This is a genomic window from Chthoniobacter flavus Ellin428 (assembly GCF_000173075.1).
GTDB classification, from domain to species: Bacteria; Verrucomicrobiota; Verrucomicrobiia; order Chthoniobacterales; family Chthoniobacteraceae; genus Chthoniobacter; species Chthoniobacter flavus.
In genome coordinates this window covers 1-50520 of sequence record NZ_ABVL01000036.1, presented here as the reverse complement: position 1 = coordinate 50520, position 50520 = coordinate 1, and the positions used below count along the sequence as shown (strand labels likewise).

Annotated in this window: 44 protein-coding genes; 22 read left to right on the top strand and 22 right to left on the bottom strand. The window is 61.3% G+C overall.

Translation table 11 applies throughout. The features are described from left to right. Positions 1–335 precede the first annotated feature (335 nt). The 3 genes from CFE428DRAFT_RS30210 to CFE428DRAFT_RS30200 are packed head-to-tail and all read right to left on the bottom strand — an operon-like array spanning position 336 to position 4628. Entirely contained in the window at positions 336–1400 is a 1065-nt protein-coding gene (locus CFE428DRAFT_RS30210; RefSeq protein WP_006983529.1) for a WD40 repeat domain-containing protein, read from the bottom strand. Continuing rightward, on the bottom strand, positions 1397–2731 hold the full coding sequence (locus CFE428DRAFT_RS30205; RefSeq protein WP_006983528.1) for a DUF1501 domain-containing protein: 1335 nt from the start codon (positions 2729–2731) through the stop codon (positions 1397–1399). Before CFE428DRAFT_RS30205 ends, CFE428DRAFT_RS30210 begins: the two co-directional genes overlap by 4 nt. A gap of 13 nt (positions 2732–2744) precedes the next feature. Then, on the bottom strand, positions 2745–4628 hold the full coding sequence (locus CFE428DRAFT_RS30200) for a DUF1549 domain-containing protein (protein ID WP_006983527.1): 1884 nt from the start codon (positions 4626–4628) through the stop codon (positions 2745–2747). Between the two features lie 198 nt (positions 4629–4826). On the opposite strand from CFE428DRAFT_RS30200, the gene CFE428DRAFT_RS30195 reads away from it, so the two are divergent. The 4 genes from CFE428DRAFT_RS30195 to CFE428DRAFT_RS30180 all read left to right on the top strand — a co-directional run bounded on the left by CFE428DRAFT_RS30195 (position 4827) and on the right by CFE428DRAFT_RS30180 (position 10571). Next, positions 4827–5015: a hypothetical protein gene (locus CFE428DRAFT_RS30195; protein ID WP_157447692.1), complete on the top strand. Its 189-nt coding sequence runs from the start codon at positions 4827–4829 to the stop codon at positions 5013–5015. Positions 5016–5360: 345 nt separating this feature from the next. After that, positions 5361–6551 (top strand): efflux RND transporter periplasmic adaptor subunit, encoded by a 1191-nt coding sequence (locus tag CFE428DRAFT_RS30190; protein WP_049975800.1) that lies wholly within the window; start codon positions 5361–5363, stop codon positions 6549–6551. Further along, positions 6548–9799, top strand: coding sequence for an efflux RND transporter permease subunit (locus CFE428DRAFT_RS30185; RefSeq protein WP_006983524.1), 3252 nt, complete (start codon positions 6548–6550; stop codon positions 9797–9799). The genes CFE428DRAFT_RS30190 and CFE428DRAFT_RS30185 overlap by 4 nt, the downstream gene beginning before the upstream one ends. 130 nt (positions 9800–9929) lie before the next feature. After that, the gene (locus tag CFE428DRAFT_RS30180; protein WP_006983523.1) at positions 9930–10571 is read left to right on the top strand and encodes a PAS domain S-box protein; all 642 of its coding nucleotides are present in this window, start codon (positions 9930–9932) and stop codon (positions 10569–10571) included. Between the two features lie 25 nt (positions 10572–10596). Here CFE428DRAFT_RS30180 and CFE428DRAFT_RS30175 read toward each other — a convergent pair whose 3' ends face one another. Then, complete coding sequence (locus CFE428DRAFT_RS30175; RefSeq protein ID WP_006983522.1) at positions 10597–10884, bottom strand: metal-sensitive transcriptional regulator; 288 nt, start codon at positions 10882–10884, stop codon at positions 10597–10599. Positions 10885–10973: 89 nt separating this feature from the next. Between CFE428DRAFT_RS30175 and CFE428DRAFT_RS30170 the strand changes: the two genes are divergently transcribed. Next, entirely contained in the window at positions 10974–12113 is a 1140-nt protein-coding gene (locus CFE428DRAFT_RS30170; RefSeq protein ID WP_006983521.1) for a HoxN/HupN/NixA family nickel/cobalt transporter, read from the top strand. Here the strand turns inward: CFE428DRAFT_RS30170 and CFE428DRAFT_RS30165 are convergent. Together CFE428DRAFT_RS30165 and CFE428DRAFT_RS30160 are read right to left on the bottom strand one after the other, a co-directional pair. Then, positions 12110–12910 carry a COG4705 family protein gene (locus CFE428DRAFT_RS30165; protein WP_006983520.1) on the bottom strand — a complete coding sequence of 267 codons (801 nt, stop codon included), beginning with the start codon at positions 12908–12910 and terminating at the stop codon, positions 12110–12112. The genes CFE428DRAFT_RS30170 and CFE428DRAFT_RS30165 overlap by 4 nt on opposite strands. A gap of 20 nt (positions 12911–12930) precedes the next feature. Further along, positions 12931–13923, bottom strand: coding sequence for a cytochrome D1 domain-containing protein (locus CFE428DRAFT_RS30160; protein ID WP_006983519.1), 993 nt, complete (start codon positions 13921–13923; stop codon positions 12931–12933). A gap of 117 nt (positions 13924–14040) precedes the next feature. Between CFE428DRAFT_RS30160 and CFE428DRAFT_RS30155 the strand changes: the two genes are divergently transcribed. Beyond that, positions 14041–15024: a zinc-dependent alcohol dehydrogenase family protein gene (locus CFE428DRAFT_RS30155; protein WP_006983518.1), complete on the top strand. Its 984-nt coding sequence runs from the start codon at positions 14041–14043 to the stop codon at positions 15022–15024. Beyond that, on the top strand, positions 15021–15836 hold the full coding sequence (locus CFE428DRAFT_RS30150) for a hypothetical protein (RefSeq protein WP_006983517.1): 816 nt from the start codon (positions 15021–15023) through the stop codon (positions 15834–15836). The genes CFE428DRAFT_RS30155 and CFE428DRAFT_RS30150 overlap by 4 nt, the downstream gene beginning before the upstream one ends. 55 nt (positions 15837–15891) lie before the next feature. Here CFE428DRAFT_RS30150 and CFE428DRAFT_RS30145 read toward each other — a convergent pair whose 3' ends face one another. Continuing rightward, entirely contained in the window at positions 15892–16332 is a 441-nt protein-coding gene (locus tag CFE428DRAFT_RS30145) for a hypothetical protein (RefSeq protein WP_006983516.1), read from the bottom strand. 291 nt (positions 16333–16623) lie between these two features. Between CFE428DRAFT_RS30145 and CFE428DRAFT_RS30140 the strand changes: the two genes are divergently transcribed. Further along, positions 16624–17940, top strand: a complete 1317-nt coding sequence (locus CFE428DRAFT_RS30140) for a DcaP family trimeric outer membrane transporter (RefSeq protein WP_131990103.1) — start codon at positions 16624–16626, stop codon at positions 17938–17940. Positions 17941–17959: 19 nt separating this feature from the next. Here the strand turns inward: CFE428DRAFT_RS30140 and CFE428DRAFT_RS30135 are convergent, their stop codons facing one another. Further along, positions 17960–18991 carry a DUF4034 domain-containing protein gene (locus CFE428DRAFT_RS30135; protein WP_006983514.1) on the bottom strand — a complete coding sequence of 344 codons (1032 nt, stop codon included), beginning with the start codon at positions 18989–18991 and terminating at the stop codon, positions 17960–17962. Positions 18992–19137: 146 nt separating this feature from the next. On the opposite strand from CFE428DRAFT_RS30135, the gene CFE428DRAFT_RS30130 reads away from it, so the two are divergent. Continuing rightward, the gene (locus CFE428DRAFT_RS30130) at positions 19138–20286 is read left to right on the top strand and encodes a Gfo/Idh/MocA family protein (RefSeq protein ID WP_006983513.1); all 1149 of its coding nucleotides are present in this window, start codon (positions 19138–19140) and stop codon (positions 20284–20286) included. 155 nt (positions 20287–20441) lie between these two features. On the opposite strand, the gene CFE428DRAFT_RS30125 is transcribed toward CFE428DRAFT_RS30130, so the two are convergent. Then, entirely contained in the window at positions 20442–21149 is a 708-nt protein-coding gene (locus tag CFE428DRAFT_RS30125) for a hypothetical protein (protein ID WP_006983512.1), read from the bottom strand. A 342-nt stretch (positions 21150–21491) separates the two neighbouring features. Here CFE428DRAFT_RS30125 and CFE428DRAFT_RS30120 point away from each other — a divergent pair, with 342 nt between their 5' ends. After that, complete coding sequence (locus CFE428DRAFT_RS30120; RefSeq protein WP_006983511.1) at positions 21492–21926, top strand: exosortase system-associated protein, TIGR04073 family; 435 nt, start codon at positions 21492–21494, stop codon at positions 21924–21926. 133 nt (positions 21927–22059) lie between these two features. Here the strand turns inward: CFE428DRAFT_RS30120 and CFE428DRAFT_RS30115 are convergent, their stop codons facing one another. Together CFE428DRAFT_RS30115 and CFE428DRAFT_RS30110 are read right to left on the bottom strand one after the other, a co-directional pair. Continuing rightward, a complete protein-coding gene (locus CFE428DRAFT_RS30115; protein ID WP_006983510.1) occupies positions 22060–23586 on the bottom strand; it encodes a hypothetical protein in 1527 nt (508 codons plus the stop codon). Continuing rightward, positions 23583–24812 (bottom strand): hypothetical protein, encoded by a 1230-nt coding sequence (locus tag CFE428DRAFT_RS30110; RefSeq protein WP_006983509.1) that lies wholly within the window; start codon positions 24810–24812, stop codon positions 23583–23585. Before CFE428DRAFT_RS30110 ends, CFE428DRAFT_RS30115 begins: the two co-directional genes overlap by 4 nt. Positions 24813–24926: 114 nt before the next feature. Between CFE428DRAFT_RS30110 and CFE428DRAFT_RS30105 the strand changes: the two genes are divergently transcribed. The 10 genes from CFE428DRAFT_RS30105 (at position 24927) to CFE428DRAFT_RS30060 (ending at position 34396) form a co-directional block, all read left to right on the top strand. Then, positions 24927–25340 (top strand): hypothetical protein, encoded by a 414-nt coding sequence (locus tag CFE428DRAFT_RS30105; protein ID WP_006983508.1) that lies wholly within the window; start codon positions 24927–24929, stop codon positions 25338–25340. A gap of 123 nt (positions 25341–25463) precedes the next feature. Further along, positions 25464–25811, top strand: a complete 348-nt coding sequence (locus CFE428DRAFT_RS30100; RefSeq protein ID WP_006983506.1) for a YciI family protein — start codon at positions 25464–25466, stop codon at positions 25809–25811. Positions 25812–25820: 9 nt separating this feature from the next. Then, a complete protein-coding gene (locus CFE428DRAFT_RS30095; protein WP_006983505.1) occupies positions 25821–27050 on the top strand; it encodes an RNA polymerase sigma factor in 1230 nt (409 codons plus the stop codon). A gap of 142 nt (positions 27051–27192) precedes the next feature. Then, positions 27193–27882, top strand: coding sequence for an alginate export family protein (locus CFE428DRAFT_RS30090; protein WP_006983504.1), 690 nt, complete (start codon positions 27193–27195; stop codon positions 27880–27882). Positions 27883–27892: 10 nt separating this feature from the next. Then, positions 27893–29740 (top strand): RHS repeat-associated core domain-containing protein, encoded by a 1848-nt coding sequence (locus CFE428DRAFT_RS30085; protein WP_006983503.1) that lies wholly within the window; start codon positions 27893–27895, stop codon positions 29738–29740. Beyond that, positions 29737–29973, top strand: coding sequence for a hypothetical protein (locus tag CFE428DRAFT_RS38030; RefSeq protein WP_131990104.1), 237 nt, complete (start codon positions 29737–29739; stop codon positions 29971–29973). Before CFE428DRAFT_RS30085 ends, CFE428DRAFT_RS38030 begins: the two co-directional genes overlap by 4 nt. Continuing rightward, entirely contained in the window at positions 29970–30254 is a 285-nt protein-coding gene (locus tag CFE428DRAFT_RS30080; protein ID WP_042726114.1) for a hypothetical protein, read from the top strand. Before CFE428DRAFT_RS38030 ends, CFE428DRAFT_RS30080 begins: the two co-directional genes overlap by 4 nt. A gap of 159 nt (positions 30255–30413) precedes the next feature. Then, entirely contained in the window at positions 30414–31055 is a 642-nt protein-coding gene (locus CFE428DRAFT_RS30075) for a LemA family protein (protein ID WP_157447691.1), read from the top strand. Between the two features lie 506 nt (positions 31056–31561). Further along, positions 31562–32932 (top strand): KamA family radical SAM protein, encoded by a 1371-nt coding sequence (locus tag CFE428DRAFT_RS30070; protein WP_006983500.1) that lies wholly within the window; start codon positions 31562–31564, stop codon positions 32930–32932. A gap of 411 nt (positions 32933–33343) precedes the next feature. After that, entirely contained in the window at positions 33344–34396 is a 1053-nt protein-coding gene (locus CFE428DRAFT_RS30060) for an outer membrane protein assembly factor BamB family protein (RefSeq protein WP_006983498.1), read from the top strand. Here the strand turns inward: CFE428DRAFT_RS30060 and CFE428DRAFT_RS30055 are convergent. From CFE428DRAFT_RS30055 to CFE428DRAFT_RS34760, 5 genes are all read right to left on the bottom strand, one after another. After that, positions 34393–35658, bottom strand: coding sequence for a nickel-dependent lactate racemase family protein (locus tag CFE428DRAFT_RS30055; protein WP_006983497.1), 1266 nt, complete (start codon positions 35656–35658; stop codon positions 34393–34395). The genes CFE428DRAFT_RS30060 and CFE428DRAFT_RS30055 overlap by 4 nt on opposite strands. A 340-nt stretch (positions 35659–35998) precedes the next feature. Then, positions 35999–39727: a PVC-type heme-binding CxxCH protein gene (locus CFE428DRAFT_RS30050; protein WP_157447690.1), complete on the bottom strand. Its 3729-nt coding sequence runs from the start codon at positions 39725–39727 to the stop codon at positions 35999–36001. After that, positions 39658–40299, bottom strand: a complete 642-nt coding sequence (locus CFE428DRAFT_RS30045) for a ThuA domain-containing protein (RefSeq protein WP_006983494.1) — start codon at positions 40297–40299, stop codon at positions 39658–39660. Before CFE428DRAFT_RS30045 ends, CFE428DRAFT_RS30050 begins: the two co-directional genes overlap by 70 nt. Before the next feature lie 312 nt (positions 40300–40611). Further along, the gene (locus CFE428DRAFT_RS30040; protein ID WP_006983493.1) at positions 40612–44040 is read right to left on the bottom strand and encodes a DUF7133 domain-containing protein; all 3429 of its coding nucleotides are present in this window, start codon (positions 44038–44040) and stop codon (positions 40612–40614) included. A 208-nt stretch (positions 44041–44248) separates the two neighbouring features. Next, a complete protein-coding gene (locus CFE428DRAFT_RS34760; RefSeq protein ID WP_157447689.1) occupies positions 44249–45523 on the bottom strand; it encodes an MFS transporter in 1275 nt (424 codons plus the stop codon). 109 nt (positions 45524–45632) lie between these two features. Here CFE428DRAFT_RS34760 and CFE428DRAFT_RS30020 point away from each other — a divergent pair, with 109 nt between their 5' ends. Both CFE428DRAFT_RS30020 and CFE428DRAFT_RS30015 read left to right on the top strand, forming a co-directional pair. After that, positions 45633–46265, top strand: coding sequence for a CerR family C-terminal domain-containing protein (locus tag CFE428DRAFT_RS30020; RefSeq protein ID WP_006983491.1), 633 nt, complete (start codon positions 45633–45635; stop codon positions 46263–46265). Continuing rightward, complete coding sequence (locus tag CFE428DRAFT_RS30015; RefSeq protein ID WP_006983490.1) at positions 46262–46453, top strand: hypothetical protein; 192 nt, start codon at positions 46262–46264, stop codon at positions 46451–46453. Before CFE428DRAFT_RS30020 ends, CFE428DRAFT_RS30015 begins: the two co-directional genes overlap by 4 nt. A 109-nt stretch (positions 46454–46562) precedes the next feature. Here CFE428DRAFT_RS30015 and CFE428DRAFT_RS30010 read toward each other — a convergent pair whose 3' ends face one another. The 6 genes from CFE428DRAFT_RS30010 to CFE428DRAFT_RS29985 form a co-directional block, all read right to left on the bottom strand. Then, complete coding sequence (locus CFE428DRAFT_RS30010; protein ID WP_131990107.1) at positions 46563–47540, bottom strand: alpha/beta hydrolase; 978 nt, start codon at positions 47538–47540, stop codon at positions 46563–46565. A 108-nt stretch (positions 47541–47648) separates the two neighbouring features. Next, complete coding sequence (locus tag CFE428DRAFT_RS30005; RefSeq protein ID WP_006983488.1) at positions 47649–48302, bottom strand: lysophospholipid acyltransferase family protein; 654 nt, start codon at positions 48300–48302, stop codon at positions 47649–47651. 194 nt (positions 48303–48496) lie between these two features. After that, entirely contained in the window at positions 48497–49054 is a 558-nt protein-coding gene (locus tag CFE428DRAFT_RS30000; protein WP_006983487.1) for a hypothetical protein, read from the bottom strand. 13 nt (positions 49055–49067) lie between these two features. Next, positions 49068–49493 carry a type II toxin-antitoxin system VapC family toxin gene (locus CFE428DRAFT_RS29995; protein ID WP_006983486.1) on the bottom strand — a complete coding sequence of 142 codons (426 nt, stop codon included), beginning with the start codon at positions 49491–49493 and terminating at the stop codon, positions 49068–49070. A 1-nt stretch (position 49494) separates the two neighbouring features. Further along, positions 49495–49737 (bottom strand): hypothetical protein, encoded by a 243-nt coding sequence (locus CFE428DRAFT_RS29990; RefSeq protein WP_042726106.1) that lies wholly within the window; start codon positions 49735–49737, stop codon positions 49495–49497. 104 nt (positions 49738–49841) lie between these two features. Then, a partial coding sequence (locus tag CFE428DRAFT_RS29985; protein WP_042726105.1) for an IS1634 family transposase occupies positions 49842–50520 on the bottom strand: 679 nt, incomplete at its 5' end.

Below are 50520 nucleotides of genomic sequence, written 5' to 3'. Positions count from 1 at the left end.
TTCTGCATCCAACTGGCAAAGGTCGGATACTTCACTCCGACATGGGCGGCAAACTGCGCCGCCGGTAACCCGCTCCTTTCAAACTCATCCAGGACCGCCTCCCGCCGCTCCGCTGGCGTCCACACACGCCCTCGGGCGTCCTGTTTCAATACTTGATCGGCCTGCTCCATAGATTGCATAGCGTAGCTCCTACCCAATCTACGAAACTACCCCGTTCCGATGGCGCTACGGATAACGCTTACCTTACGCCTTCAGGTATAGCAGTTACACCGACGGGATTCCCTGCGCCGGGTGTGAAGAATCCTTAAAAAACTTAAAAGGGACGATAACCGAGATTACGCTTCCACCTTGTAAACCTGCACACGGCCCCATGGCTCCCAGCCGTCTTTTTTTCGCGTGCCCTGGCCTTGGGCGCCGGAGAGGATTACGGCGTTGCCATCGGCGGTGAAGCGGGCGTGGGTTACGCGCTTTTTCGAATCGACTGAGTGCACGAGATTGCCGTCGGCGGCCGAGAAGAGCGCGATGTTCCAATTGCCCTGCGCCTGCCGTCCGGCCATGAGGAAATGCGAGCCGCTCGGGTGCCAGGCCACGGATTCCATGAGACCGCCGCCGTGCTGGCCTTCCTTGATTTCGTCGATGCGCTTGCCTTCCCTCCAGTTCCAGCGTTGCCAGGTCATCTTGCCATTGCCGGCCATGGGGTCGCCCATCGGGCCCATGCCGCAGCAGAGCAGCACGGCGCTGTCCGGCGAAAAGGCCAGGCCGTAGATGCCGCCGGTGTAGTGATGCGACTTTGTCGTGCCCCACGAAGTGAAATCCGGGGAAGTGAATTGCGCCACCGGCTTGCCATCCTCGCTGGTGACATTCCACACGCGCACTTCGCCCAGGATATTGGCCGCGGCGAGATATTGGCCATCCGGCGTGAACGCGCAGCTCATCACCGGCGGTGTGTGCGAGAAGCTGGACAGAAGATCGCCCGTGGCGGTGTCGAAGATTTTCACCGAAGGCTCGCGTTCCGGTGCGGGCTCGTATTTCCAGCCGGCGGGCGCGTATTGCCCGGTGGTGGTGGCGAGACGCGTGCCGTCGGGCGAAAGCGCGAGCTGCCAGTTCCAGAATTGATGCGCCTGCACGCGCCGCCAGCATTCCCGCGACTCTACATCATGCCAGAGCAGCAGGCCATCATAGCCGCCGGAAATGACGGTGCGTCCATCGGGCAACAGCACGCAGCCACTGGCGTAAGAGCCGTGCGCGTCGTTGAAGGCGTGCGTCTCGCCATTGGCCAGGTCCACGGAATACAGCATGTTGTCCATGCAGGTGGCGAAGGCGCGACTGGCATCCGGAGTGAAGGCGAGACCGAGGACGCCGGTGGCCAGTTTGTGATCGTGAGCGAGAGTCAGTTTCATGCCAGCAGGTCGCGAATGGGTTCCGCCTTGTTTTCCACCCGGTGGAAAGTCGGCAGGCCGGGCAGATCGTATTCGGCGTAGGGATTGATGCCGAGCGCGGTGAAGATGGTGGCGAAAAGGTTTTGCTCGTTATGCGCCGTGCCGACGACGTCCACGCCGTCGATGTCCGTTTCGCCGGTCACGACGCCGCGCTTCAAGCCGCAGCCAGTCATCATGAAGCTCCACGCAGTGGGATAATGGTCGCGCCCGCGCGCCGGATTGATCCACGGTGTGCGGCCGAACTCGCCCATGGCAATGACCAGCGTCGAGTCGAGCATGCCGCGCTCCTCGAGATCGGTGATGAGATTGAAGAGCACGCGGTCCAGCTCCGGCACGAGCATCTGATGAATCTCGTGCTGGAAGACGTGGTTGTCCCAATTCATGCCGTTTGCCACCATCACGAACGGCGCGCCGTGCTCGGCAAGATGCCGCGAGAGCAGCGCATGCTGGGCAAAGCTGCCCGGGCCGTAGCGCTCGCGATCTTTCGCCGGCAATTTGTTGAGATCGAAAAGGTCCGCGCTGGCGGCGAGGCCTTTCATGCGCTCGAAGGCGTTGTTTTCGCTGCGGGCCACGGTGCTGTTGCGAGCACGTTCGAATTTTTCAGTGAGGAATTGGCGCAGCGTTTCGCGCGACTCGAGATCGTGCTGCGGGAGCGCATCGCTGGCCGCGTTGAGCAGCTTCGAGTAGTCGCCGCCGAGGCGCACGGGCGAGTATTTCGCGCCGAGCCAGCCGGCGAAATCGCCCGCCTTGAAACCCTCGAATTCATTTCCCCCGGGAATCGGATCGAGCAGGATGAAATTCGGAATCGGTGAATTGAGCTGCCCGATCTCGTGGGCGAGCACGCTGCCCAGCGTGGGGCGGGTGAAACCGGCGCGATCGGGATTTCCGCGCTGCATGAGATTGATCGCCTGCAAATGCTCCGGTTGCGCGGTCTTCATGTTGCGCACGATGTTCAGCTTGTCCGCGATGCGGGCGCACTGCGGCATGAGCGAGGAGAAATGGATGCCGGGAATCTTCGTCGGGATATGGCCGAAGGGCCCGCTCGTGGGGCGGCCAGGCTTCGGATACCAAGTCTCAAACTGACTCGGTCCGCCGCACAGCCAGAGCAGGATGCAGCGCTTCTGCGCCTTCATCGTCGCCTCGGCAAACAGCGGGTTTTGGAAGAGGCCGGCGAAGCTGGTCACGCTGGCCAGCGCGCCCCCGGCGAGGCCTTTGAGGAAAAGCCGGCGATGGAGAGTATGCTCGTTGGTTGGGCACTTGCCGACGGGCAGAAAGGAAGAATCGGGTTGCATCGGTTCGACGTCGTTAAGGCATCGTCAGAAATTCACCGCTGGTCATTAGCGCCCAGAGCAGATCGCGAGAGGCTTCCACGGTCTTGTCGCCGCGCCCATTGAGGAAGGCCACGGCGTGGGCAGTTTCTTCGTCATCCGGCGTGCGGCCGTAGACGTCGAGGAAAGCCTGGCGCACGCGGGCGGCGGCATCCGGCAAGGCGGCGAGCTTCGCGGCAGCGTTGTCGTTTGCGGGTTGCACGAGGGCGGCGAGCGCGGGCGCATCCGAGAGGAATTGCGCCTGCTGGAAAGTGGCGTTGTAGGCCTTGGGAAGAACGTCCGGAAGGGCCATGACCACGGCGTGGCGCAGCGTGTCATCCGTCGGCGGCAAACCGGCGGCCACGCGCCACGAGCGGGCGATCTGCTCGGCGGTGAGCGGGCGCTCCAGGCTGCCAGCAAACGCTTCCGGTGGCGTGGCATCCGAAGGCTGCAAGCCATACACCCGGCTCAGCACGATGCCCCGCACGACGCGGCGCGTGTCGTATTGATGCAAGGCGAAATCCTTCGCCAGCCAATCGAGCAATTCCGGATGGCTCGGCGCGTTGCGGCCGTTCATTTCATCCGCGGGATTCACGATGCCGCGGCCGAGCAGCGTGGCCCACATGCGATTCACGAAGGCGCGCGCGAGCAGGGGATTGTCGGTCGTCGCCGCATCGGCGAAAGCTTCGCGCCGCGAATACTTCGGCACGCGCACTTTGGCCTTCGCGTCCACGTATTTGTCGTCGCCGTCTGTTTCCTTCTGGTCGCCGGCGGGCCAGGTTTCCGCGAGCGTATGTCCGGTGAGCAACATTACCACCGCGGGCTGCGATTCCTTTTTCAGATTGGTGAAATTCGGATATCCGCCGACGGCCGACTCCGCGACCGCAGAGGTGCCCTCGATGTTCTTGCTGCGGTTGAACGCGGTGACGAGGCCCCAGTAATGCCCCTGCTTGATCTCGCGGGCCAACGGATGGTCATGGCACTGCGCGCAATCGATCTTCGTGCCATACACGATGGGCGCGATCGCCTCGGCAATGTGCTGGTAATCATTTTTCCGCTCGTAAAGGAACCATGGGGAGCCCTTGTTCTCCGGCTTGTCCGCGCGGCCGGTGATGATGGCGTGGACGGTTTCATTCCACGGGCGGTTGGTGCGAAACGCGGTCTCGAGGAAATCCCACCAGCCGGCGTTTTTGCGACGGGTTTCGCCGTTGTCTCGCTTGCCGCGGCCCATGAGGAAGACGTCCCACAGTTCGCGCATGTGCACGGCGTATTCGCTGGAGGCGAGCAGCTTCTCGACGAGCGCAGGGCGCTTCGAGTCGGCGGGGGCTTTGAGAAATTCATCCGCTTCAGCCTGGGTTGGGATGCGCCCGGCGAGATCGAGATAAACGCGGCGGCACCACGTGCGGTCATCCGCGGCCGGCGCCGGTTGCACATGGCGATCCTTCCAGCCCTCGTCGATAAGCGTGTCGATGGCTTGGGGGATCGATTCGAAATGACGTTCCGGGTGCGGTTTGGCCGGCGCCGTGGCCTCGGCGGTGAGTGCGGCGATCCATTCATGCACCACAGCGCGCTCGGTTTCCGAGAGCTGCTTCTTCGGCGGCATGTGCGGGTCGGCCTTGGCCTCGAGATTCTGCCAGAGAGCGCTTTCTTCGGGTTTGCCGGGGACGATCACCGGGCCATCCTCGCTGCCTTTCAACGCGGCCTGTGCGGTGTCGAGCTCCAGCCCGCTCTTCTGATCGAGGGGGCCATGGCACTTCACGCAGTTGACGTCAAAAATCGGCTGGACCTTGGTCGACCACAGCGTCGCAGCGTTATCCCGACCGTGCAAAAATTGGGCAGTGGCGAGGGTAAAGAGGAGTGAAAGGGTCGTTCTGGGAAGCATTGCCAGCGGATTTATAGCACCTGAACAACGCCTTTCCTGCGGAAACCTTAAACCAGAATTTCAGTCCTATAGGTCCTATTTGTCCCATCCCTCTCATAGGACGAATCGGACTGATAGAAAGCAGAGGTAGCGTGCGTCATTAAAAATACCGTAATTTCACTTATGTTTTTCCCACAGAACCTGCTTACTATCGGCACCATGTATCCCCTCCACACCCAGACCATGGAATTCCTCGAAAGCATGCTGCGGGCGAACCAGGCGCAGGCGGCTCAAGCCGTGGGTACGCCGGATTTTACGACCGTCCATGCGGAGTTCGACGGTCTGAGTAACCGGCTCTACCTAGAGATCGAGTACGGCGTACGACTGGAGCAGGGCGGGTGGAACTGAGATTCCGGTGAGCGCTGTTCATACCGGCGCTTGGGTAAACCCGTGAGTTGCGGGAAATAGTCATCGGGAGGCGATAATTTACTCTGACAGGTGGGTCTCGTTGTGGTGGTATTCGCCACAATGATGATTGATTGAATCGCGCCCGCCAGCGTGCAAACTGCGCGCGGCGATTCAACTGAAACAGGAGCGTCACTTGACCGTCCGCCGATTCCTCGGGACGGTACGTCATCTCTCATTCCTCAGCGACGAAGCCGCAGCCCAATCTAGATGAATTTAAAGATGTTCCGAAGTCAGGTTCGTGCGGCGGTGATGAAGTCCCCCGGACAGGGGGCGATTCCTTTGGTCATGGCCCTCTCCCTTGGCCTCGCCGGTTGCGGGAAGCCGCCTGCCGCCCAGCCGCCACCTCCGCCCATCGTCACGGTCAGCACTCCGTTGGACCGGGAAGTGACGGACTGGGACGAATATACCGGCCACCTTGTCTCGCCTGAAACGGCGAATATTAACGCACGCATCAGCGGTATCATCGAGGCCGCTCCTTTCAAGGAAGGCGCCTTGGTGAAGAAGGGCGATGTGCTCTTCATCATCGACGACCGGCCCTTCAAGGCGGACCTCGAAAACAAGCAGGCCAATGTCGTGAAGGACGAAGCGCAGGTCGCGCTGACCAAGGCGCAGCTGTCGCGGTCGGACGATCTGCTGAAAAAGAAAACGATCTCCCAGCAGGAATACGACAGCAGCAAGGCCGGCTTTGACCAGGCGAACGCCCAACTGACCGCGGACAAGGCGGCCGCCGATACTTCGAAGCTCAATCTCGACTGGACCCGCGTGACGGCGCCGATCTCCGGACGGGTGAGCCGCATGTATATCACCGTCGGCAACCTCGTGAACGGCGGCGCCGGCCAGGCCACCTTGCTCACGACCATTGTTTCCGTGGATCCGATGTATTGCTACGTTTCGGTGCCGGAACGCTCCTTCCTGAAATACGAGGCCTATGCGCGACGCACCAAAGGCGAGAATGTCCGGGATGCGAAGATTCCCTGCTTTATGCAGCTCGAAAACGAAAAGGGTTTTCCGCACGAAGGCACGATCGACTTCATCGACAACAGCGTGGACCCTGGCACGGGGACCATCCAGTTGCGTGGCGTGATCCCGAATCCGAAGGGCGAATTGACGCCTGGGCTTTTCGCGCAGATGCGGATCACCGGCAGCGGGCCGTACAAGACCTTGCTCGTGCCGGATCTGGCGGTAGGCGCGGAGCAGAACGAGCGCTATCTCATGGTGGTGGAAAAGGACGACACCGTGGCCGTGCGCAAGGTGCAGTTGGGCGAACTCTTCGGCAGCCTGCGCTCGATCACCGAAGGCTTGAAACCGGATGAACGCGTGATCGTCAACGGGCTGCAACTCGTGCGCCCTGGGGGTAAAGTGACGCCGAAGTCGGCGCCGATTTCCGCCGAGGCCATCGCGGCGCTGGATGCCAGCACCAGCGGTATCGATACCACGCACTCATCGCCGGACGCGCCCGCGAAATCCGAGCCATGAGTATCGCGCATTTCTTCATCGATCGTCCGGTCTTCGCCTCGGTGATCTCGATCGTGACGGTCATCGCCGGCACGCTCGCGATCCTGGGTCTTCCGGTGTCGCAGTATCCCGAAATCGCTCCGCCGACGGTGACGATCACCACGGTCTATCCGGGGGCGAATGCCCAGACGGTGTCCAGCACCGTCGCCACCCCGATCGAAGAACAGGTCAATGGCGTCGAGCACATGCTCTACATGTCGAGCCAGTGTACCAACGATGGCGCGATGAAGCTGACCGTGACCTTCCAGGTAGGCACGAATCTCGACGTCGCGCAGGTGCAGGTGCAGAACCGCGTGGCCATCGCCCAGCCGCAGCTCCCGGCGGAGGTGCAACAGCAGGGGATCACCATCAAAAAAGCGTCGCCGGACATCACCGTCGTCGTCGCGTTGTCTTCGCCGGACAACTCGCACGACACGGTCTTCATGAGCAATTACGCGACGTTGCAGATCAAGGACGAGATCGCACGTCTGCCCGGCGTGGGCGACATCACGATTTTCGGCGTGCGCGATTACGCCATGCGGCTGTGGCTCGACCCGGACAAACTCGCCTCCCGCAACATGACCGTTGGCGACATCGTGACCGCGGTGCGCGAGCAAAATGTGCAAGTGGCCGCGGGCATCATCGGCGGCCCGCCGCTGCCGCCCGGGACCACGCAATTCCAATACACGATGAACGTGCAGGGGCGGCTCACCGATCCCAGCCAGTTTTCCAACATGGTGGTGAATGTGGGGCAGGATGGCCGCATCACCCAGTTGCGCGACGTGGGCCGCGTCGAGCTGGCCGCGGCGGACTACAGCACGGCGATGACCTACGACGGCCGCCCCGCGGTGGCCATGGCGATTTTCCAACTGCCCGGTTCGAACTCCATCCAGACGGCGGATGCCATCTACAAAAAGATGGAGGAGCTGAAGAAGCGCTTCCCGGCGGGGGTGGAATACGAAATCCCCTACGACACCACCCGGTTCGTGCGGGACAGTATCAAGGACGTGATCATCACCCTCGTGGAGGGCATCGGTCTGGTAGCGCTGGTCGTACTCATCTTCCTGCAAACCTGGCGGACTTCGCTGGTGCCGCTGATCGCCATCCCCGTCTCGTTGGTCGGCACCTTTGCGGCAATGTTCGTGGCAGGGTTCTCGATGAACATCCTTTCGCTGTTCGGGCTGGTGCTGGCGATCGGTATCGTGGTCGATGACGCCATTGTCGTCGTCGAAAATATCGAGCGCTGGATCGAGCACGGACTCAGCCCGCGCGATGCGGCTTTCAAGGCGATGGATGAGGTGACGCCGGCGATTATCGCCATTGCGTTCGGCTTGTCGGCGGTCTTCATTCCCGTCGCCTTCGTCAGTGGCATCACCGGACAATTCTACCGGCAGTTTGCGCTGACCATCGCCTTCTCCACGCTGCTCTCCGCGTTCAACTCTCTCACGCTCAGCCCGGCGCTTGCGGCGCTGCTGCTCAAGCCGCGCGGGGTGCGGCAGGATTGGTTCACCCGAAGCATGAATTGGGTGCTCGGCTGGTTCTTCCGTCTTTTCAACAAGACCTTCGATGCCGGCAATCGGGTTTACATCACCGTCCTGCGCAAGGCCGTGCGCATGAGTGCCATTACCTTGATCGTCTATGGCGGGTTGGTCTTCCTGGCTTACAAAGGGCTGAAGACGGTGCCGACGGGATTCATCCCGCCGCAGGACCAGGGCTACTTGATCGTGAGCGTGCAGATGCCCGATGCGGCGTCGATCGAGCGCACCCAAAAGACGCTGACGGAGCTTTCCAATGTGGCGCTGAAGACGCCCGGTGTGCGCGGCGCTTTTACCGTGGCCGGCTTGAATGTCCTCTCGAGCTCGAACTCCTCCGCAGCGGGCGTGATGTTCACCCCGCTGCTGCCGTTCGACCAACGCGCGGGTCGGGCCGACATGACAGCCATGGCCATCGCCGCGCGGCTCAAGCAGCAGTTTGCCAATATTCCCGAAGCGCTCGTCCTCGTCTTCCCGCCGCCACCGGTCCGCGGTGTAGGCAGCGCGGGTGGGTTCAAGATGCAGATCGAGGATCGCTCCGGGCAGGGGACACCGCAGCAACTCCAGGCGGTGACGGCGAAGGTCATCGAAGAAGCATCGAAACGGCCGGAATTGAGCGCGCTCTTCTCCAGCTTCCGTGCCGGTGTGCCGCAGCTCTATGGCAATGTCGACCGGGTCAAAGCCAAACAGCAGAAGGTGGCCGTGACCGATGTCTTCCAGGCGCTGCAGGTCTTCCTCGGCGGGCTTTACGTGAACGACTTCAACTACCTCGGCCGCACCTGGCATGTCACCGCGCAGGCGGACGCGCCGTACCGTGCCAAGGCGTCCGATATTGCCCGTCTCCAGACGCGTAACGCAGATGGGAAGATGGTGCCGCTGAATGCGGTCATGGATCTCAAGGACATCACCGGGCCGGACCGCATCCAGCGTTACGACCTCTACATGTCCGCGGAGATCAATGGCACCACCGCGCCGGGCTACAGCAGCGGCCAGGGCATCGCGGCCATGCGGGAAGTGGTGAACAAAGTGCTGCCCAAGGAATATGCCTTCGAGTGGACCGATCTGGCCTTCCAGGAAGAGCTCGCGGGCAATACGGCGCTATTCATTTTCCCGCTTTGTATCCTCTTCGTCTGGCTCACTCACTCGGCGGAGTATGAGAGCTTCGCGCTCTCGACCGCGATCATCCTCATCGTGCCGATGTGTCTTTTGTGTGGCATCGCCGGCGTCTGGGCGCGGCATATGGATAACAACATCTTTACTCAGATCGGCTTTGTCGTGCTCGCGGGCATGAGCGTCAAGAACGCCGTGCTCATTGTGGAGTTCGCCAAGCAGCAGCAGGAGAATAACCCTGGTATGACCGCCGCCGAGGCGGCGATCGAAGCGGCGCGGCTGCGGTTGCGGCCCATTCTCATGACGAGCTTCACTTTCATTTTTGGTGTGATGCCGCTCATCTTTGCGACGGGTGCTGGCGCAGAGATGCGACAAGCGATGGGTACCGCGGTGTTTTTCGGAATGCTCGGGGTGACCTTTTTCGGCGTTTTCTTTACCCCGGTTTTTTACACGGTCATCCGCAAACTCACCGGCAAAAACGTCCTGCACCATCCGCCGCCAGAGAGCCACCACAGAGGAAACCGGGCAATCCCCCTTCAACGCCACCAGCGGTGCCGCCGGTGGGTCCTGCTGGCGACACGACTCTGATTCATGGCTAAGGGTAATAATATGTCTCGCTCTCACGGATTGTCTCTGGTAGCCAACACGCCCGCTGACTCGCAACTGGCAGGATTTGCTGCTGCAATAGCCGCCCTGTATCTGCGTATCCGCTTTCACCGTGACGACGACCTCGCTTTTTGAGCACACTTTCGATCACGCGGCCAACGGCATGGCAATCATCGCCGTGGACGGGAGGTTTCTGCGCGTGAACGCGTCGCTCTCGGCGTTGTTAGGTTACAGCCAGGAGGAAATGTTAGCTTTGGATTTCCAGCGGCTTAGCCACCCGGACGATTTGGGCGAAATGCTGGCTAATCTTGGCCAGTTGATCCGCGGCGAGGTGGGCAGTTTCCAACTGGAGAAGCGCTGCAAGCACAAGGACGGGCATTATCTTTCCGTTTTCCACGTGGTGACGTTAGCCCGGGAGATCGACCAGCGGCCGCGTTTCTTTGTCGACCAGGTGATCGATATTACGCCGCTGCGCCAGGCGGAGGAACGCGCTCGCGCGGACGCCAACACCAAACAGCGCCTCTACGAGGAACTGGCCCGCTCAAACGCAGAGGTGCATCAGCTTCAGAATCAGCTACTTACCGTCTGCGCCTGGACCAAGCGCATTCGCGCCGGAGGACAATGGCAAACCATCGAAGACTTTCTGACCACCCGGCTGCATTTCAAGGTTACGCACGGGATTAGCGATCAGGCCCGGCAGGAGTTTGTCTCACATTTGGAAAAGGGGACACAGCCGCCCAAGCCGGATCTCTAACCAGCTTGAATTTATACCTGGTTAGTTATTCGATATAGCGTTCCAGCACGGTCAGCAACTCATGCAGCTTGCGCCGGCTATCCTTCGGGTCCGATGCGCCGTCGATACATTGATGGGTGTGTTGATGGATGACCACTTGGGCAAAAGACTTCAACGCCTTGCGGGCGGAGACCACCTGCATGAGCACCTCGGGACAATCGCGATCTGCCTCGATCATGCGCTCGACCGCGGCGAGTTGGCCGCTGATCTTGCGCAACCGCAAGAGGAGCGCGCGCTTTTCCGCCGGGGAATGCTCGTGGTGATGAGAAGCCATGCGGCAGACTAACGCGATTCGTCGCGAAAGCCAGATTACTTCGGTAAAGTGAGACTTGCCCCCATCGAGGAGGGGGGATAGTCCATCCTATGACCACGTTCACCGAAGTGATCCAGCAGGGCACCACCCACGCCTGGCTGTTCATTCCTACGGCCATTGTCCTCGGCGCCTTGCACGGACTGGAGCCGGGGCATTCCAAGACCATGATGGCTGCCTTCATCATTGCCATCCGGGGAACGATCTTCCAGGCCGTTTTACTGGGCGTGTCCGCTGCCATTTCGCATTCGCTCATCATCTGGCTGCTCGCTGCGGGCGCGCTCCGCTACGGGGCGACTTGGAATGCCGAGACCGTCGAACCGTATTTTCATCTGCTGTCCGCGGTTCTCATCCTGGCAATGGCGGTATGGATGTTCTGGCGAACGCGGCGCAACGTCCGCGCGGCCCACGAGCATCACCATCACCACCATCACGGGCACGACGACGTCAAACGATTCGAGACGCCGTGGGGTGAGGTAAAACTGACGGTTTTCGAGGAGGATGTGCCACCGGTCTTTCGGTTGATCTTTCCGGAGAGCGTTCATCACGCCCTCAAGCCGGCGGATGTGGCGGTGGAAACCTTGCGCATTGGCGGTGCCCAGGAGACCTATTCTTTTGCGGTCCGCGAAGGCTATTTCGAATCGACCACCGAGATTCCGGAACCGCATGAGTTCGATCTCACGCTGACGGTGACCCACGAGGGCAAACCGCATCTCTATCTCGCGCAATTCCGGGAGCATGACCACGACCACGACCATGGCCACCATCATCATCACGGTCACGAGCACGGCGCGGAGTATGAAGACGAGCACGAGGCCGAGCATGCCGCGGAGATCCGGTCCTGGTTGAAGAATCGTGAAGTGACGACCGCGCAGATCATCGCCTTCGGTCTTACCGGAGGCTTAATGCCGTGCCCTGCGGCGTTCACCGTGCTCCTCGTGTGCTTGCAGGTGAAGCAATTCACCTTGGGCTTCGCGCTCGTCGGAGCTTTTAGCTTCGGGCTGGCCCTGACCATGGTGACGGTCGGCGCCATCGCTGCGTGGAGTGTCCATCATGCCGAGAAAAAATTCCGCGGCTTCGGGGAGATCATGCGCCAGGCGCCTTACATTTCGTGCGTCGTGCTCGTCGTGCTCGCCAGCTTTCTGGCGTGGCAGGGTTGGCACGGCCTGGCCGCGCTAAAGGCCCTGCACTAAGGAGCGCCGTTTTCCGCTGATTGCCGCCGCGTGGCAGCCCGGTGCGGGAAGACGAGGACCAGGATGATGATGAGGACGAGCAGGATTCCGGATGCCAGGGCACGATTAACTTCCAGTCCGCCTTCTTCATGCGGTTTATCGAGGAAGTCGCCCACCGCCGCGCCCAGCGGGCGGGTGAGGATGAATGCGGCCCAGAATAGAATCGTGTGGGAAATTTTCGTCCATGCATAGAGGGCGGCAATGACCGCCAGCATGGCGCCGAAGAGCAGCGCACTGCGGGCGAACCCCAGATTCAGCCCGTCGTCGCTCGCCGTCCAATCGCCGAGCGCGGTCCCGAGAGTTTGCGAGAACATGATCGTGAGCCAATAAAAGGCTTCTGTTTTCGCCGAGCTCACCGAGTCGATCGCCACGGAACCGAGGACGAACCGCCACGTGAACAAAGACAGCAACACCAACACGAGAAGGATGGAACTGCCCCCCGTGTAGCCGATCCCAAGGGAACGATCCGCGAAATCGGCCATGGTGGTGCCGAGCATCGTGGAGGCGATGATCGTAAACCAATAGAAGAAGGGGTGATACTTTTTGGCGATGATCTGCGCGACTACCGCGCCAATGAAGATGATGGCAAAAATGATCGTCCCGTAGGCGTAGCCCAACTTCAGCGGGGCCATCGTGACCGCGTCCCCTCCGGTCTCGCCGAGGGTCGTGGCGAGAATTTTGATGATCCAGAAGATGAACGTGACTTCTGGAACCTTGCTCGCGATCTCCTTGATGGTGTCTTTCGTAGTATTCTCCATAGCGGCCTCCCGGTTGATGGTTACTTCACAGCGCTAAAGGGGCGGACGTAGCTCGCATCGCCTTTGGCGTAAGCGACCCAGACGGTGTGCGTATTCGGGTCGACTGCGATGCTGTGGCAGCCTTCGCTGGAAGGTACTTCGCCGAGCGTCTTCAGCGTTCCGTTCCCGACTTCGATCACGCCGATCTTACCCGTGCCGCTGGCGCAATAGACACGATGCAATTCCGCATCATAGGCGATTTGATCGACGCGCGATGGGATGTCCGTCGAGGCGAGAACGTGGCCGTCCTTTTGACTCATCATCACCAGCTTCCCATTGCCGCCCGCGACGAGAAACGCGTCTTCCTTGGGGACCATGGTCATGCCGTGCGGTGCCTGAGCCGGGGCGGTTGGCCACGAGGCGACGACCTTGTTTTCGGCGACGTCGATGACGGCGATGACACTGCTCGTCTTGAGGGCCTGGAAGAGCCGCTGGAATTTGGGATCGAATCCGAGATCTTCCGGAGCGTCGCCCGGCAGGGTGACCGTGCCGGTCACCTTTTGCTTTTGCGGATCGACGACCCACAATTCCTTCGCGTCGTCGTGACAGACATAGTTCTGCCCGGTTTCGCCATTGAAGGCCGAAATATCCGCCGGGCCGCCCAATGGGATTTTGCCGACTTCTTCCAGTTTCCCAGCATCGAGCACCACCATTTGCGGCGGCTTGCTGACGCTCACGTAATAGCGATTCGCCTTTTCATCCACCGTCGATGATTGCGCGACACCCGTGGCGACGCTCTTGATGAGTTGATGCTTGTCGAGGTCGATGACGTCGAGCGAAGCGTTGCCCGGATGCGCCGCCAGCAGGCGGTGCCTGGCACTGTCCACCGTGAGGAAGTCGAATTTCCCGTGTGCGCCGGAAAGTGTCACGGGTTCACCGGGAACCAGCAAATCGGCAGCCTGGGCGGAGAGACCGCCGAGGCCGAGAAGCAGGAGGCAAAAACCGATCGAGGAGAGAGCGGCGGGTGACTTCATAGGGAGGGGTGGTTGTTTTGGTGGCGGGAAGGTGAGCGGGGAATTCTGAACGGATTCTGAATTCCAAAAACCCTGTTCGAGGGCGACGGTTGCGAACGAAAGCCGTATAGGAAGGGTATGCGCGCGATGATTTTCGAGAATCCGGGACAACCGCTCGTCTTGCGGGATGTGCCGGTACCCGAGCCGGGGGCCGGGCAGGTATTAATCCGTGTCGGTGCCTGCGCCGTCTGCCGCACCGACTTGCACGTGGTGGATAGTGAATTGCCGAACCCCAAGCTGCCGCTGATTCCCGGCCACGAGATCGTCGGGCGAATCGAGAAACTCGGCGACAACGTCCGGGAGTTTCTCGTCGGCGATCGCGTTGGGGTGCCTTGGTTGGGCTGGACATGCGGGCAGTGCGATTTTTGCCGCAGCGGGCAGGAAAATTTGTGCGATTCCGCACGCTTCACCGGCTACACGGTCGATGGCGGCTATGCGGAATACACCGTCGCCGATGCACGCTTCTGTTTTGCAGTGCCGGAGAGTTTTGGCGATGTGGAATGCGCGCCGCTGCTTTGCGCGGGTTTGATCGGCTACCGTTCCCTGCGCAAGGCGGGTAAGGCGACGCGGCTGGGTCTCTACGGTTTCGGAGCTGCCGCACACATTGTCGCGCAAGTCGCACGTTTCCAAAATCGCGACGTCTACGCCTTCACCCGGCATGGGGATGCGGAGGCGCAGGAATTTGCGCGTCGCATGGGCGCGGTCTGGGCCGGCGATTCCGATGCCGCGCCGCCGCAGCCGCTCGATGCCGCGATCATTTTCGCGCCGGCGGGTGCGCTCGTCCCGGCGGCTTTGCGCGCGGTGCGCAAGGGCGGAACGGTCGTGTGCGGCGGCATTCACATGAGTGACATCCCGTCGTTTCCCTATCGTGACCTTTGGGAAGAGCGGTCGATCTGTTCGGTCGCGAATCTCACCCGCGCAGATGGGCGCGAATTCCTCGAGATCGCTCCCCGGGTCCCGGTGAACACCATCACGCAGACTTTCCCACTCGAAGCCGCCAACGAAGCGCTCGCGCGGCTCCGCTCCGGCCAACTGACAGGCGCGGCCGTTCTTCAGCCATGAGCGCGACTCCCCCGTCCCAACCGGAAGAAAATGTACCTACCGCGAAAAGCGGTGAAAGCCAGACGCACCGCGACCTCAAGCGGCTGGCTTTGCTCTGGGCGCAGATGAATGGCTTTCGCATCGCAGCCGCGGAAGTGTCGTTGCCCAATCATCGCGTGCGGATGGACGTCGCCGCCTACAAGCCGCAGCGAGTGCGAGAGGCGCGGCGTGATACGCGCACGGATCGGGAACGGCTCGTGTGGAAAACGGCGGTCGGCGTGACGGCGATCTTCGAATGCAAAGCCTCGACGACGGATTTCGTTCGCGATGCGCGCTCGATGAAAGCCACCGCCGAACGCCTGCAAGCGCTACACGAAAAGAAAGGCCGCGCCGAGCAGGAGCTTTGTCTTCATTATCCCTCCATTCGCAATGGCGACTCGCTCTTCCAGGAATACGAGACGCTGAATTTCGAGCGGCCGGGTTACGAGCGCTACGAAAAGATCATCCGCGAAATCCGGCGGCTCAGCGATCGCCTGCACGGCAATACCAAGTTTGACCGGTTGACCAAATACGGCGCGGCGAATCTCTTCTATGTCGTCGCCGAACCAGACATCGTGTCGTCACACCTGCTGCCGTGTGGCTGGGGATTGCTGGAGCGCGTGGGCGGAGACCTGCTGCTCAAGGTGAAACCGCATTGGTACGAAGTTCCCGAGGACGATCGTCTTGCCTTTTTCCAGCGCATCGCCCTGGCCGCGACGCGGGCTGTGAATCGCGAGCACGGCGCGATTTTTGTCCCCGAGGGTTTCGCCGGGCGCGAAATGCCGACGCCGTAGCCGGCTTCAGTGAAGCCGGTTTCGGGTCACTGACCCTGGCTAACACAAAAGGTGCTTACAGCCCGCCGTTGACCACGTCTGCGCGCGTTGCGGTTTCGCCGTCGAAGTAGACCGTGGTCTTGGTGGTGGGTTGGTCTCCTGGGGCGTGCTCCTCACCTTCGGCCATCGAGTGCTGGCTGCGGGTATCCCGGTGGTTGAAGGCAGCATCGTTTCCCGAGTTAATCCCCGCCGAACTGAGCTTCTTCTTCACGTAGACCCACGCGTCGTGGCCGTCGACTTTGAGATACTGCACGGGTTCGACTCCCATCACCAGTTGGACCTGCTCGCGGGTCATTCCGGCCACCGCCGTGCCATCCGGGATTTTGCCGGTGTTCAGGATCTGCAGATGTGGCGCCGGGAGTTCCGGATGTTGTTTGGCGTAAGTCTGACCGGGCGATGCACAACCGGCGAGCGCGGCAGCGGCGATGAGGGCCAGGAGAGGGATCGTGTATTTCATGAAAAGGCGGGAGATGGAGATGCGGCTCGAGGAGCTTGCCGGAGGCGGCGAGGTCGCGAATATACTGAATCCCGGCACTTGTCCAAAGTTGCCATCGGGAACGTCCGTGAATGAAGCTGGACGGCGATATCCCGCTCGGCGATAACACGCGTTAACTTCCCGGTTATGAGGCAGTCCGGCAAACGCAGTTCTGCTACGGAGCCTGTTCAGACTCCGCGGATGGCTTTGTCTCTCCGGCGCTGGGCTATCTCGATGCGGGTTGGAACCGGCCTCGTTTTAATCCTGGCCACTTTGACAACGGAGCTGCGCGGTGACGAGGTCGCCGATTTGAAGGCGCAGGTCGAGCAGATGCAGCAGGCGATCAATGGCTTGAGGGCGAGGATTTCCGAATTGGAAAAAGACCGCCCTACTCCGCCGTTACCGAGGGCGACCGCAGTTGCTCCGACACCTGATCCCGTCCCGCCACCACCGGCGCTGGCCGGCAAACCAGTCTATGCTCCGCCGCCGACGCCACCGATGCGTGGCTACCTGGCCCTGCCGGAGACGCCGTTCGTCGTCCGATTCAATTTCAAACCACGTCTCGACATGACGGTGGATAGTGGGAATCCGGGAGACCGCTACCGCTTCGTCACCGCGAAACTGCCACTCGCGGGCACGCTGGAGCATGCGGGTGGCGGGCAAGTCTTTTTCAACTCCAACGGCTCCCAGATCGATTTCGACATCCGGGCGCCGAGTGAGCCCGGCAACTTCCGACTCTATTACCAGAACGACTTTTTCGGCTCCGATACGAGTGACATGAAGTACCGGCTGCGGGAAGCCTTTGGCGACTATTATAATCTCCGCGGCGGCTTCACTTACAGTCTCTTCGTCGATCGCAATAACTGGCCGGATACGCTCGACTACGAGGGTACCAACGCCGTCGAGTGGGTCCGCCGGGCGCTGATCCATTATCGGTTTGCGCTCAACGAACAGTGGAAGGTCACCTTCGGCATCGAGAAACCCGATATCCTGGTCGACGATAACTTCGACTCCTCCATCGTCACCGAAACCCGCATGCCCGATACGGGGATGAATCTGATCTGGGATGGTGGTGGCCGCGGGCACGTGCAACTGAGCTCGATCTTCCGAAGCATCGGCGCGAAGGGCGAGTCCGTGGGTGATCAGCGCGTGTTTGGCTGGGGCTTCGATGCGAGCGCCGCCCTCAATGTGAGCTCGCAGGATGTGTTGCGGGCGTGGGTGGTCTATGGCGAAGGGATTGGCGCATTCGGAAACGATTCGAGCTTTGAAAATACCGATGCCGCTTACGACGCAAACGGTCGACTGCATGCCTTGCGTTATGTGAGTGGGATGCTGGGCTACACTCATCGCTGGAACGACCAGTGGCGCTCCACCTTGAGCTACGGTTACGTAAATATCTCCAACACCGATGGCCAGGCTGGCGATGCCTATCACGTCACCCACTACGGCAGCGCGAATCTCATCTATAAGTTGAACAAGCAATTTAGCATCGGCGTGGAAGGTCTCTATGGCCGGCGCGAAGTCCACGATGGCCGATTCGGCGATGACTTCCGCTTGCAGTTGAGCCTGCTCTACCGGTTGTTCGATTAAGTCATTGCATTAAACGCGTTCAATTCGCGTTGGCCCACTTTTGATATTGCGCGTAAGTGCCGCCGTTCCCCCAGACGCGCTCGTCTTTGTATCCGTCGAGTTGTTGGAACAGCGATTTGGCGGTGACGCGGTCGCCGGCGAGGCAGGCCAGTTTGCAGTATTGATTCAGGATTTGTAGCGACTCCGGATATTTCTGCCGCATGGCTTCCATGCCTTCGCGGGTGTGCGCCCATGAAGCCTGTGTTTCCTTGAAGATATTGTCGTAATAGCCGTGCTGATTTGCGACCACCCGCGCATAGCCTTCCGCGCCGAGTCCATTGGGCCGGTGCATCTCGGCTTCGGCGGCTTTTTCCCAGTCGCCTGGCTGTCCATGCCAGCGGGGCATCAGATAAGTGGCGAGCGAGTTATCGTAGCCGTGGAATTTGGGGAAGAGACTCTTCGCTTCGTTGTAGACCTTGCCATATTGGGCGCGGTCCCAACCCTGGCCCAGCGCGATGTGCAGTTGCACGTGCCACCACATGGGACACTGCGGCTTCAATGGTTTCGCCTCGTCGAGCACATGTTGGGCGGCGGCGAGGCGCTCCCCCATCATCCGCCAGCCCTTTTCGCTGACCTTGTCGCTGTATTCATATCCCCGGGCGTGCCACGCGTAATCCACGAGGAAATTCGCATACGCCACCCGCGCGGTAATGGAATCCGGATAAGTCGCGATCCAGGCTTTGTGAATGCGCTCGTGTAACTGCCACATGCTTTCCGGTTCGGAGTCATCGCATTCGAGCGAGTCGTAGAAGTTATAGATCTTCCATGAGCCATTGCCGAAAACCGGATCGCCTTTGCGGATTTCCTCCATGCTGGCCTCGAGTGCCTTGAAGTTACTGCGGTTGTAATTGCCCCGCGTCTGGAAGAGAAAGGCATCGATCTCCCCGCGCACCTTGTCGCGGCCGGCATATTGAACCCGTGGCGGTTCTTGCTGTCGATCGCATCCGGGCAGGAGCAGGGAGGCGAAGAGGAGCGTTGTAACCAGCAGGATCGGGCGCAGCGAGAAGTTCATCGGAAAACGGGCCTTGGACGTCGTTATTGGCTACCGAAGCCGTGCGGGTCTTGCGAGTCTATTTGCCGGAATTGCCACGCGGTCGATGGCAGGGAAGGCGCAGTGGCGATTGACGCCGACCGGCGCGTTTCCGTAGCTTCGCGGCTATGTCGATCACTTCCCTCCGGGCCGGCATCATTGGTACCGGCTTCATCGCTCCCGTTCACATTGAAGCATTGCGCCGTCTCGGCGTGCAGGTCACCGCCGTGTGCGGTTCCACAGCCAACGCCCAGGCCACGGCGGATAAATGGGGTATCCCGGAAATCTACGGCAACTACGATTACCGTGCGATGTACGCCTCACCCAATGTGGACGTCGTCCACATCACCTCGCCGAACAAACTGCACGTCGAGCAAGCGCTCGCCGCGCTCGCCGCGGGCAAACATGTGGTTTGCGAAAAGCCGCTCGGCATGAATGCGAAGGAGACGGCGCGCGTGGTCAAGGCCGCGGCGAAAGCGAAGACCGTGCTGGCGGTGAATTACAACTGCCGCTTCTTCCCAGCCATTTTGCAAATGCGCGCCGCCGTGCAGCGCGGAGACCTCGGCAGGATCATCCACGTGCAGGGGCATTTCTTCCAGGACTGGCTTTTGAAGGACACCGATTACAACTGGCGCGTGCTGGCCAGCGAGGGCGGAAAGTTGCGCGCGGTGGGCGACATCGGCACGCACTGGATCGATGCGGTTTCTTTCATCCTCGGCGCGCAGGTGGAATCCGTCTTCGCCAAGCTCGAGACCTTTCACAAGCGGCGTAAACGTCCGCGCGGCGAGGTGAAGACTTTTGCCAAGGTCGACCCGAAGACGATGGTGAGCTATCCCGTGGACACCGAGGATTTTGCCAGCGTGCTCCTGCGCTACGACAACGGCGTGCACGCCAACGCGGCCATCTCGCAAGTCGCCGCCGGGTGGAAATGTTCCCTCGCCCTGGGCATCTACGGCAGCGAAGCCAGCATGCGCTGGGACTTGCAGCAGCCGAATGAAATTTATGTAGGTCGCCGCGATGAACCGAACCAGATCCTCCAGCGCGGCACGCCCGGCTTCCTGGAAGATGTCGCGCATTTCACCGACTACCCCGGCGGCCATCCCGAAGGCTTTCCCGACAGCCACAAGATGCACTACCGCGCGATCTACGAGCACATCGCCAGCGGCCGCAAAACGCCGTTGCTCTTCGCCACCGCGCCGGATGGCCACCACGAGGTGAAGATCTGCGAAGCAGTGCTAAAGAGCGCCGCGGTAGGCAAGTGGGTGACAGTTTCCTAAGTCGCGTCCACGAATTCGAAGAAGCATGTGAAGAACGCTTGCGGCGCACAAATTTCTCGGCATCGCCTGCAAAGAAAAAGCTAACTTTGCCCCGAGCCATGGCCGGCCGAAAACCGGCTCTCAACTATCAACCATCAACTCTCAACTTTCCCCCCTCAGTACGGCTTCTCCCAAATGATGTGGACCTCGAAATGGCTCGCGCCGGCGCCCTTGTCCTGCAGGTGAACAGTTAACTTCTGCCCGTTGGCTTCGGTCGGAGGTTCGAGCAGCTTCGCGTCGCTGCGCGCCTTCATATTCACCCTGAGGACGGTCACCTTGGCTCCAGCAAAAGGTGCGAGCGGCGGGTTGAAGGCGGTAAAGTCATCCGAGGTGTTACCATTCCATTTAGGCGCCCAATTGACGCCGTTGATCGAGATATCCGTCGGCTTCTGCCAGTCGATGTGCTGGATGTGCAGCTTGCCATTCTCGATGATTAAATTGTCGCCAGCGTCGATCTCGCCCTTGAAAACGATCCGGTGCGTCAGTTTTTGGAAAGATCCGCTGTCGCTCAACGGTTTTGTCGCCGGAGTCGAGGCGGGGGCGGTGTGAGCCGCCGCGCCCGAATTACCATTGGCGATGATTTTCGAAGCAGTTTGTGCGTCGGCCAAACCGATGGTCACTTGCATCCCCGCTTTCAATTGAGCCGCCGTGGCCTTCTGGCCGTTGATCGTGATGTCGGTGAACGACTTGATGCGGTAGGTTTTCAAGGCGCCACCTTGCTGGATGGTGACCATGCCAGTGGCTGGATCGATGGAAACGAGTTCGTCGTCCGCGCAGGCGAAGGCGGTGAGGAGGAGGAAGAGAAGGAACGCTTTGGCTTTCATGGGGTGGTGGGAAGGAGCCTCGAATCCAACGAGCACATGCCTGCGATGAAGCGGGCGCTTGTTTTGATGGTGGAGGCGCTGGTCTGGCTTTATCCGGGACCCACGTCCGGCAGACGGCACACTCAAATTGGTTCGATGAATATGAATTCAGTCGAACGTCGGTTCCCCAGATGAGTTGAGGTTTATTCGAATCTCTTCGCGGCGACAAGCCGGGAATCGCCCGGCCGTTCCAGGCGCTAATTTTTTCTGACCCGCCCGGGCGCGCCCGGAGTTGCGAAAAGAAGAAAAAACCTTTGGACGCGTCGCCGGAAACGCACGACGTTTCGTCCATAGGCAACCGTTATGAATACGAAACATGCCTTGAGGATCCTGGTCGCAGTCGCCGGGTTTTCGTTCCTCGGTGGGAGCGCGTGGGCGGATATTCAGGATCCGCCGGGAAATGATTATGGCCCGACGCGCAAGCTCGGTCGCGGTTTGGCGAATATCATGTTTGGTTCGAGTGAGATTATCGTCCAGCCGTCGCGGACTAATTTTTACGAAGGCAATTCCGCCGCCTTTTCCTATGGCGCGGTGAAAGGCTTTGGCCGGTTCTTCGTGCGCTTGGGAACGGGGTTGTATGAAGTGTTCACTTTCCCATTTGCGACGCACCACGGGACTTACAAGCCGCCGTATCGCAGCGAACTGCCGTGGATTCATGGCGGCTATGAGGAATTCCCGCCGGAGCTGGGCTTCGAGAGCCACTATCGCTATTCCCGCGAATACGAGAGCGGTTGGTGAGCAGGCGGGATACGGATCGGCTGTCCCTCGCTGGCCGAACGGGTCGGGACTTCTCGCATTTATTTTAACGCAGAGGACGCCGAGAACGCAGAGGAAAGAACGGAGGAGGCACTGGTTCAGTCGCTCAAAAGGCTCAGGGCGCGACCGTTACGTCAAAGCGTGCGGTATGCACCTGGCCGGCGGTCTTGAATTGCACCCACAGATGATAGTCACCGGCGGAGGGGAACTCGTAAGGCAGCTCGAATGCGGAGGACGCCGTAGCGCCGCCATGATGCATCCTGGAATGATCCATCATCCCTGACGATGTGGCTCCGCCGCTGGCTTCCCCGGCCACTTTCGACTCGAAGAAAGACTGGGCGGCCATGGAAAAATTCCCGGCCGGATGCAGGTGCGCGAAGACGCCGCCGTCGGCGCGCATTACGGCTGCGTGGCTGATCATGCCCATGTACGGCTCGAGCGTCGCCGGTTGGCCGGCAGCGTCGCGCACTTCGAATTGCAGCCCGGCATCGTGACGGGCGCGCAGGGTTGGATGCGGCTTCCAGAGCAACTGCAGGCCATCCTCAAAGTGATAGGCGGAGACGGCATCCGCTGCGTTGGCGACGGATGGCGTCGTGCACGTGGCCCAGGAATCGTCTGGATCTACCCGGAGGTTATCGGTGGGAGTGGAGCCGGAAGGGACCGGTGGAAGATGAATCGAAGCGGTGGTCGTGGAACTGAGTCCCGTGTCGCTCAAGGTGAGGTCGACGAAAATCCGGTAATCACCCTCGGGCAGCGGCGGTAGAGCGACTTCGAAAACCTTGCCGCCCTGCCTGATGGGATGCAAATGCGCGACGCTGCTATTCCCATCTTTCCCGATCAGGAATAGGTGCAGGAGTTTGCCGTGATCGGTGAGCAGGGGAATGGTGTAGTGCGGACCGAAGGTCGTCTCGCCCACGGTGAGGTGCAGGATGCGCTGGCCGCCTGCCGTGTGCACTTCTGCAGCGAGATCGGGCCACGCCCCTTCGCGCAGATGCTTGCGAAAAGAAGCTTCTTCGACATTCCACCAATAGCGTCCCCCAGCCAGCGAGCCGAGGCAGAGGAAAGCGGTGAAGGTGGCGGCGATCAGTCCCTTGCGGCGATGCGAGGAATCCAGCGCGGTATCCGGTGGCAATGTGCTCTCGCCCGCTGCCGCCCTCACGATCGCCAACCCGCCGATGACCAGCAGGCCGGCCAGTCCGATGAGCGCCACGGCGAGGTAGCGTGGCAGGGGAAGTTGGTGGGTGGCCACCGAGTTGACGGGGATCTGCACCACGCCGTCACCGGCGTCGCCATGGATTTTCACCTCCACGCTGTAACCGCCCGAACGCATGAGCCACAGGTCTCCGCGATACAGCCCCGCCTCTTCCGGCGCCGGCAGTGCGGGTTCGGGCGGCGGACTGTTCTTGAGCGAAGTCTTGGAAAAGAGAGGAAGGATCGAGACCTGCAACGGACGATTGCTCACCGGGCGCACATCGATCTCCGCCCGGCCGGGCACGACCGGCGGCACGCGGATGGTCACCTTGGCGGGGTAGGGGCCAATCTTCCCGTCGAAGAAAACGTCGGGGCTGCCGATGTGCGCTCGCGCATTCACCGCGAGCAGGCAGAGGACGATGAAGGCGAAAAAGAAACGGGAACGGCTCATCGATGCACCCTTTTCATCCAGCCACCCCAAACCACGCCGAGCCACGAGCTGACGCTGGCGATGAGCCAGGTGAGGCCGACCGCGCGCGGCGTGAGCGGGTCGTAGCCATCCATGTCCTTGGCCAGACGAAAGAACTTGTGGGTCCAGAGATGATCGATGCGCGTTTGGTAGCCCCAGTAGCGGTCGCCGGCGAAGAACCAGTTATCGGCGTGGGGCGTAAGGAGGAATTCGGCAAAGAGCCATTGCACGGGAATGAACGTCGCGATGAAGACCGTCCCGAGGAGGCAGCCCAGCAGCACCCGCTTCCAGGGACTATCGCTCAGCGGTGTCTTCTGCAGGAGGAGATCGATCCCTACCGCGGGAACCATGATCAGCACCGGGAAAGCCGGCGGCACCATGTGCGTCACGGGATTGAAAATGGGCGCCAGCTTGGGCTGGGCGTGAAAAAGCGGCAGGATCCACGTGGCGAGACACTGGATCCCTACGGAAATAGTCGCCACGCGCGTGGTCGGCCAGGAGATGCGTCCGGCCACGCCGAGAGTCACAAGCCGAAGGACAAACACCGCCGCGCACACTTCGTAAAAGGTTGCGGCATGCTGCAGATTCGGAAACGTCAGCTCCATGCTGAACACACTGCCGAGCGTGACGAACACCGCGCCGATGTAGGTAAAGAGCCAGTTGCCCGTGCGGTCATTCGCCCGGTTTTGATGCGCCAGGCCAACGAGCAAGGCGCCCACGCTGATCGCGATCATGCCGATCCCGAGCACGGTGTGCGGTGGGCTGATGATCCGAACGTCGAGCCCATAGGCATTGTGCCACCAGTCGTCGAAGGGCGCCGAGGTGAGCATGGCGACCGCCCCCCACATCGTCACCCAGGCGCCGAGCGGCGCCCGCACCCCGAAAATGCTCACTGATTCATTGCGCGCATTCGGGCCCGGAAAAAAAGTGTAGCGGAGCGCCAGCCAGCCCCCGGTGAAGCCTCCCAGCAGGCCACCGAGGTAAACGGCCATGTGGGCCGGTGTCCAGAAAGTGTCGCGTCCGATGCTGATGTGCCACGAGATGTCCCAAATGATGCCGATAAGGATGCTGGTCGCCGCCACGGCGAAAAGCACGCTCGGCCAGAAACCGGCATGCGTAATTTCCCTCCGGGCCTGCGCCGAGGGCGGAACGGGTTCGAGGGCATCGGTGGCGATGCCAGGGGCAGCTGCGACAGGCGAGGTCTGCATGGGGAAAAGTAACCGTAGTAGTTAGTCGGGAGCGGCTTGTCGCGCAACCTGAATGGATTGAGATTGAGACCATCTGGTTTCCGACTATCACCATGCGAAACGTTCCCGCCCCGCATGTCCCGTCATCACCATCGCCGACACGAACCAGAGGTCGTCCGGACCGCCCGATGGATACTGGCGGGCATTTTTCTGCTGCTGTGCGCCGCCGATGCCGTTTGCTACTATTACAGTTCCAATCCGCTGGTTTCCGACCCCGTCATTCGCGGCCACGTCATCGTGAGCCTGCTTTGGACGACGGTGTTTCTGATCCCGCTCTGGATGCGCCGGGTGTGGGCGCGCTACGTGTTGATTCTCTTCCTTGGTTACATTGCCTTGAGTACCTGTGTGCTCGCTTCGATGATGATTTTCTCGCCGGATATTTTGGTGGGGCCTCTGATGGCGTTCGGAAGTGGCTTTGTCGCCTATTTCTCGGGAGTCATGATCCTCATTTTTTCCCACGATATCGGCCGTTTGGCGAACCGGACGTAGTCGCCCATCCGGATGGTGCGGTAAAAAAATTTCACGCGCTGTCGAAATGCATGGTGGTTGCCCGTCATCGGTGGTGAAGCCGGGAGGAATCTCCCGGCGACCCAAAACGAAAATCCATTCACTATGAAATACGCACTACTCGTTCATCAACCGCAGGAAGCCTTTGATAAACCCCGGGACCCCGCGCTCGCCGCGGCGGGCAAGGCTTACGGCGAAGCGTTGCACGCCGCCGGCGTGCTGGTCACCGGCGCCGGTCTGCAACCGCCGCACACCACGACCCTCGTGACCGTCCGCGATGGCAAGCGCCAGGTGCACGATGGCCCTTACGCCGAGACGAAAGAATTCCTCGGCGGCCTGGTGATCATCGATGTGCCGCACCTGGATGCAGCCCTGGACTGGGCCGCGCGCAACCCGGCGGCGAGCAGCGCCACCATCGAGGTGCGTCCCCTCATCGGATACGCCGGCGCCTAAAAAGCTTCGATGAATGACTCGGCAACCCAGGCGGCCATTGAATCTGTTGCGCGCAATTCCTATGGGCGGCTCATCGCCTATCTGGCGGCGCGCGCGGGGAATGTGGCCGATGTCGAGGACGCGCTCGGCGATGCCTTCGCCGAGGCTCTGAAACGCTGGCCGACCGATGGCATTCCCGAAAAGCCGGAAGCGTGGCTGCTGCGCGTGGCGCGCAACCGGATGATCGACGCCGCGCGGCATCACCAGGTGCACGAGAAATCCGAGGAGTATCTCCAGCAAATCACCGAGGAGGCGCAAACCGTGGCCACCACGCACGATCAATTCCCTGACGAACGGCTGAAGCTGCTCTTCGTCTGCGCCCATCCGGCCATCGATCCCGCGGCGCGCACGCCGCTCATGTTGCAGACCGTACTGCACGTGGACGCCGCGCGCATCGCCTCGGCATTTCTGGTTTCACCGGCGGCGATGAGCCAGCGACTCGTCCGCGCCAAGAGCAAGATCCGCGATGCCCGCATCCCCTTTCGCGTGCCCGATCCGCCGGAATGGGATGAGCGCGTCTCGTTCGTCCTCGATGCGATCTACTCGGCCTACACCACCGGTTGGGACAGTCTCGCGGAAACCAGCTCCACGCACCATGCGCTGGCCGGGGATGCCATCGCCATCGGTCGCACGCTGGTGCAATTGATGTCCGGCGAGCCGGAAGCCCACGGCTTGCTCGCCCTCATGCTGCACTGCGAAGCCCGCCGCGATGCACGCTACGCGAGCACCGGCGAATACATCCCGCTCGACCAACAGGACACCGAACTCTGGTCGCGTCCGATGATCGACGAAGCCGAGTCCTTGCTTCGCAAAGCCGCCGGGTTCCGGCGCATGGGCCGCTACCAATTGGAAGCCGCCATCCAATCCATCCACGCTCACCGCGCCGTCACGGGCGACATCGATTGGCCGGAAATTCTCCTGCTCTACGAAGGCCTCGTGCGCCTCGCGCCAGGCATCGGCTCCCTCGTCGGCCGAGCTGTCGCTCTCGCCCAAACCGGTCAACCCGCCGCCGCCGTCGCTGCGCTCGACGAAATCCCTGAAGGCCGCATCGCCGACTACCAACCCTACTGGGCTTCACGCGGACACGTGCTGCGAATGCTCGGCCAAGCGAAGGAAGCAGAGAAAGCCTTCACCCGCGCCGCGAGTCTGACGGATGACCCAGCTTTGCGCGCTTATCTTTTCGGGCAACTGAACTGTTAGGTCAGATGGTTCGAATTATGCCGGATTGTTATTACTCATATCAGAAAACGGCATTTCTCTTAAAAGTAACGGGTCGTTAAAAGGTGCGCGCCAATGAGAACCAGACGGAACGCTGCCGTCGGCCCTCTCCCCTGGCCAACCGATGAACCGACCGTCCTTTCTTTTCCCATTGATTCTAAGCCTGATCTTCCTTGCGCCACGCGCCAGGGCAGGTCAGAGCGGACTCTCCTCCACCAGCGACAAGGCGGTCGTGGAAAGCTCCGCGGACGCCAATCCCTTAAGCTTCGCGGGCGGCGCGGTTGTTTTCGATGCCCAGGAGCGGTTGCGTTGGGAAAATCGCAGCAATAACTTTGACTTCAATAGCGCCGTCCGCTCGCCGACCGATGGCAACTGGCTGGAAGAGCGCTTCCGGTTGGGCGTCGCCATCAAGCCAGTCCCATGGTTGTTGCTCTACGCTCAAGGCCAGGGAGCGCTGGAACTCAATGGACGGCGGCCCACCATTCCCGGCGCCAGCTCCGCCGAAGGGAACGATTACTTCAATCTGCGGCAGGGTTATATCCAGTTCGCCAACTACAACGAGTGTCCGTTCGGACTAAAGATCGGCCGGCAGGTCCTGAATTACGGAGATCTGCGCCTCGTGGGTGAACAGGATTGGCTCAACTATTCCCGCGCGTTCGACGCGGTGAAACTCAGCTACCATGGGCAGGGTTTTTGGATCGATGCCTTCACCTCCACGCCGGCGGTCATCTATCGCGGACAGTTTGACCAATCGGATCTTTTCAACGGCACCGAGACGGATCGAGGGTTGGTTTTCAGCGGGCTCTATCAGTAGCGGTAACCCGTTGGTCCTGCAGTCCAGCTACGACCCGAGCGTGGAGTTCATGGAACTGGCGGTGACCGTTCAGGGCGGCGCCCGCGATTGGCTGGTCCACGGCCCTGACCTGAACGGGGCTTACGGCGGTCTGCAAGGCACCGGCGGCCTCGAAGCCGTCTACAACGGCACGACCGGCGCGACCACTGGCATCCTCTCGGACCTCTACGGTCACACCGTAGCCACGGTCTTTGGACTCACCAACACCTTGTCCTGGAATCCGGCCCGTGCCGGCGGATACGGCGTGCTGCCGGAAAGCGGTCCCGCCCAGCCACTGGACGGCGTTCAGGATCTGGCCGTCTTCCTGGCCTGGCGCGGGCACTACGTGGATGCCACAGGCTACTATTATCTCGGCGCACGCTACTACGATCCAAGTTCGGGTACGTTCCTGAGCAGCGATCCGCTCGGCCTCGACTCAGACAGGACGCTCTATGCTTTCTGCAACGGTGATCCGATTAATGGATTCGACCCTACGGGACGAGTCAGCAGCCAGGTTTGGGATACGACAAGGACAGAAGTGTCGGTAGACTGGAATACGGCCACTTCACTCGATTTTTGGGACCGAATCGATCCGACAAATCCGAATGCAGATCCCTTTGTCAGGAGTGTCACGTTGGCAAATACCGCTTCCTCTTGGGGAAATATCAGTGTGGACTATCAGGGAAATACTGGCGGTTTGCTTAATGATGCCGGGCAAGGTGCGGGCGATAGTTACAACCAAATTAGCAATGAATCCACCCAACGGATGTTTTATTACCACGACCAACTCGGTCGTAGTTGGACAAGTTCCTTTATAGCCGCCAGTTTCAGCGACCCGGTACTCTCGGCTACTGGTATCAATGGCATCATGGAGGGGGGCTTTGGAAATACCTCAACCGGTCAAGTACTTAGCACGGAGGTTCGGGTCCAACGGACATTTTCGGGAATTTCGCAAGCTGCGGTTACAACGATAGGCTTCGCGGAATCTTATACCGCAGAGACGACCGCGGCAGAAACAACCGCCGCAGATACAACAGCTCAGGACATAGAGCGCGTGTGTGCAGGTAACTGCTTCGCCGCCGGAACAAAAGTTGTCGAAGCCGATGGTGGGCATGCCATCGAGTCGGTAGAGGAAGGCCAGCGTGTTTTGACGAGTTCCGAGGAGAGTCAAAACAGTTCTACAGAGGTGGATCCGGCGACTTGGAAGCGGGTTCGTATGCATATGCGAAACCCGTATGGAGGGGATAGGATGGATATTGTATTTCTCCGCCCAGATGCCTGGCTGATAGAACGCAACTGCGTGCCGGGAAACGGGGTTTGGCTCACGCTTCAAGAAATATCGGTGGATGGTTGGGCAACAGTCGATGCGGTCGAAGCCTGCCCGCCGGTTGCATCCGGCCCTGGAAGGGTTGTAACAGGAACGATCACGCACCTGAACAGCTACGTCATGCGGCTTGAGTTGGAGAGCGGCGAAGTCCTCAATCCAACCAATACACATCGGTTATTCTCCGCCACGCGTCAGGACTGGGTACCAGCGCGGGCCCTCGTACCAGGCGAGGTCCTTCAAACCGAGCATGGTGTCGCTAAGGTAGCTTCGATCGAACAACTATCGGGCACCCAGCGAGTATACAATCTGGAGGTGGAGACCGATCATCGGTACTTTGTCGGAAATGCGGAGGTGTTGAGCCATAATGCCTCAGGGTGCCCTCCGGATTTCTACTTAAACCTAGAAAATGGAAAAGGGATGTATGCAACCGTTGACAAATCAGGAGTTGTCGATTTCGTTGTTGAGGCTGGACCGGCCTCACCCGTGAGGGGGGGCAAATGTTCAAGCAGATGATGGAACATTTTGGAGACAATGTGAAAGCAATAGCGGGCAACTGGAGTTACGGTGATAACTTGGCAGCGATGAACAAGCTTACTGGCCAGGGGATGTCGCTTGAGGAAGCGGCTTCACAAACTTGGACCGGCGGGCAAGCCGCGAAATTTGGTTTTTCAAATCCAACAGTCGAAACTGCGATTGGCGCAGCTGGGAATTATACTAAGATCCGTGTTGTCTTTAAAAAACTATGAGCGAGATCGAGCACCCAGAACTTCTGGACGAATTGCGCCAAAAAATTCGTAATGGAGAAAGCGCGGTTGATGCCATGCACTTCTTGATAGATAGGCTGCGGCTTGGGCCGGATTCGCGATTAATCGTCATTATGTATTTCCGAGCGGCATTCGATCTGAAACTCCCGGATGCTTCTACATTAGGCGCGTGGCAATTCTTCACTGGGGCAAACTGGCCAGACGAAGTCGTAAATGCCGAGATCGCGCCCATGTTGGCTCGTTACTTTGAACAAGGCGCATAGGCCAACGCTTATCAAGGGATGCGTGGACTGGCGGCTTGCTTTGACTCACGTGGATGCTGACGCGGTTCAATTAACTGACGTAAAAAGCCGCTGGCACAAAAAATGATGAAATTCTTTCCCGTGTCCTTTCGGTTTCAGTGGAACCGTTTCCAGTATCCCATGAACGAAAAAGCAATGGTTGTGACGCCTGTCGCGAAGGCGAGGAAGGGTTTGGTCGCGAAAATCGCGGCCGGTGTTGCCATACTCATTCTTGTAGCAGCCGTAGCGGTTGGCTATTCGCCGGTGCGCAAACTGCGCGCCTCGGAGAATACGCTGAACTCCCGCTGGACGGAGGTCGAGGCCTTGTGCGAGCGGCGGGCGGAGATCGGTCGCAATCTGGTGCCCCTGCTTTCCTCCGCGGAGAAGCTCGACAAGCAATGGGCGGCGGATCTGTCGCGAACCCAAGCCAACGCGGAATTATGCCGCATCGAAGCGAAACGGGCGCCAGTCGATGCCGGGCAATTCGGCGCATTTCAACAATCCCAAAGAGATCTCAACACCGCCATTTCGCGTGCGTTGGCGGCTGTCGCGCGCGACCCGCAATTGAAACAGGACCCAAAGCTCAGAAAGATGACCGCGGAATACTTGACGGTCGGCAAGGATCTGGTGGTGCGCGAGAATAATTTCGTTCACGCGGGCCTCCTTTATAATCATGCGTTGCGTCAGCGACCGGCGAACATTTATGGACCCCTTCTTGGCTTTCGGCCCCGTCTTTACCTCGAGAGAACCAACGGCGAGCCAGCGCAGGCGGCTGTTTTCTAGGCTGAATCGACATTCAGCTTCGCGTTTGGAAGCGGCCTCTGCAGCGGTGATCTTTGATCGTCGATTCCAAAATCGCGAGCGAGATGGATCGGTGCTTCCGTTCTTCAGGCCTTGGGCGGGGCTTCCCAGAAGACGGGTTGACGAGTGCTGATGTGTAATCTTCTCTTCACGGCCCACCATCTTCCATCTTCCAGTTCGGGACACGGCCAGAGCACAACCCAAACTCCATGGGAGAAGGTGGGCGGAGGTCTTTTTTCTTTTTTGCCCTGCCTGCCCCCGGACGGATTTACTCTGGAAAAAGGCACCCGGTAGGCTGCGGACGTCACCCCTCGATTTGACAATCTTCCGTCAAGGGTGCGATGCTTGAAACCCAACACCGCTATTAGCACCCAAATGCTTCTGCTTCGGTTCACGGATACGATGGTTTCTCGATAGCGACGGCACCGCCGCCTCTCGCGGCTTGCACGAATCTCTCTGCAAACAACCCAACCATACCCACACACCCTATGTTGATCGACACTGCCCACGTTGACCCTCCGACCCAATCCACCTCCGACGAGCCTCCGAGTCGGGTCTTTCCCGACCATCGTGCTCTCCGCCGCGACGAGTTCTGGCGCGGCATCCCCGCTTACGCAAAGGTCAGCGAGGAAGAATTCCGGACTCACACCTTCCAAAACCGACACACCGTCACCAACCCGCGCCAGCTCAAGGAAACGCTCGGCGCGCTCGCTCCCGAGGGCTTTTACGAGGATCTCCAGGCCGCTCTCGATCATGCGCCCATGGCCCTGCGCATCTCACCCTATCTTCTCGGCCTCATCGATTGGCGCGATCCGCTCCACGATCCCATCCGCACGCAATTCCTGCCCCTGCGCTCGCAACAGCAGCCGGACCATCCGCTGCTCCAGCTCGATTCACTGCATGAGCAGGAGGATTCCCCGGTGCCCGGCCTCACCCATCGCTATCCCGACAAGGCGCTCTTTCTGCCGCAGCTCAGTTGCCCGGTTTACTGTCGCTTCTGCACGCGCAGTTATGCCGTGGGCAATGATACGCCCGAGGTGGAAAAGCTCGCGCTTACCACGAGCCTCGCCCGCTGGGAACAGGCCTTTGCCTACATCGCCAGCCAGCCCGACCTCGAGGACATCGTCATCTCGGGCGGCGACAGCTACAATCTCAAGGCGGATCATCTCCAGCTCATCGGCGAACGCCTGCTGAAGATGCCCAACATCCGCCGCATCCGTTACGCGACCAAGGGGCTCTGCGTCATGCCGCAGAAAATCCTCAGCGATCACGCCTGGACCGATGCGCTCACGCGCGTGGCCGAGCTCGGTCGCTCGCTGCACAAGGACGTGGTCGTGCACACGCATTTCAATCATCCCGCGGAAATCACCAGCATCACGCAGGACGCGATGAACGTACTCGTCGAGCGCGGTATCCATGTGCGCTGCCAGACGGTGCTGCAACGCACGGTGAACGATGATCCCGCCACGATGACCCAACTCGTGCGCCGCCTGAGCTACGTGAACGTGCATCCTTACTACGTCTACATGCACGACATGGTGCCCGGCGTGGAAGATCTTCGCACGCCACTGGCCACCGCGCAGAAGCTCGAGAAATACGTGCGCGGCGCCACGGCCGGATTCAACACGCCAGCCTTTGTCCTCGACGCCCCCGGCGGCGGCGGCAAACGCGACGTGCACAGCCCCGAGCGCTACGATCGCGCCACGGGGATCAGCGTCTTCACCAGCCCGAGCGTGAAGCCGGGGAAACAATTCCTCTATTTCGACCCGCTCCATTCGTTGAGCGAAGATCAGCGCCAGCGCTGGACCATTCCGGCCGAGCGTCGGGCGATGATCGACGCCGCGCTGGGAAAGAGCTGAGTCTTCGTGTAGGCATGGCGGGCATGTTCCCCGCCTTCCGCCCCTCTTCGCTCGCCCTGATCGCTGCTGTGGCCATCAACGCCTTCGCTGCAGGCGCCGATTGGCCACAGTTTCGCGGTCCGGGCGGGCTGGGAATTGGGACCCGGCCAGCCGGCGATTGAATTCGGCCCGGAGAAAAACGTCGTGTGGAAAATCGACGTGCCGTTCGGGCACTCCTCGCCGTGCATCGTCGGGAACAAGCTCTTCCTGACCCGGCTTCGACGGAGGAAAAATTGGTGACGCTGTGCTTCGATCGCGCCGATGGCCATGAGCTGTGGCGTGCCGTGGCGCCGGCGGACAAGATTGAGCCGATGCATCGCATCGCCAGCGCGGCTCTCGCCCCACGCCGTGCTCCGATGGCGAGCGGCGTCTATGTGTATTTCGGCTCGGCCCGGTTTGCTGGCCTACGATCTGCAGGGCAAGGAAGTGTGGCACAAGCCGCTGCCGATTCCGCTGGTCGAGTTTGGCACCGGCGCGTCGCCGATTTTGGCCGATGGCAAGGTGGTGATCGTGTGCGATCAGGACATGGGCTCGTACCTGCTCGCGGTGGATGCGAAGACGGGTCAGCAGGCGTGGCGCGTGGAGCGTCCGGGATTTTTGCGCAGCTTCTCCTCGCCGTTTTTGTGGAAGCACGATGGCACGGAGGAGATCGTGGTGGTCGGTGCGCTCCTGGTGAAAAGTTATGCGGTGAAGGATGGCCACGAGCTGTGGTCCTGTCAGGGCACGGCGCGCGTTTCGAATGCGACGCCGGTGGCGGGCGACGGGATGTTGCTCGTCTCGAGCTGGAATGTCGGTGGGGATGCGGGCGCGCGCATCACGATGGCGCCGTTCGAGGAATTTCTCGCGGCCAATGATGCGAATCACGATGGCGTGCTGACGAAGGAGGAGTTTCCGCCGGGGCCGATCCGCGATCGCTTTTCGCAGATGGACGTGAACAAGGACGGCAAGGTGACGCGCGAGGAATACGAGCACATGCGGGATATGTTCTCGGAGGCGGTAAACCAGATGTTTGCCATCCGCCCCGGTGGGCATGGCGACATCACGAAGACGAATGTGCTGTGGAGCGTCTCGCGCCATTTGCCCTATGTGTCATCGCCGCTCCTTTACGACGGGCGGGTGTATGCGGTGAAAAATGGCGGGCTGGCGTCGTGCTACGACGCGCACACGGGAGAGATTGTTTATCAGGCCGAGCGGCTGGATGTGCCGGGGGATTATTATAGTTCCGCGGTGGCGGCGGATGGGCGCGTGTATGTCACGTCGCAGAAAGGAACGGTGGTGGTGATCGATGCCGGACGCGACGTGAAGGAGTTGAAGGTGCTGGCGCGCAATGCAATCGGGGAGCCGGTGTTTGCCACACCGGCGTTGGTGGATGGGCGGATTTTTCTTCGCACCGACAAGCATCTTTTCGCCTTTGGCGAGAATTAGTTCACCGACACGTACGGGATCGTCATGGGACCTTGCGGTAACACGGCGATGCGGGTGTCGGATTGCAGACGCGCCCGCACGGTGCCGGCGATGTCGCGGCAGGGGATGAGATGCGCGGCGCGGACGGTGTCTTCGTCGAGCGCGCTGTGCAGTTGGATCTCCGCGCGGCGCTGGATCAGGGCCTGGATCTGTCCCGCCCATTGCTCGGCGAAGGTGAATCCCGGCTCCGCCAGTTTCGCGAGGAGCGCTTCGCCATCCGGCACGCTGCGGATCAACTGATCATGCGGGCTGCCGGCGGGGATGCCTTCGCGGCATTCGGCGGCCATGATGATCAATCCGCCATCGCGCACGACCAACTCCGCGGCACGCATGCCCTTGCCGCTCTGGTAGAGATTCATATCAAGCGGGTAACCGCTGTTCGTGGTGATGACGATATCGAATTGTCCGGGGACTTTTTGCATCGCGCTGGCGCGGACGAATTCCGTGCCGACGCGGTGCGCGGCGATAAGATCACCGGCAAAAACGCCGGTGATCTGGCGATGATGATTCAGCGATACATTGAGCAGAAAACTCGGCCCGATGCGCAGGGCGATATCGCGCATTTCCTCCCAGATGGGGTTGCCGACGGTGACGCCGAAGGTGGCGCGGCGGTCGCCGATATTGTGCACGCCGTGATTGCTCTGCACGGTCTTGAGGGCGGCCACGCCAGGCATGATGCCTTTCGGTCCGCCGCTGAAACCGGCGAAGAAATGCGGTTCGATGAAACCGGTGATGATGCGGATGTCGGCGTCCACGAGGTGGCGATTGATCAACGCCGGCACGCCGGTGCGCGTGGTGCCGAAAGCCACGCAGGCATCGTCGTTGTGCGGCTCGTGGTTGACGCAGCGATAGTTGGCGACGACCGCGGGGGTGAGCATTTGCTCGAGCTCGGTGCGGTTATTCGGGCGATGCGTGCCGAGCGCATTCAGCAGCGTGATGTCCTCGCGCCGCACGCCCGATGCTTCGAGATATTCGAGCAGCCAGGGGATGACCCGCTCGTTCGGCATCGGGCGGGTGATGTCGCTGTGGACGATGGTCACGCGCTTGCCGCGGATCGCTTGTTCGCGTAGCGGCGCCATTTGCACCGGAGCGTCGAGGGCGGCGTAGATGGCGGCGCGTTCGTCTTTCAGGCCGGGCTCGTCGCGAGGTTCGATGACCGTGGTGCGGTCTTCGGGTAAGTCGATTTCGAGAGTGCCGCGGCCGTAGGCGAGAGGGATCTGCATCGTCCTAGACTGCCGTCGATTTCGTCGCTGTCCAGCGTGGGGAAGGGGGTCGGGCGCACTGATGCTCACCTATCGAGCGTCAGCGAGCCCGCGCCTAGATTGTCATCCTGAGCTTGCTAAAGCCGAGTCTGCGGGCCTCCTATGGGACTGTGGGGCAAACCTCTGATCTCCTGTGGGTGGAGGTGGTGGAGAAATTCGACGCGTGACCACGCATAGTCGGGGGAAGCTCCGCACAAAAACCCACGGAAGTCAGAGATCGTTCGACTGCGCCCATGCTTCCCCGCTTCGCTCAGGATGACGGCGTTTTTTTGGAGCCGCCGCCTGACCGCTCTCCCCTGCGCTACTTCTTCCTCGGCAATGGGGATTCGTTGTCGGTGGTGATGGCCAGAGTCGTGGGCGAAATGCCGTTGAGGTAGCTTTCCAGGACGATCTTCGTTACGGGCGACCGGTCCGTCACCGGCAACGAGAAATAGCGGACGTGATGTTTTTTCACGACGCCTTCGGCCCGCTTGGAGCCGGGGACGTCTTCGCCACTCGGGTAGTCGATAAACACATCGCCGGTGTAGAGTTCTTCGACCTGCTTCTGGCCGTCGGCGTGCTCGATACTCACCTTCATCGCCGGCTTGTGTGAATCCGGCCGACCGCCCCAGCCGGCGACGCCCCCGAGAAAATGCAGGTTGCCGATCGGATAGCCGACGGGAATCTCCACCCGCTGCGGCATGGTGCCGGCATAGGTTTCATTGTGCTCACTATTCTTGAGCACGATGGCGTTGCCGCCGGTCGGCGTGGTGCTCGGGTCGGGCAGGGCGAAGGGCACGCCCTCCACGGTGACCACGCCGTAGTGTTTCGGCTGCACCGTGTCATCCTTCGCCGCGCGCGAATTGTAGAGGCCCTGCAACGTGTCGGTGGTGAAGACGCTGTCGAGATTGAGCGCGCGATATTTGGCGTTGCCGCCGCGCAGATAGGCGAGAATGTCGCGAAGGGTATCGGCGCCGAGGGACTCGAAGCCCTCGGGCATGAGCGAGAGGCCGGTGTCCTGCCGCGATTTGATATCGGCAATCTTGATGTCCTGCGAAGCGCCGCCGGGTAGATGCAGGGTGAGCGTGTTCTCGTTCTCGCGAGCGATGATGCCCACGGCATAGGTGCCGTCCTTGAGCGCGATGCTCCAGGTGCGGTGCTCGTTGTCGACCACGCGGCTGGGGTCGATGATGTGAATGAGCAATTCATTGGTGCCGTGCACGCCCATGCCATCGAGCACCGGGCCGACGTCCTGGCCCTGGCCATTGAACTTGTGGCAGATCGCGCACGTGGTGGTGAAGGCGGCTTTGCCTTTCTCCACATCGCCCGGCTTGCTTTCGATCTCGGGCAAGAGCTTCGCAATGATTTCGTCCTTGGCGGGATTGGTGCCGCTGCCGAGTTCGCTGATCGATTTCGCGGCGCGCCTGGCCACCGCTGGATCGGGATGCAGACGCAATTTGCTGAGGCGCGCCGGGCCGAGCAGCGCGGGTTTGATGTCCTTCGCTTCGAGCGCGTCGAGGATGTCATTTGCCCACTCAGACCGGGTGGTTAGCGCATCGAAGAGTGCGGTCTGCGCGGTGGAGGTGAGTTCGGGCAGCTTGGCGACCAGCGGTTTGCCGAGCGCGGGATCGCCGGTGGCGGTGAGCGCGGCGATGGCGTCGAGTCCGAGCTGGCCGGGCGCGTTCACGAAATTCAGCACGGCGGGAAGGATGCGCGCATCGGCGGCACGAGAGTGGACGAGTCCGCGAATTTCCACGGCGCGCGCGTCGTCGGACATCTTCGCCTCGGTGAGGTTCTTTAACTTGGGGTCAATGAGGCCGGGCAGTGAGGCTTTCAAAGCACCGGTGGTGTCCCACGCGACGGCGAAGGGCAGGGCGCTAGTGGAAAGTCCGGTGGGCGAGGCCAGCAACGTTTTCAGGGCGTCGTTCAAACCCGTGGTGTCGGCGGGAGCGGGCGGCATTTTCTTCGCCGCGGATTCGAGCACGGTCAGCGCGAGAGGTTCAGCTTCCGGCGCGGCTTTCGACGCGGCTATGATGACTCTCGCCAACGCCGCGCTGCCGTCTTTTTCGGACAGCGAACTCGCGAGCGAACCGGCGAGATCCAGCAATGCATTACTCGGTGCACCGTGCATGGCGAGTGCGGCTTCCAGAACCGGGCCGGCATTGGAAGAAGCGGCGGCCGTGGCCGCGCTGCGCGACCAGTCATCGTTGAGCTTGGGCAGCGCGGTGAGCAGCGAGGCGGCGGTTTCCGGTGTGAGCGGACTGGAGGAGATGGCGCGCAAAGCCAACAGGCGGACACGAGCATCGGCATCGTTGAGCAGCGCGGTGACGTCCACGGTGCTCTTTTCGCCGAGCGCTTCGGCGACCAGCAGCGCGGACTTGCGCACATCGGCATCGTCGCTCTTCAGGGCAGCCCGCAGGGTTTGCGGCGTGAGCCTGTTCAACCGCTCCAGCGCCCAAAGGGCGAGGATGCGCGCGGGGGCGAATTTTTCACCCTCGGCCATGGCGGTGAGTTGCGGGATCACGCTGGCGGCATCGGCGCGATCCATCAGCAGGCGATGCGCGGTGAAACGGGTGAGCTTGTTGGGATCGAGGAAGGCCTTCACCAGCGTCGGGGCATCGGCCTGGGTGAGGTCGGGCATGACGAGCGGTTTGGCCGCGTCATTCTGGATGCGATAGATGCGGCCGAAATAGTGGTCGCGATCGGGGCGCACGCTCGCGCCCGATTTACTATGCAGCGGGCCGCGGGTGTCGCTGTGCGCCACGACCGGGCAGTAGAAATCGAGCACGTACATCGCGCCATCCGGGCCGAATTCCACATCGACCGGGAAGAACCAGAAATCATGCGCGCGCAGCCATTCGCGATCGGTGGGTACGGGTTCCCCGGTGAAGGTCGGGCCGGTGGCGACGAGCTTTTCGCAATGAATGATGTCGAGGATCGGTTCGGTGCAGAAGACGGTATTGTTCCACTCCGCGGGCCACGCGCCGGCCTCGTAGACCGTGCTCGCGCAGGCCGAGCTGTAGCCGCCGACGACATCGATCTGCATGAAGGGCGCGCGATCCGGCATATCCGGGCGGATGACCTTGCGCTGGTTGATGACGCTCTCCGCGCTGACCGCTTTGCCGGCTTTGCCCTTGTTCAGAATCCATTCCGGCAGCACAACGTGCTGCACCGGGTTTCCGCTCGTCGCCTGGCCGAAGAAGAGCTCGCCGTTGCTCGTCACTTCGCCGCCGAAGCTGTTGCCGCCTTTCGAGGAGACTTGCTCGATGGCCGAGCCGTCGGGCTTGAAGCGGAACATGCCGGAGCTGAGGTGCGCTTTCACTTCGGGATGAATCACCGAGCTGACGTCCGGGCCGCTGCCGGTGTCGGTGTAGATCCAGCCATCGGGCGCGACGATCATGTGATTGGCGACGAAATGGGTGTCGCCTGGCGTGAAGCCGGTGTAGAGCCGCTCGACTTTTTGCGCCGCGCCTTCGCCGTGGATGAAGACGATGTCCGGCTGGTGCACGGCGATGACGCCGTCGCCGTAGAGGCAGAAGCCGGTGACGAGTTCGAGGCCTTCGTAAAAGACCGTCTTCCTGGTGAACATGCCCTGCGCATCGGGTTCGCTGAGGATGCTGATACGATCGCGGGCCGGCCGGTCGTATTTGCCCGGGACGAGCACGCCGGTTTCCTTCCACGCGTCGGTGACGAGTGGGCGGCGCCCGTTCGGATACTCCGGCGTTTCGGCGATCCACAGGCGGCCGCGCGCGTCCCATTGCATGGCGATCGGCTTGGTGATGAGCGGTTCGCTGGCAATGGCGCGGGCCTGGAAGCCGGGCTGCAGGTCGAAGGATTTCACCGTGTCGGCGGCGAGGCGCGCGCCATTTTTCGGATAACGCAACATGGCGAGGTCTTCCTGGCGGCACAACTCGTCGGCGTTCTCGTGTTTCGCCGCCCAGGCGATGCCGCGCAGGATGAAGCTGCGAATGCTCGGGTGCTTCAGCGATTCCGGCTGATCTTGGCAGAAAGGACGAACGCGCGATGCTGGTCCGCGCCTTCGTAGGTCCACATCTGCGGCTGGAGGTCGAAGACATTGGCGCGATCATCGCGCGCGGATTTCTTTTTGTCGTCCCGCTTTACGGTGACCTTCGAGGTGAAGGCGGAAGCGAGGACATCGATCGCGTCTTCGCGGTCGAGGTCGTAATAGGTTTCGTCATCGAGATCGAAGGGCGTGGCCGATTTCGTGATCGGATGCGAATCGGTGAGGGTGAAGAGCATCAGCTTGTTGGCAAACTTGTGGCTCTGGCTGGTCCACGCCGCGCCGGCGAGCGGCTTCCACCAACTCGCTTCACCCGAGGCGATGCCGTTGCCGAGGACCACGAGGCCGCCGCCGCGTTTGGCGAACGCCTCGAGGGCTTCGCGATGGGCCGTGCCGCCGGCGATGACCAGCACATCGGTGTGCGCGAGGGCGCTGTCGTCGAGCTCGGCCGCGGTTTGCACTTCGGCGCCGCCTTTCTGGATCAAGGCAGGAAGAGCATCGCGCAGTTCTGGGGAATCGGCGACGACCAGGACTTTGATCGGCGCGGCCAATGCGGAGACGGTGACGAAGAAGGCCAGAAGGACAGGGATGAAGCGCGGCATATGGGTGATGCCTCAGTAGACCACAGCTCGGGTGGCTCGTTAGCAGCGGCGCGCTATGCAGAATCCACATTCGTTCTGGGCGGATTCCACATGGAGCGCCATCTCCTCGCGGACTCGGCTTTCGACTGCGTGCCCCGCCGCCGTCGCCCACCGGGGTACTTCGCTCAGAATGACCGCGGGAAGAGGGCGCCGGCATGTGTTCTCGCGGCATCGACGGAGCGGTGGCCCGCCCATGACCTGTGGCCATTATTCCCTTCCGCCATCTCGGCCCTCCGGAGCGTGTTCTGCTGAGCCGCGCTATGTCGGTGCGCCTTACGGCGTTTCCTTCGTCTTCCCCGTGGCAAGGAATTCCACCACGTCGCGCAGGTCGCGTTTGCCGAGGACGTCGGCCAGGCCGGGAGGCATCGGGCTGGGGGCGTGGGTGCGCTCCTTGATGTCCGAGGTCTTGATCGTTTGCTTCTTGCCATCGGCGATGTTGGTGATGGTCAGTTCGTCGGGCGTCTCGGCATTGAGTATGCCGAGGACGACATCGCCGCTGTTCAAGGTGAGCAGCACGCTGTCATAACCCGGGGCGATCTTCGCATTTGGGTCGACGATGCTTTCGAGAATGTAATTCCGATCCCCGGGCTTGCTGATTTTCGCGAGATCGGGACCGACGTCCCCGCCCACGCCTTTGAACTTATGGCAGCGCATGCACGCGGCTTCGGCCTTTTCGGCAAAGACTTCGTGGCCGTGTTTCGCGTTACCGCCCTCCATGCAGTCGCGCCACTTGGCGAGCGGGTCCTTGCTTTGCGCGAACTTGTCTTCGCGCGCGGCGACGCGGCGCTTGATCTCCGCGTTGTTGCGCTTCGCCGCGGCTTCCATGAGGTCGAGCGACAGCCCGGCTGGCAGCTTGTTGGCATCGAGCTTGTCGAGTTCTGCGAGAAGGACTTTGTCCGCCGCCGGCACCTGCAGCGAGCCGATGGTGGCGAGGGCTGCCTGCTTTTCGCGGAGCGTGCCATCGTCGAGCACCGGCGCGTTGAGCGTCACCGCATCGGCAGGCGAGACCTTCACGGCCAGCTCGCGCGCGGCGGCGAGCAGCGGCTTGTCGGTATCGGCCACGGCGATCTTGATGCCGTCGGCGAGTTTCGCGGACTCCATCGTGCCCAGCGCACGGAGGGCGGCGGCGCGGGTTTTGCCGCCGAGGCTGTGGTCGCCGACCAGCGCGAGGAGGAAATCCTGGCTGGCGGTGACGTGCAGGTCACCGGCCATGCCGGCCGCGGCGAGGCGCATTTTTTCCGACGGCTCGCGCAGGAGCGCGGGAATGATTTTCGCCGCAGAGGCGACGGGCGCCTCGGCATTGCGCGAGGGCGGCAGCGGGTGCCACAGGCCATTCACGCGGTCGCGATGGAAGGGTTCGTTCCAGTCGGCGAGCGCATCGAGCGCGTCGAGGCGCACGGCCTCGGGCACCTTGGTGCTGCCGGCGATTTTGGTGAGACGACGCGCGGCCTCGGGAGTGCCGATGAGGAAATTGGCGTCGATGGCCCGGCGGCTCAGCGGCTCGGCCAGGCCGGGTTTTTCCGCGAGCGCGGCGAGCTGGCGCAGCGCCGCGGGAATTGGCCCATCGTGAATGGCGCGCGCGGCTTCGAGCACGAGTTGCGGCACCTTGTCGTGCAGAAAGAGCGCGACCTGCGGGCTGTGCTGGCGGGCGAGCGTGAGCAGGGCGACGGTGCGCACGGCTTTCGATTCGTTCGTGGCCGCCTTGAGGAGTGTCGCTTCATCGGCCAGCACGGCCAGCGAGGTGACCACGGCGTGGCGCACGAAGGGATCGGAGTCGTTGTTCAATTCGCGCTGCGCGATGAGCGCCGGCACGGCTTCCTTGAAGCCGAGCTTGCCCAGCGCCTGCGCGGCGAAGAAACGCACGCGCGGTTCCGAATCCGCGAGCAGACGGATCACCAGGTCCACCTCGCTCTTGCTGCCGGTTTCGCCGACGTATTTCGCCCACTGCGCGCGCACTTCGGGTTCCTTGTCCTTGGCCAGCGCGACGAGCGATTTCGCGATTTCGCGATCGTGATGATGACGTGCGTGTTGCGAGATGCCCCAGATGGCGTGCAAACGCATGAGCAGGGGATTCTTTTCCTGCAGCGCGGCCTGCACGAGCGCGTCGAGTTCGCCGCGCTTCACGAGCTCGAATTGCGCGGCCATACGCAACCGCTGATCGGCATGAGCGAGCGTATTGACGAGCTCCTCAGTGCTGAACTTCCCAACGCCCTCGGCGAGCAATCGCTTGGTTTCCTGCACGAGCGGGCTGGCGTCTACTTCCGGATCGTGCACACGGAAGATGCGGCCCTTGGCGGTCTTGTCCCAGCCGTAGACCCAGTCGAGCACATACACGCCGCCGTTCGTGCTGAACTGCACGTCGCTCGGATACAGGTTCCAGAGCAGCTTGCCGGTCATCTGCGCGGGCTTGTTGTCCTGGAGAACGTCGTTCGGATTATCCACCGTGTAGCTCGCGCCTTTCGGCTTGAGCGCGAAGGAACGCACGCCGCCCGGAAAATCCGCGTAGAAGAAATGATCGGCGTAACGATCGGGCAGGCCGGTGCCGGGATAGTGCGCGATGCCCGCGGGGCCGTGGCCGATCAAGCCCACCGGCGGGAGCAACTGCAGATTCGTCGGATTGTTGTCGAGGTGCCACATGCCCTCCGAATTCCACGGGCCGAGCTTGGGCAGGAACTGCCAGCCGATGCGCCAGCCGTAGTCGCCGCCTTCCACCACGTGCGTCCAGCGCGCCTTGTCGCCGCCGTCGGCATTGTTGTCGCCGGTGAAAAGGTCGCCGAGATCGTTGAAGGCCAGCGATTGCGGGTTGCGCAGGCCGGTGGCGAAGATCTCCATGTTCGAGCCATCGGGATCGCAGCGGAAGACCGAGCCGCTGTCGGGATTGTCGAGGATCTTGCCGTCCTTGGTCGTGGCATGCGTGCCGGTATCGGCGATGGTCCAGTAGAGCCGGCCGTCGGGGCCGATCTTCGTCCCGTGCATGTCGTGGCCGCCATAGGCGATGTGCACGCCGAAGCCGGTGGCCAGTTGCTCGCGCGACGTCGCCTTGCCTTCCTTCGCGCCGTGAAAACGCCAGAGATTCGGGACGCAGGCAAACCAGACGTCATCGCCGCGCACGGCCACACCCGCCGCCGTGGTCGTCTCCAGCGTATGAAAATCCGTGGCGAAAATATTCGCGGTGTCGGCCTTCCCGGTGTTGTTGGCGTCTTCGACGAGCTTGATGTCTTCGCTCTCGATTTCCCAGTCGTGATAGTCGAACTGCCCGTCGCCATTGATATCGGCGTGATCCTTGGTCGGCTTGAGCTTCAGCGCCGGGTCGAGGGTCTTTTTGAGAAAGTTGATGCGATCCTCGACCGTGCGCATGGCCAGCGAATCGTCCAGCCAATCGGTGTTCTTGCGAATGTCGGGATCCGAGGTGCGGCGGCGATGCGTCTCCACCACGAAGGCGCGCCCTTTTTCATCGAAAGCAAACGCGACGACGTTTTCGATGAGCGGTTCCTCGGCCCAGAGATCGACCTTGAGACCCGGCGCGACGACGAATTTCTTCAACGCAATGTCCCCCGGGTCCGCGACCGAGACGTTCGCCGGGTCGCGGTCCTTCTTGCTCTTGCCATCACCGCCTTCCTCGGCCGCAGTCGGAGTCTGGGCGAAAGTGAGGGTCGGCAGAAAGATCAAGGAAGCAGCAGCGAAACGAAACAGGCGGTTCATGGGGTAAGGCGAAAAAACTCAATACCACACATCAACTTGATGCCGCGGGCAAGTAGCGAGAACTCGGGGGAGGGGGGAAGTTGATAGTGGATAGTGGATAGTTGATAGACCGCCGCCAGACCGCTTTTAGGCGGCGCTCCGCGCCGGGTATGGCCTCCATTCTCCGCGGAGCGGGCCAGCCAGCGGAAAAGAGGAGGACTATCAACTATCAACTCTCCACTATCAACTTTCCCGCCACTGGTTGCTCTTCACAGGCGTGTTGATAGCGATACAGAATCGCCGTCGCTGCCAGGCCGAAGAGCAATGCCGCCCCACCCATCGCCTGGCGCAGCCCGACGGAATCCGCGATGGCCGCGACGAGCAGCCCCGAAAAGGGCAGCACGCCGAAGAAGCTCATTCCTGTGAGCGCCGAGACCCGGCCGCGCAACGCATCCGGCGCGCGCTCCTGCACGATGGTATTGGCCAGGCCGAAGAGCGTGGACGTGCCGCCGGTCATGAAGACCAGCGCCGCCATCGCTTCGTAGAGATTACGCGCCTGCGAAAAACCAAACATGGCCAGGGCGATGATCGCCGCCGCACCGCGCAGATAGGTCCGGCGATGCTGCCCCGCAATGCGCAGCAGCCAGAGCGACCCGACGAAAGCCCCGACGCCCGACGACGCCATGAGAATGCCGAATTTCTCCTCCGGCACGTGCAAGACGTAACGGCAGAAGTTCGACATGGTGATCATGAAGAACGGCGAGATGCAGGTGGTGATCGACATGAGCAGCAGGATCATCGTGCGCGTCGGGCGATCGCCGCGAATGTATTTCCAGCCTTCGCTCATGCCGGTCTGACGTTGGGCTTCCTCCTCCGCCGTGCCCACGGGCCGCGAAGGAAGGGTGAAGAGTGCAATGATCATCGCCAGGAAGCTCGCCGCATTGGCGAAAAACGCCGAGGCCGTGCCCATGACCTGCATGAGCCAGCCGCCCAGCGCCGGACCGGCCGTGCGGGTCGCGTGGAAAAGCGAACGGTCCACCGAGATCGCGGCGCGCAGACGCTCGCGGCCCACGAGTTCGGGGATGAGCGCCGAGGCCGCCGGCATTTCAAACGCCGCGCTTGTCCCGAGACACACGCCCGCGATCAGGATGTGCCAGACCGAGATCTCCTTAATATACACCAGCCAGCCCAGCGACACCGCGGTGATGATCTGCACGATCTGCGTCAGGAGCAGGATGCGCCGCTTGTCGTGCCGGTCGGCGAGCACACCGCCCCAAGAGGCGAAGACCAGCATGGGAATGCCCGAGGCGAAATTGAGAAGACCGAGGGTAAAGTTGCTCTTGGTTAGCCCGGCCACGACCCAGCTTTGGGCCATCATCTGCATCCAGGTGCCGAGCATGGAGATAGTTTCACCCGTCATGTAACGGGCGAAGGGAGCGTGCTTGAGCACCGCCCAAGGGCTGGCGGGTTTTTCCAAGGCAGGGGTCGAAGGAGAGTCGCTCACAAGAGTAAAACCGAGTTTTCGGGGCAGCGGGCCGGAGACTGGATCACAAAGGAGTTGACGACTCAAGCGGTTGTTTCATACTTCTGTTTCAAACAAGCATTTGAAACTGATGTTGGCCGCCGCCGAAATCGCTGTAATCCAGGATACCCGCCGCAGACTCCTCTTTGCGGCTGGGGAGGTATTTGCCGAGCGGGGCTTCCACCAGGCCACCGTTCGGGAGATCACCGAACGCGCTGGGGTCAACGTCGCCGCCGTCAATTACCACTTCCGTGACAAGGCCGAGCTCTACCGCGTCGTGCTTAAGGAGTGCCATTGCCATTCCGAGTCGATGGGCGGCCCCATGCCGGTGGAAGGCGATACCGCAGAGGATCGCCTGCGTTGTTTCGTTGATGCCTTTCTCCATCGCCTGCTGCACCCGGACCGCCCCGCGTGGCAGGGTCTGCTCATGGCGCGGGAGATGACCCAGCCGACCGATGCTCTGGATGCGTTGGTCGAAGAATGCATCCGTCCGTGCTCGCGCGATCTCGAGGTCATTATCCACGAGCTCACCGGCGGCAAACTCTCGAAGGACCGCGAGTGGATGCTGGCTTTCAGCGTGGTCAGCCAGTGCCTTTTCTATCTGCACGATCGTCCCCTCATCGAACGGCTTTACCCAAAACTCGCCATCCAACCACCCACCATCGAGCAACTCGTGGAGCACATCCATGCGTTCTCGCTGGCCGCCATCCGCGCCGCCCAATGAATACCCGTCGCCGTTTCAAGAATCTGATTCCGCCGCACGACGATCCGCAGCATCGCCGCCGCGTGCCCGTGCCGTTCAGCGCGAACCGCAAGCGCGCCGACAAAGGCGCCGGTGCCGCGTGGCTGTTCGCGGATTTTCTCGCCGCGTGCATGACCCTGCCGCCGGATCAATTGGCGGATTTGGAGTAAGGATTCCGTTCTTAATCTTACTCTTAATCATAATCTTACTCTTCCACCACCAAGGCGGGATTAAGATTACGATCAGGATTAAGATTAAGAACTGAGCGCGCGGACGCGCTCAGAGCCACCCTTGCTCCTCCACCCACCGCCACGCCGCGGACATGAGCCGATAACCAAAATGCCCCTGCGGCTCGGTGATCAGGCTCGCGCCCGCCCAGAGTGATTGCAGCTCCGCGATGTCTTCCGCGCGCGCAATGGTGTCGTATTTCCCTGCCGCGAGCAGCACGCGTTCCGTGCCGCAGAGCGGCTCCCCGTGCATCGGTGAGGTGAGCGGGAACGCCCGCGCGGGTAAGTCTCGCTCGATGCCGATCCGCTGTAACTCGCGCCGCAACGCCAGCCCGGTGGGCGATTGCCAGATCGCGTGGTCGACATTGACGATCGGCTCCAGGAGCGCGACGAAACGAAAATCGCGCTCCACCGAAGCGAGCAGCGCGCCAATCCAGCCGCCGTAGCTGCATCCCCAGACGCCAAATTCATTCACGCCTTTGGTGCGCAGCCAGGCCATGAGCTGGCGCAGTTCGGTCACGCCCTGGCGCAGTCCTTCGGCGTTGCGCACGAGATTGGCGGTGATGGCCAGTTCGCCATTCCGATGCCCGCGCGGGACGCGCGAGTAGTGATACGGCAGATGCACAAAACACGCGCCCCAGCCCGCGGCATTGAAGCGCGCCGCCCAACGGCGATAACCGGTATCGCTGGCCGACATGAGGGCGTGGAGAAAGAGCACCGTCGGCGCGTCGGGTCGTCCCGGCGCGGGGAAATGTAAGGCGTAGGCGTGATCGTTTTCGAGGAAACCGCTGGCGATGGGGCTGCCCCAGGTGAGGACGTTGGGCACGGCACCGTTGGCTACGGTGATTTCCGCGGGTGAGGCGCGGTAGTACTCATCGCGCGACAGCGCCACGTGGCTTTCGATGTATCGCGTGAGCGCCTCGCGGCTGGTGCCATCCAGCCGATGCCGCCGCTGAATGGCATACATCATCCCACACATCGCGGTATCCAGTGCGCGCGCACTGAGTCGTTGGAAGTGGTGACGGAGCACGAGGAGTGAAAAGTGAAAGTGAAGTGGAAAGTGAGGCCGCTGGTTTGCGGGGGATTCCGGCAGTCTCCACGCGGCTATCAACTATCAGCTATCAACTATCAACTTTCTTTACACCCGCCCCTTCCTCCGCGCCGGCGGCTGCGGAAGATCCCATTCGGTGAGCTGAAATCGCTCCTTCAATTCCGCATAAAGCGCGCGCAACGATTCCGCGAGGCGCATTTCGAAAGCGGCCCGCGCTTCCTTGCCGTCGCCTTCGAAATACAGCGGCTCGCCAAAGGCGATCCAGGCCCGGCTCCTGCGAAACGGGATCCAGTTGCGGTGGGTGTAGAGCTGATCCGCGCCGATCAAGACGCACGGCACCACCGGCGCGCCGCTCAGTTGCGCCAGGCCAGCGAGGCCGGGTTTCAGTGGCGCGCCTTCGAGCACGGAGTTTTTGCCATCGCAGATGCCGCCTTCCGGAAAAATGCCGACGACGCGTCCGCGCTTCAGGCGCTCCAGCGTTTCCCGGGTTGCGGCGCGGTCGGCCGCCTTTTCACGATCCACGGGAAAGGTATCCACCGCATGCATCCAAACCCCCACCGGCCAGGGATGATACAACTCCCGCGTGGCCATCCAGTCGATCTTCCGATGCGTGGTCGCGGTGAGAAAAGGCGGGTCGAAATGGCTGATGTGATTCGACACCAGCAGCCAGCCTCCGGGCAGCCAGGTCCGTTCGCGGTGAAGGACATGGGTCTTCGACACCGCGCCGAGGATCAGCTTCACCGAGGAAGCGGGTAATCATGTAAGCGAGCCAAGGCACTTGGAAAGGATAGTTGAGAGTTGATAGTTGAGAGCCGCGTAGAGACTGCCGGAATTCCTCGCAAACGGGAGACTCACCTTCTACTTCCGCAGTTGAGCACCTGCGTAGCGTCCACCAGAATCTCCGTAAACCGGCAGCCTCGCTTTCGATGCATCGATTACCGCTTTTTCGGCGGGGGCTCGGCGGCGAAGGCCTGGAGATACTGCTCGCTGGCTTTTACCACCTGAATTTCTCCATGGCTGTTGGACACGGTGACCACCCAGCCCAGCAGGTTGCCACCGCTCTTGTAGTGCTCGTGTGCCGAACGGGTCACATGGCCTTCCACGTCGCCCGCCTCGGCGAGGACGACTTCGGATTTGCGCGGATCGATCGTCAGCGGTTTCTCCCCTTCGCCCGCGCGGAACCAATTACCGCTGGTCGCGTAACGTCCAACCCAAAACCAGTGTACCGTGACGGCTGCCGATGTGGTTCCCAGATTGCCGACGTTGATCTGCAGGGTCTCGCTGTGCGTGGTGGTTTTGCGGGTGGCCTCGGGGTTGGGCGCCGTGCCTTCGGAGACGGCCCGTCCTGCGCTCACGTTGCGCGCGTCGAGGGTGAGCGTCGTGTTGACAACGGTGGGCACCATCGCTTTGGGGATTTCTTTGGAGTATTTGCCCGCGCCGAGAAGAGGGCCGAGTGAGAGGAAAAAGACGAGGAGGAACGAGAGACCTTTCACGGGGAGCGACTTCTTACGAATGCGTTGACTGCGGCGTCAGCAACGGAAGCGGGTGGCGTCCGTCTTTGCGATAGATGATGAAATCGGAATCGACGGTGCAGATCACCGAGTGACGACGCATTTCCGCCATGCGCACCACGCACGCGTCCGCCAGCGACATGGGAACATTCGCATAGCGATGCCACAACGCGCGCACCGCGTGGACTTCCGCTGGCAGAACGAAATCGCAAATCAATTCCCGCCGTTCCACCCATTCCAAAATCTTTTCCTGCGCCGGACGGAGCTTGCGAAGGAGAAAGAGCGCTTCCGTTAGCACCGCTTCGCAGAGGTGAATTTCGCCATTAAACCCCGACAGCTTTTCTGCGGCCCACGCGTGATGATGATCCCCGGCATCGAGCAGGGCTACCAGCGGTCCGGTATCGAGAATCAAGCTGCCCATCTTAAATACGCCCGAAGTCCTCCATGTGTTTTGGGTTCGAAGATAAGTCTCCAACGCCGCTGTTGACGATGCCGCAGCCGTCAACGAATCGTGCGGTCTTCTTGGAGGGAGAGGATGGGCTCGGCTCGTTGAGTACGCGCAGGATTCCTTCCAGAAAAAGCTCGCGAAGTTTCCGTCCGCGAAGGGCAGCTTCAGCTTTGGCTCGCCGAAGAAGGTCCTCCGGCAAATCAATAGTCGTCTTCATAAAGCAAGTTTTACAGCTTTATGGTTTACTGTCAATTTTCGTATCCTAACCCAAGTTCGACAGTTACGAAGTTAGTTGGGTTGATTTTGAAGGGCTTACGTTGATTAAAGGCGGTTTTTCTCCACTACATTTTCGATGATTTTCGGACGCGTGGGCAGTTTCAGGCCCAAGTGAGCCAGCAGATCGGCGGCCAGCGGTTCGGGTTTGCTGACTAGGCGCAGCCGGGTTTCGCCGCGGTCACGGACGTTGAACAAGAGGTCCATGGAATGAATGGTGCCGAGTTCCTGCACCACTTGCCGAGCGGTGTCTCCCATGGCCTTGGCTTTGAGCCAGAGTTCCAAGGTGCGCCACATGACCAGCGCCAGGAAGCAGACCAGGATGTGGGCCTGCACCCGATCTTCTTTTTGATGAAAGACTGGGCGCAGTCCCAAGTCGCTCTTGCTGGTCCGAAAGGCGTCTTCGACTTCCGTCAGTTGGATATACCAACGCCAAAGCTTGCCGGGATCTTCTTCGGTGCAGTTGGTGCGCAGCAGATAGGCGCCATGGGCGGCTTGCGCCCATTCGGTTTTGCTCGGGTCTTCGCTGACGCGCAGTCCGACCGCGCGGCCTTTTCCCACGAGCACTTCGACTGCGAAGAGCTTTTCGGCGGCGGTATTGCGCCCAAGCCATTTGCCGATGCGCCGTTCGATCACCCGGGGTGACTTGGCCGGCTTTTTGCGCAACGCGGCATCGATCTGCGCGAGCTTCTTGCGCAGCCGCTCTTGTTGCCCGCGCAGCATGGCC

What these genes read in the sequence shown, in the direction of transcription:
- CFE428DRAFT_RS30155 (WP_006983518.1), top strand. Translation starts at nt 14,041, where the DNA reads ATGCGCGCGATGATTTTCGAGAATCCGGGACAACCGCTCGTCTTGCGG.
- CFE428DRAFT_RS30100 (WP_006983506.1), top strand. Translation starts at nt 25,464, where the DNA reads ATGAAATACGCACTACTCGTTCATCAACCGCAGGAAGCCTTTGATAAA.
- CFE428DRAFT_RS30165 (WP_006983520.1), bottom strand. Translation starts at nt 12,910, where the DNA reads ATGGAGAATACTACGAAAGACACCATCAAGGAGATCGCGAGCAAGGTT.
- CFE428DRAFT_RS30175 (WP_006983522.1), bottom strand. Translation starts at nt 10,884, where the DNA reads ATGGCTTCTCATCACCACGAGCATTCCCCGGCGGAAAAGCGCGCGCTC.
- CFE428DRAFT_RS30090 (WP_006983504.1), top strand. Translation starts at nt 27,193, where the DNA reads ATGAACCGACCGTCCTTTCTTTTCCCATTGATTCTAAGCCTGATCTTC.
- CFE428DRAFT_RS30105 (WP_006983508.1), top strand. Translation starts at nt 24,927, where the DNA reads ATGTCCCGTCATCACCATCGCCGACACGAACCAGAGGTCGTCCGGACC.
- CFE428DRAFT_RS30210 (WP_006983529.1), bottom strand. Translation starts at nt 1,400, where the DNA reads ATGAAACTGACTCTCGCTCACGATCACAAACTGGCCACCGGCGTCCTC.
- CFE428DRAFT_RS30075 (WP_157447691.1), top strand. Translation starts at nt 30,414, where the DNA reads ATGAACGAAAAAGCAATGGTTGTGACGCCTGTCGCGAAGGCGAGGAAG.
- CFE428DRAFT_RS30080 (WP_042726114.1), top strand. Translation starts at nt 29,970, where the DNA reads ATGAGCGAGATCGAGCACCCAGAACTTCTGGACGAATTGCGCCAAAAA.
- CFE428DRAFT_RS30130 (WP_006983513.1), top strand. Translation starts at nt 19,138, where the DNA reads ATGTCGATCACTTCCCTCCGGGCCGGCATCATTGGTACCGGCTTCATC.
- CFE428DRAFT_RS30055 (WP_006983497.1), bottom strand. Translation starts at nt 35,658, where the DNA reads ATGCAGATCCCTCTCGCCTACGGCCGCGGCACTCTCGAAATCGACTTA.
- CFE428DRAFT_RS30145 (WP_006983516.1), bottom strand. Translation starts at nt 16,332, where the DNA reads ATGAAATACACGATCCCTCTCCTGGCCCTCATCGCCGCTGCCGCGCTC.
- CFE428DRAFT_RS30185 (WP_006983524.1), top strand. Translation starts at nt 6,548, where the DNA reads ATGAGTATCGCGCATTTCTTCATCGATCGTCCGGTCTTCGCCTCGGTG.
- CFE428DRAFT_RS30070 (WP_006983500.1), top strand. Translation starts at nt 31,562, where the DNA reads ATGTTGATCGACACTGCCCACGTTGACCCTCCGACCCAATCCACCTCC.
- CFE428DRAFT_RS30120 (WP_006983511.1), top strand. Translation starts at nt 21,492, where the DNA reads ATGAATACGAAACATGCCTTGAGGATCCTGGTCGCAGTCGCCGGGTTT.
- CFE428DRAFT_RS30150 (WP_006983517.1), top strand. Translation starts at nt 15,021, where the DNA reads ATGAGCGCGACTCCCCCGTCCCAACCGGAAGAAAATGTACCTACCGCG.
- CFE428DRAFT_RS30205 (WP_006983528.1), bottom strand. Translation starts at nt 2,731, where the DNA reads ATGCAACCCGATTCTTCCTTTCTGCCCGTCGGCAAGTGCCCAACCAAC.
- CFE428DRAFT_RS30190 (WP_049975800.1), top strand. Translation starts at nt 5,361, where the DNA reads ATGGCCCTCTCCCTTGGCCTCGCCGGTTGCGGGAAGCCGCCTGCCGCC.
- CFE428DRAFT_RS30015 (WP_006983490.1), top strand. Translation starts at nt 46,262, where the DNA reads ATGAATACCCGTCGCCGTTTCAAGAATCTGATTCCGCCGCACGACGAT.
- CFE428DRAFT_RS30020 (WP_006983491.1), top strand. Translation starts at nt 45,633, where the DNA reads ATGTTGGCCGCCGCCGAAATCGCTGTAATCCAGGATACCCGCCGCAGA.
- CFE428DRAFT_RS30110 (WP_006983509.1), bottom strand. Translation starts at nt 24,812, where the DNA reads ATGCAGACCTCGCCTGTCGCAGCTGCCCCTGGCATCGCCACCGATGCC.
- CFE428DRAFT_RS30135 (WP_006983514.1), bottom strand. Translation starts at nt 18,991, where the DNA reads ATGAACTTCTCGCTGCGCCCGATCCTGCTGGTTACAACGCTCCTCTTC.
- CFE428DRAFT_RS30115 (WP_006983510.1), bottom strand. Translation starts at nt 23,586, where the DNA reads ATGAGCCGTTCCCGTTTCTTTTTCGCCTTCATCGTCCTCTGCCTGCTC.
- CFE428DRAFT_RS30060 (WP_006983498.1), top strand. Translation starts at nt 33,344, where the DNA reads ATGTGTATTTCGGCTCGGCCCGGTTTGCTGGCCTACGATCTGCAGGGC.
- CFE428DRAFT_RS30045 (WP_006983494.1), bottom strand. Translation starts at nt 40,299, where the DNA reads ATGCCGCGCTTCATCCCTGTCCTTCTGGCCTTCTTCGTCACCGTCTCC.
- CFE428DRAFT_RS30200 (WP_006983527.1), bottom strand. Translation starts at nt 4,628, where the DNA reads ATGCTTCCCAGAACGACCCTTTCACTCCTCTTTACCCTCGCCACTGCC.
- CFE428DRAFT_RS38030 (WP_131990104.1), top strand. Translation starts at nt 29,737, where the DNA reads ATGATGGAACATTTTGGAGACAATGTGAAAGCAATAGCGGGCAACTGG.
- CFE428DRAFT_RS30095 (WP_006983505.1), top strand. Translation starts at nt 25,821, where the DNA reads ATGAATGACTCGGCAACCCAGGCGGCCATTGAATCTGTTGCGCGCAAT.
- CFE428DRAFT_RS30170 (WP_006983521.1), top strand. Translation starts at nt 10,974, where the DNA reads ATGACCACGTTCACCGAAGTGATCCAGCAGGGCACCACCCACGCCTGG.
- CFE428DRAFT_RS30040 (WP_006983493.1), bottom strand. Translation starts at nt 44,040, where the DNA reads ATGAACCGCCTGTTTCGTTTCGCTGCTGCTTCCTTGATCTTTCTGCCG.
- CFE428DRAFT_RS30125 (WP_006983512.1), bottom strand. Translation starts at nt 21,149, where the DNA reads ATGAAAGCCAAAGCGTTCCTTCTCTTCCTCCTCCTCACCGCCTTCGCC.
- CFE428DRAFT_RS30195 (WP_157447692.1), top strand. Translation starts at nt 4,827, where the DNA reads ATGTATCCCCTCCACACCCAGACCATGGAATTCCTCGAAAGCATGCTG.
- CFE428DRAFT_RS30160 (WP_006983519.1), bottom strand. Translation starts at nt 13,923, where the DNA reads ATGAAGTCACCCGCCGCTCTCTCCTCGATCGGTTTTTGCCTCCTGCTT.
- CFE428DRAFT_RS29990 (WP_042726106.1), bottom strand. Translation starts at nt 49,737, where the DNA reads ATGAAGACGACTATTGATTTGCCGGAGGACCTTCTTCGGCGAGCCAAA.
- CFE428DRAFT_RS29995 (WP_006983486.1), bottom strand. Translation starts at nt 49,493, where the DNA reads ATGGGCAGCTTGATTCTCGATACCGGACCGCTGGTAGCCCTGCTCGAT.